At 45.9% G+C, this 57,671-nt stretch carries 49 protein-coding genes (2 of these 49 running past the window's edge); 9 read left to right on the forward strand and 40 right to left on the reverse strand.

The window, feature by feature from the left end; all coding sequences use genetic code 11:
* From BUB19_RS03405 to pdhA, 5 genes are all read right to left on the reverse strand, one after another.
* Nucleotides 1-931: the 5' portion of a peptidase associated/transthyretin-like domain-containing protein gene (locus BUB19_RS03405; protein ID WP_143155898.1), read on the reverse strand. 830 nt of this gene lie to the left of the window's left edge; the window shows 931 of its 1,761 coding nt (coding positions 1-931); it begins with the start codon at nucleotides 929-931; its stop codon lies off the left edge, out of view.
* Nucleotides 932-965: 34 nt separating this feature from the next.
* Entirely contained in the window at nucleotides 966-1,931 is a 966-nt protein-coding gene (locus BUB19_RS03410; protein ID WP_073092026.1) for a FecR family protein, read from the reverse strand.
* Nucleotides 1,932-1,934: 3 nt separating this feature from the next.
* Entirely contained in the window at nucleotides 1,935-2,513 is a 579-nt protein-coding gene (locus BUB19_RS03415; RefSeq protein ID WP_073092029.1) for an RNA polymerase sigma-70 factor, read from the reverse strand.
* 207 nt (nucleotides 2,514-2,720) lie between these two features.
* The gene (locus BUB19_RS03420) at nucleotides 2,721-3,812 is read right to left on the reverse strand and encodes a hypothetical protein (RefSeq protein WP_073092031.1); all 1,092 of its coding nucleotides are present in this window, start codon (nucleotides 3,810-3,812) and stop codon (nucleotides 2,721-2,723) included.
* 340 nt (nucleotides 3,813-4,152) lie between these two features.
* Nucleotides 4,153-5,175 carry a pyruvate dehydrogenase (acetyl-transferring) E1 component subunit alpha gene (gene pdhA / locus BUB19_RS03430; protein ID WP_073092037.1) on the reverse strand — a complete coding sequence of 341 codons (1,023 nt, stop codon included), beginning with the start codon at nucleotides 5,173-5,175 and terminating at the stop codon, nucleotides 4,153-4,155.
* Between the two features lie 104 nt (nucleotides 5,176-5,279).
* Between pdhA and recF the strand changes: the two genes are divergently transcribed.
* A complete protein-coding gene (gene recF / locus BUB19_RS03435) occupies nucleotides 5,280-6,392 on the forward strand; it encodes a DNA replication/repair protein RecF (RefSeq protein WP_073092040.1) in 1,113 nt (370 codons plus the stop codon).
* Here recF and BUB19_RS03440 read toward each other — a convergent pair.
* Complete coding sequence (locus BUB19_RS03440) at nucleotides 6,389-6,805, reverse strand: DoxX family protein (RefSeq protein ID WP_073092043.1); 417 nt, start codon at nucleotides 6,803-6,805, stop codon at nucleotides 6,389-6,391. The two genes, recF and BUB19_RS03440, sit on opposite strands and share 4 nt — an antisense overlap.
* A gap of 134 nt (nucleotides 6,806-6,939) precedes the next feature.
* Nucleotides 6,940-7,842, reverse strand: coding sequence for a nucleotidyltransferase family protein (locus BUB19_RS03445; protein WP_073093141.1), 903 nt, complete (start codon nucleotides 7,840-7,842; stop codon nucleotides 6,940-6,942).
* A 371-nt stretch (nucleotides 7,843-8,213) separates the two neighbouring features.
* Between BUB19_RS03445 and BUB19_RS03450 the strand changes: the two genes are divergently transcribed.
* Together BUB19_RS03450 and BUB19_RS03455 are read left to right on the forward strand one after the other, a co-directional pair.
* Entirely contained in the window at nucleotides 8,214-8,552 is a 339-nt protein-coding gene (locus tag BUB19_RS03450) for a P-II family nitrogen regulator (RefSeq protein WP_073092046.1), read from the forward strand.
* Between the two features lie 57 nt (nucleotides 8,553-8,609).
* Nucleotides 8,610-9,842, forward strand: a complete 1,233-nt coding sequence (locus BUB19_RS03455) for an ammonium transporter (protein WP_073092049.1) — start codon at nucleotides 8,610-8,612, stop codon at nucleotides 9,840-9,842.
* Between the two features lie 317 nt (nucleotides 9,843-10,159).
* On the opposite strand, the gene BUB19_RS03460 is transcribed toward BUB19_RS03455, so the two are convergent.
* Together BUB19_RS03460 and BUB19_RS03465 are read right to left on the reverse strand one after the other, a co-directional pair.
* Nucleotides 10,160-12,370 (reverse strand): M1 family metallopeptidase, encoded by a 2,211-nt coding sequence (locus BUB19_RS03460; RefSeq protein WP_178371429.1) that lies wholly within the window; start codon nucleotides 12,368-12,370, stop codon nucleotides 10,160-10,162.
* Between the two features lie 354 nt (nucleotides 12,371-12,724).
* Complete coding sequence (locus BUB19_RS03465; protein WP_073092055.1) at nucleotides 12,725-13,306, reverse strand: HupE/UreJ family protein; 582 nt, start codon at nucleotides 13,304-13,306, stop codon at nucleotides 12,725-12,727.
* 88 nt (nucleotides 13,307-13,394) lie between these two features.
* Here BUB19_RS03465 and BUB19_RS03470 point away from each other — a divergent pair, with 88 nt between their 5' ends.
* Nucleotides 13,395-13,886 carry a DUF6702 family protein gene (locus tag BUB19_RS03470; protein ID WP_073092058.1) on the forward strand — a complete coding sequence of 164 codons (492 nt, stop codon included), beginning with the start codon at nucleotides 13,395-13,397 and terminating at the stop codon, nucleotides 13,884-13,886.
* Nucleotides 13,887-13,981: 95 nt separating this feature from the next.
* Here BUB19_RS03470 and BUB19_RS03475 read toward each other — a convergent pair whose 3' ends face one another.
* The 3 genes from BUB19_RS03475 to BUB19_RS03485 form a co-directional block, all read right to left on the reverse strand.
* Complete coding sequence (locus BUB19_RS03475; protein ID WP_073092061.1) at nucleotides 13,982-15,397, reverse strand: RagB/SusD family nutrient uptake outer membrane protein; 1,416 nt, start codon at nucleotides 15,395-15,397, stop codon at nucleotides 13,982-13,984.
* A gap of 13 nt (nucleotides 15,398-15,410) precedes the next feature.
* The gene (locus BUB19_RS03480; RefSeq protein ID WP_073093143.1) at nucleotides 15,411-18,386 is read right to left on the reverse strand and encodes a SusC/RagA family TonB-linked outer membrane protein; all 2,976 of its coding nucleotides are present in this window, start codon (nucleotides 18,384-18,386) and stop codon (nucleotides 15,411-15,413) included.
* 529 nt (nucleotides 18,387-18,915) lie between these two features.
* Nucleotides 18,916-19,467: a 2'-5' RNA ligase family protein gene (locus BUB19_RS03485; RefSeq protein ID WP_073092069.1), complete on the reverse strand. Its 552-nt coding sequence runs from the start codon at nucleotides 19,465-19,467 to the stop codon at nucleotides 18,916-18,918.
* Between the two features lie 165 nt (nucleotides 19,468-19,632).
* On the opposite strand from BUB19_RS03485, the gene BUB19_RS03490 reads away from it, so the two are divergent.
* The gene (locus BUB19_RS03490) at nucleotides 19,633-20,544 is read left to right on the forward strand and encodes a universal stress protein (RefSeq protein WP_073092076.1); all 912 of its coding nucleotides are present in this window, start codon (nucleotides 19,633-19,635) and stop codon (nucleotides 20,542-20,544) included.
* Here the strand turns inward: BUB19_RS03490 and BUB19_RS03495 are convergent.
* Together BUB19_RS03495 and BUB19_RS03500 are read right to left on the reverse strand one after the other, a co-directional pair.
* Nucleotides 20,541-21,467 (reverse strand): class I SAM-dependent methyltransferase, encoded by a 927-nt coding sequence (locus tag BUB19_RS03495; protein WP_073092082.1) that lies wholly within the window; start codon nucleotides 21,465-21,467, stop codon nucleotides 20,541-20,543. The two genes, BUB19_RS03490 and BUB19_RS03495, sit on opposite strands and share 4 nt — an antisense overlap.
* Nucleotides 21,467-22,834, reverse strand: a complete 1,368-nt coding sequence (locus tag BUB19_RS03500) for an exopolysaccharide biosynthesis polyprenyl glycosylphosphotransferase (protein WP_073092087.1) — start codon at nucleotides 22,832-22,834, stop codon at nucleotides 21,467-21,469. The genes BUB19_RS03495 and BUB19_RS03500 overlap by 1 nt, the downstream gene beginning before the upstream one ends.
* A 252-nt stretch (nucleotides 22,835-23,086) precedes the next feature.
* On the opposite strand from BUB19_RS03500, the gene BUB19_RS03505 reads away from it, so the two are divergent.
* On the forward strand, nucleotides 23,087-23,803 hold the full coding sequence (locus BUB19_RS03505; protein WP_073092094.1) for a methyltransferase domain-containing protein: 717 nt from the start codon (nucleotides 23,087-23,089) through the stop codon (nucleotides 23,801-23,803).
* Here the strand turns inward: BUB19_RS03505 and BUB19_RS03510 are convergent.
* The 11 genes from BUB19_RS03510 to BUB19_RS03560 form a co-directional block, all read right to left on the reverse strand.
* Complete coding sequence (locus BUB19_RS03510) at nucleotides 23,793-24,950, reverse strand: DUF1972 domain-containing protein (protein WP_073092101.1); 1,158 nt, start codon at nucleotides 24,948-24,950, stop codon at nucleotides 23,793-23,795. The two genes, BUB19_RS03505 and BUB19_RS03510, sit on opposite strands and share 11 nt — an antisense overlap.
* Nucleotides 24,951-24,968: 18 nt before the next feature.
* A complete protein-coding gene (locus tag BUB19_RS03515; protein WP_073092106.1) occupies nucleotides 24,969-26,120 on the reverse strand; it encodes a glycosyltransferase family 4 protein in 1,152 nt (383 codons plus the stop codon).
* 10 nt (nucleotides 26,121-26,130) lie between these two features.
* Nucleotides 26,131-26,892, reverse strand: a complete 762-nt coding sequence (locus BUB19_RS03520) for a class I SAM-dependent methyltransferase (RefSeq protein WP_073092110.1) — start codon at nucleotides 26,890-26,892, stop codon at nucleotides 26,131-26,133.
* A complete protein-coding gene (locus tag BUB19_RS03525; protein ID WP_073092116.1) occupies nucleotides 26,892-27,593 on the reverse strand; it encodes an acyltransferase in 702 nt (233 codons plus the stop codon). Before BUB19_RS03525 ends, BUB19_RS03520 begins: the two co-directional genes overlap by 1 nt.
* The gene (locus tag BUB19_RS03530; RefSeq protein WP_073092121.1) at nucleotides 27,586-28,719 is read right to left on the reverse strand and encodes a glycosyltransferase family 4 protein; all 1,134 of its coding nucleotides are present in this window, start codon (nucleotides 28,717-28,719) and stop codon (nucleotides 27,586-27,588) included. Before BUB19_RS03530 ends, BUB19_RS03525 begins: the two co-directional genes overlap by 8 nt.
* Nucleotides 28,716-30,128, reverse strand: coding sequence for a hypothetical protein (locus BUB19_RS03535; RefSeq protein WP_073092125.1), 1,413 nt, complete (start codon nucleotides 30,126-30,128; stop codon nucleotides 28,716-28,718). The genes BUB19_RS03530 and BUB19_RS03535 overlap by 4 nt, the downstream gene beginning before the upstream one ends.
* Nucleotides 30,128-31,033: a glycosyltransferase family 2 protein gene (locus BUB19_RS03540; protein ID WP_073092129.1), complete on the reverse strand. Its 906-nt coding sequence runs from the start codon at nucleotides 31,031-31,033 to the stop codon at nucleotides 30,128-30,130. The genes BUB19_RS03535 and BUB19_RS03540 overlap by 1 nt, the downstream gene beginning before the upstream one ends.
* Complete coding sequence (locus tag BUB19_RS03545) at nucleotides 31,002-32,318, reverse strand: oligosaccharide flippase family protein (RefSeq protein WP_073092132.1); 1,317 nt, start codon at nucleotides 32,316-32,318, stop codon at nucleotides 31,002-31,004. Before BUB19_RS03545 ends, BUB19_RS03540 begins: the two co-directional genes overlap by 32 nt.
* Nucleotides 32,319-32,330: 12 nt before the next feature.
* Nucleotides 32,331-33,407, reverse strand: coding sequence for a GumC domain-containing protein (locus BUB19_RS03550; RefSeq protein WP_073092135.1), 1,077 nt, complete (start codon nucleotides 33,405-33,407; stop codon nucleotides 32,331-32,333).
* The gene (locus tag BUB19_RS03555) at nucleotides 33,404-36,022 is read right to left on the reverse strand and encodes an SLBB domain-containing protein (protein ID WP_073093145.1); all 2,619 of its coding nucleotides are present in this window, start codon (nucleotides 36,020-36,022) and stop codon (nucleotides 33,404-33,406) included. The genes BUB19_RS03550 and BUB19_RS03555 overlap by 4 nt, the downstream gene beginning before the upstream one ends.
* A 289-nt stretch (nucleotides 36,023-36,311) precedes the next feature.
* Nucleotides 36,312-37,670 (reverse strand): fasciclin domain-containing protein, encoded by a 1,359-nt coding sequence (locus BUB19_RS03560; RefSeq protein ID WP_084096937.1) that lies wholly within the window; start codon nucleotides 37,668-37,670, stop codon nucleotides 36,312-36,314.
* 235 nt (nucleotides 37,671-37,905) lie between these two features.
* Here BUB19_RS03560 and gldB point away from each other — a divergent pair, with 235 nt between their 5' ends.
* A complete protein-coding gene (gene gldB / locus BUB19_RS03565; protein ID WP_073092138.1) occupies nucleotides 37,906-38,907 on the forward strand; it encodes a gliding motility lipoprotein GldB in 1,002 nt (333 codons plus the stop codon).
* Here gldB and BUB19_RS03570 read toward each other — a convergent pair.
* The 11 genes from BUB19_RS03570 to rhaM all read right to left on the reverse strand — a co-directional run bounded on the left by BUB19_RS03570 (nucleotide 38,887) and on the right by rhaM (nucleotide 53,872).
* Nucleotides 38,887-40,098, reverse strand: coding sequence for a glycosyltransferase family 4 protein (locus BUB19_RS03570; protein WP_073092141.1), 1,212 nt, complete (start codon nucleotides 40,096-40,098; stop codon nucleotides 38,887-38,889). The genes gldB and BUB19_RS03570 overlap by 21 nt on opposite strands.
* Nucleotides 40,095-41,888, reverse strand: a complete 1,794-nt coding sequence (gene asnB / locus BUB19_RS03575) for an asparagine synthase (glutamine-hydrolyzing) (RefSeq protein WP_073092144.1) — start codon at nucleotides 41,886-41,888, stop codon at nucleotides 40,095-40,097. The genes BUB19_RS03570 and asnB overlap by 4 nt, the downstream gene beginning before the upstream one ends.
* 1 nt (nucleotide 41,889) lies before the next feature.
* Entirely contained in the window at nucleotides 41,890-42,573 is a 684-nt protein-coding gene (gene nth / locus BUB19_RS03580; protein WP_073092147.1) for an endonuclease III, read from the reverse strand.
* Between the two features lie 125 nt (nucleotides 42,574-42,698).
* Nucleotides 42,699-42,932, reverse strand: coding sequence for an anti-sigma factor (locus BUB19_RS03585; RefSeq protein ID WP_073092151.1), 234 nt, complete (start codon nucleotides 42,930-42,932; stop codon nucleotides 42,699-42,701).
* Nucleotides 42,907-43,509: an RNA polymerase sigma factor gene (locus BUB19_RS03590; RefSeq protein ID WP_073092154.1), complete on the reverse strand. Its 603-nt coding sequence runs from the start codon at nucleotides 43,507-43,509 to the stop codon at nucleotides 42,907-42,909. Before BUB19_RS03590 ends, BUB19_RS03585 begins: the two co-directional genes overlap by 26 nt.
* A gap of 262 nt (nucleotides 43,510-43,771) precedes the next feature.
* A complete protein-coding gene (locus BUB19_RS03595) occupies nucleotides 43,772-47,722 on the reverse strand; it encodes a hypothetical protein (RefSeq protein ID WP_073092157.1) in 3,951 nt (1,316 codons plus the stop codon).
* Nucleotides 47,723-47,863: 141 nt separating this feature from the next.
* Nucleotides 47,864-48,055, reverse strand: a complete 192-nt coding sequence (locus BUB19_RS03600; RefSeq protein ID WP_073092160.1) for a hypothetical protein — start codon at nucleotides 48,053-48,055, stop codon at nucleotides 47,864-47,866.
* A complete protein-coding gene (locus BUB19_RS03605) occupies nucleotides 48,052-49,440 on the reverse strand; it encodes a purine-cytosine permease family protein (protein ID WP_073092163.1) in 1,389 nt (462 codons plus the stop codon). Before BUB19_RS03605 ends, BUB19_RS03600 begins: the two co-directional genes overlap by 4 nt.
* Nucleotides 49,441-49,552: 112 nt before the next feature.
* Entirely contained in the window at nucleotides 49,553-50,602 is a 1,050-nt protein-coding gene (locus BUB19_RS03610) for a GntR family transcriptional regulator (RefSeq protein WP_073092166.1), read from the reverse strand.
* A 127-nt stretch (nucleotides 50,603-50,729) separates the two neighbouring features.
* A complete protein-coding gene (locus BUB19_RS03615) occupies nucleotides 50,730-53,549 on the reverse strand; it encodes a glycosyl hydrolase (protein ID WP_084096939.1) in 2,820 nt (939 codons plus the stop codon).
* Between the two features lie 11 nt (nucleotides 53,550-53,560).
* Nucleotides 53,561-53,872: an L-rhamnose mutarotase gene (rhaM, locus tag BUB19_RS03620; RefSeq protein ID WP_073092169.1), complete on the reverse strand. Its 312-nt coding sequence runs from the start codon at nucleotides 53,870-53,872 to the stop codon at nucleotides 53,561-53,563.
* 69 nt (nucleotides 53,873-53,941) lie between these two features.
* On the opposite strand from rhaM, the gene BUB19_RS23935 reads away from it, so the two are divergent.
* A complete protein-coding gene (locus tag BUB19_RS23935; protein ID WP_143155899.1) occupies nucleotides 53,942-54,232 on the forward strand; it encodes a hypothetical protein in 291 nt (96 codons plus the stop codon).
* Complete coding sequence (locus BUB19_RS03630; RefSeq protein WP_073092175.1) at nucleotides 54,229-54,726, forward strand: FKBP-type peptidyl-prolyl cis-trans isomerase; 498 nt, start codon at nucleotides 54,229-54,231, stop codon at nucleotides 54,724-54,726. Before BUB19_RS23935 ends, BUB19_RS03630 begins: the two co-directional genes overlap by 4 nt.
* Nucleotides 54,727-54,744: 18 nt before the next feature.
* On the opposite strand, the gene BUB19_RS03635 is transcribed toward BUB19_RS03630, so the two are convergent.
* The 4 genes in view from BUB19_RS03635 to ispG are tightly spaced (at most 31 nt apart) and all read right to left on the reverse strand, a layout consistent with a single transcriptional unit that may run on beyond the window.
* Nucleotides 54,745-55,707 carry an ABC transporter ATP-binding protein gene (locus BUB19_RS03635; protein ID WP_073092178.1) on the reverse strand — a complete coding sequence of 321 codons (963 nt, stop codon included), beginning with the start codon at nucleotides 55,705-55,707 and terminating at the stop codon, nucleotides 54,745-54,747.
* Entirely contained in the window at nucleotides 55,704-56,051 is a 348-nt protein-coding gene (locus BUB19_RS03640) for an MmcQ/YjbR family DNA-binding protein (protein ID WP_073092181.1), read from the reverse strand. Before BUB19_RS03640 ends, BUB19_RS03635 begins: the two co-directional genes overlap by 4 nt.
* Nucleotides 56,052-56,240: a DUF6728 family protein gene (locus BUB19_RS03645; protein ID WP_394333872.1), complete on the reverse strand. Its 189-nt coding sequence runs from the start codon at nucleotides 56,238-56,240 to the stop codon at nucleotides 56,052-56,054. It abuts the gene before it with no gap.
* A gap of 31 nt (nucleotides 56,241-56,271) precedes the next feature.
* On the reverse strand, nucleotides 56,272-57,671 hold the 3' portion of the coding sequence (gene ispG / locus BUB19_RS03650) for a (E)-4-hydroxy-3-methylbut-2-enyl-diphosphate synthase (RefSeq protein ID WP_073092186.1). The gene runs 592 nt beyond the window's last position; only the last 1,400 of its 1,992 coding nucleotides appear in the window; its start codon lies off the right edge, out of view; it ends in the stop codon at nucleotides 56,272-56,274.

Genomic DNA, 57,671 nt, shown 5'->3' on the forward strand with positions numbered 1-57,671 from the left:
CACCTCCACCCACCAGATTGAACAGGCCGGCCGTTTGCATACCGGACACCATCCGTTGGTTCAGGTTGAAAAGACCGGCAGCTTCGATGCCTTCCACTCCGGCAGTATATCCGCCGAGTAAGTTGAGGGAAAAGTTATTGATCATCTGGCTGCTGAATATTCCCTGGGTACTCAGCCCCGGGGTCAACGAGATTTGCACCGGGCTTTCGGCAAAAAAACCGGCCAGGTTTAGCCGTTGCATCCTTTGCCTGAACCCAATGAAAAGGCCTCCCCAGAAACTATTTTCAAGATTGTCTCCAGTCTCCCCGGATGGCAAAAAACGAAACTCAGCCCATCCGGGTTTGTCCGGGTCCACTTCTACCGAAGGGAGCAAGACAAAGGAGGTATCCCTGTAATTCTCCTTTCGCAATGTCAGCCAAGTGGAAGTGGCGGAAGCCGGTTTCAGCCGGAGTTCAAAAAAACCCCGGGAATCAGACATGGTGTAGGCCAGTCCGCTTTTTTCGATGATACTGGCATCAGGTATCGATTTTCCGGAATTGAGGTCTATGATCTGGCCGCGTAATACCGGCACCTTTCCGTTCAAATCCACTTCCAACGCTACGTCCAGTTGTCCGGGTGCATAGCGAATGATCAGATAGCCTTCGTGCTCCGAAAAAACATAAGCATTTCCCAAAACCTCATACAGAAAACCCTCCAGAGTCCCATTGTATTGTCGTAAAGGCAGCCTGGCATCCAAATCTATCAAATCGCTTTGATAAGAAAAGTAAAAGTCCCTTTGGGAGGAGATTTGTTCAAAAACCTCTCCCAGCAGAGGTTCTGAAGAATAAGAAATATCCAATTCACTTAGCAGGTAACCCTGTGCCTGCAAGTCCCTGTTACATACAAGTCCGCTGAGTATAAGGAATAGTGCAAAAAAAATAATAACACGCATGGACTTATCTTCATCTCCGCATGAATGTAAGGAATTATTCAATAATTATGCTATCATCCTGATGGATAATGCGCAAACCTAAGGTTTGCCGGATCAACTCCAGGTTGTTCTCCAGAGAGCCGTACTCCAGGGTGGTCGTGATGCTCATATTTCTGGCAGTTTCCGAACCTATCGCTATCGGTGTCTCGTAGGCCCTGCTCAAAGCCTCCACCAATACTGGTAAGGCTACTGAATCTGCCACAAACCTGCCGTCCACGAAGTAGCGAAACAGCTTGTTGCTGGTCCGGCTACGCTCTATTTTACCATTCCGGGTATGTATGAGTACCTTCTCATCCTTCCCTAAGGTGACAGCACTTTTCCTGAAGGCCACCTTCACCTCGCCGCTTTCTACGATCACCTCTATCATTTCTGCCGATTGTTGCACCTTAAATGATGTCCCCAAAACGGTTAGGGTCATCTCGTTAGCGACCACGACAAAGGGCCTGTTCTTATTTTTCACCACCTCAAAGAAAACCTCACCCACACCCATCGATACCAGACGGCGGTCTCCCAGTAACTTTTGAGAATAGGTCAATTGCGAATTTTTATTCAGGGTCAACACAGAACCATCGGGCAGCACCTCCGTTTTAGCTTCATCCAGGGTCTCCAAGGGAACTTCGGTATACCAGGCAGCAGCCGGACTTGCCAGGAAGGTCGCCCACAGCCAGCCTACCGTGATCAATAAGAGAACCACCCCTGCTATGCGAAACCAGACCGGGGAAATATCACTGCGGGGCACCGGGCTATTTTTAATGTCTCTGCGGTGCTTAAATTGACGCCAGGCTTCCTCTTCGTCGACGGCATTTTTGTCAAGCAAGGATGCAGAACTGTCCCAGACCCAACGCAACTGTTCAAAGTGACGGCGATTTTGCTCTTCAGCCTGAATCCAGGATTCAACCAGATTCGTCTCGTTATGATTCGCCTCGCCAAGCAGGTATTTTATGAGTAATTGATCTTCCATGACTTAAAACAAATAGCTCCACAACATCAGCAGAAGGGGAAGAAACTCGGCCAGCGCCACCCTGAGGGTTTTCAGCGCCTTGCCCATATGGGCCTCCACCGTTTTTACAGAGAGCCCCAGGCGCTCAGCAATCTCTTTGTATCTGAGTTCTTCCACCCTGCTCAGCAGAAAAACCGTCCGGCACTTGTCAGGCAAACCTCCAAGGGCATTCGCAAACCTATCCGCTATTTCTTTGTGTTCGAGAGAAAATGCCGCAACCGTACTGCTGCCCCGTGCTATCTCCTGACGGTTTAGTTCCAGATGCTTCTGTTTGACCTTTTCATGTTTCAGGTAATTCAGGCAGTCATGATACACGCATTTGTAAAGGTAAGCCTTCAGAGAGGTAGAAATCTGCAAATTCTCCCGTTTCTCCCAAAGCTTGAGAAAAACAGTTTGCACGATTTCGCTGGCAGCTTCCTGGTCTTTTAAGAGCGCCGCTGCATAGGCATGAAGCGGCCCGAATAAGTTTTTGAATTGCTTTTCAAAAACCGCTTCATCCATGAGCTCCGGCAAATCATCACGATGATGATCGGAAACTTTCATCAGAACTTATACAGGTTAATACTGAAATTCATATTGGACTTAATGGTTTTCTATTCCCTTTACTACTATTCAGGGTATTCGGTACAAACCCAGAGCTCCTGGAAATGAAGGTTTTTACCTCTGCTCAAGGCAGGCACATTTTACACTTATCTGACCAACTTAGCAACAAATCTGTTAATAATTGGTACAAATTTCTGCTCTTTTTCATCAGTGTACATTAACCTGAATCCCGGCATTGAATCCCCAGTGTACCGCTTTGAAAGTCTGTGACCGGTAACGGTCCCAGATTTTGTATTTCGCCAGGTCTGGTCCATCTGGATTTCGGGTATTGAGATAATTCAGGCTCGGACCGGCATACAACTGCAGCCTTTTGGATAGTTTCGCCACCGGCAACAATCGCAATCCGGACTTCGCGTAACCACCCCATTTTTCAAAATTGGTACCCCAAATGTGACTTCCTTCCAGATCCAATCTGAGGATCTTCCGATCCAGAAGCCTGATTCCGACTCCCGTTTCCAAAGCATAGGGAAGGTCTTCGTGGTAAAAATTGGAACCCAGGCCAAGGATTCCATACATGCGCTTGCCACCTGACCTGAAACTGACCAACTGTGTTAGGTTTTCATCTACCGATACCCCAATTCTTTTTTCACCGTCGGAGATAAGGTTAATGATGCCGACAGGATAATCACTCGTTTCCGCAATATTGATCAGGCCAGACAATTGCATGCCCTTGACCGTTCCGGCTTTGTTTACCAGGCCCGATACCTGTACCCCATCTACATCTTTTGCCTGATTCAGTATACCGGAAAGTTGAATTCCGCTGACCCTTCCGGTAAAATTGGCGATTCCCGCAAGCTGGGCACCTTCCACCGTTGCTGCAGTATTGACCAGCCCGGCCAGCTGTACCCCGGATCCCTGCTTTGCACTATTCACCAATCCCGCCACCTGTACTCCCATATCTGCCTGCCCTGCCCGGCTGACAAGGCCGGCTACCTGGGCACCCTGAAGCTGTCCGGATACAGAGAGCCACAATCCCGCCGATTGAAAGCCTGTGACATCTCCTTTTACGAGGCCTCCCAGACCGTATATGGCAAAGCCAGTTTCTCCTCCCGAAAGTCCCGCCAGCGCATGAATGCTCAAATTATTAGAGTAGTTTGCTGCCGCCGCTCCGTTAGTGCTTAAAGGATAAAAAAACCCCAGGTGAACGGGACGGAGTTCCTGAGCACTGAGTTCAGAAAAAATCGTAACTAAAAACAGCAACATGCTGCTGATAAGGCTGAAGTAATAATTGCGTTTCATAAGTTTCTTTTTTTGTGATGTATTCCTTTGACAACCCTATTCCGATTTACCCTTAGTAAAAAGGAAAAAAAATTCTACGTGTAGGGTAAACCAGCTTTCAGTTGTACTGAGAGAGAAAAAACTATCGACAAAGAAAACCCTCAACAATGCAGGCGAATCAGGTAATCCGACCTCGGCTACAATTTTCGAACGACCCGTATTGGAGAAGTGGACGAAACTGTACCCGGGTAATCGGGACCGGCTTGCGGAGTCAGCGCTGGGATTGGATTTTCCACACAAATCCAAAAAAAAGACCATCCGGGAGGCCGGATGGTCAGGAAACAAATGGTTGGGGGAATGCCTATTCCATTACAAATGGATAGTCATCTTCTGCGTATACGTCTTTAAAGGCATCTTCACCTTTTGGCCAGGGAGACTCTTCTGCAAATTTCACCGCATCGGCTACCTGCTTTTTGACTTTGGCTTCGATCTCTTTGATTTCCTCCTCGCTGAGGATCTTGTTGTCCAGGATGGTTTTTCTTACCTGCTCGATCGGATCCCGCTGCTTGTATTCTTCCACCTCTTCCTTGGTACGGTATTTTTGGGGATCAGACATCGAATGTCCCTTATACCGGTAGGTTCGGAATTCCAACAGCGTAGGCCCATCTCCTTTCCTGGCACGGTCGGCCGCTTCTTTGACGGCCTCATGCACCTCTTCCACATTCATGGCATCCACGGGGAAGGATGGCATATCATAGGCTTCTCCAAGTGTGTACAGTTCGTCTACATTGGAGGACCGCTTCACGGAGGTACCCATTGCGTAACCGTTGTTTTCAATCGCAAATATCACCGGAGCCTTGTACAGCATGGCCAGGTTCAGTGCTTCATGAAAGGCACCCTGTCGCACGGCGCCGTCGCCCAGGTAACATATACAAAGGTTTTTGGTGCCCTTGTATTTTTCGGCAAATCCAATACCCAGGCCCATGGGGATCTGTGCACCCACAATGGCATGACCACCGGCAAAATTCCTGGATTTATCAAAAATATGCATGGAGCCTCCTTTTCCTTTGGTGGTACCGGTTTCCTTGCCAAAAAGCTCGGCCATTACAGCACCCGGGTCCGTGCCAAGTCCCAGGGGAGTGGCATGGCACCTATAGGCAGTGATCCACTTATCGTCCTTTTCCAGAGCTGTGATGGCACCAGAGGCGCAAGCCTCCTGACCGATATAGAGGTGACAAAAACCCCTGATTTTCTGTTGTCCATACAACTGCCCGGCTTTTTCTTCAAATCGCCGCATCAGCAACATGCTTTCAAACCAGTAAGTATAGGTTTCCTTTGAATATTTTACTTTAGATTTACTCGTACTAGTACTCTTCTTTGCCATACCGTATTCTATAAAATATGCTAACTTTGGGCCCAAATATAATGAAATCAATGCAATTCCGACGTCTTTTTATAAAATTGTAGACATCAACCGTTGAAATATCCATGCACCTGAAAAACCTGGAACTGATTCAATTTAAAAATTACCCAAAAGTGCAAGTGGAATTCAGCGAGGAAGTAAACTGCTTTTTCGGAGAAAACGGTGCAGGAAAAACCAACCTGCTGGATGCCATCCATTACCTCTGCCTCACCAGAAGTGCCCTGCTCCCTCTGGATAGCTATCATGTCATGCATGGAAAGGAGTTCTTCACCATTAAAGGCGATTTCGAAAGCCACCAACAGCCCCTGTCCGTAAATTGTGTCTTTGAGAGCAGCAAAAAAAAAAGGATCAGTTTAAACGGAAAGCCTTATCAGCGCCTCAGCGAACACATTGGGCTTTTGCCCCTGGTATTGATTGCGCCGGATGATACCCTGATGATCAACGGCGGAAGCGAAGAACGAAGAAAATTTTTCGATGGCATGATCAGCCAGACCGACAGCCACTACCTGCAATTGCTCATCCGCTACCAGCACTATCTGAAGCAGAGAAATGCCCTGCTAAAAAGGTTTGCAGAGGAGAAGCGGACCGATAAGGCGCAGCTACTGCCCTATGACACCCAATTGGTCTCCCTTTCGCAGGCCATTTTCGAAAAAAGAGCTGCCTTCCTGACCGAATTCTTTCCCTATTTTGCAGACCACTACAGGGCTATTTCTGGTGAAAAGGAAAGCGTAAGTATCAGCCATGAAAGCCAGGTCCGAAAGGATAATTTTTCCCAATCCTTTGCACAGTCTCTGGAGAGAGATGTTTTGCTTAAACGAACCCATTTCGGCATTCATAAGGACGACTACCTTTTTCGACTGGACAAGCACCCCTTAAAAAAGTTTGGCTCTCAGGGGCAAAAGAAATCTTTTTTAATAAGCCTGAAACTGGCGCAATTTTTTATATTCAAGATGATCAAGGGGACCAAACCGTTATTGTTGCTGGACGATATATTTGACAAACTCGATGACAGACGGATTTTTCACCTAATGGATAGAGTGGCAAGGAAAGAGTTTGGACAGCTTTTTATTACAGATGCAAGACCGGAAAGATCGAAAGAGATCCTGAGAAATATCCAGGCGGATACCAGGTATTTTACAATCAAAAACAACAGAATACTGGCCGATGAATCGAATTAATACCTGCGGCGCTTCAGGATTTGACCATCCAGGGAAATTTTACCCGGTCCCATCAATAATAAGACGAAAAACACCAAAAGGTACAGCAGCGGCAACTCCTGCCTGTTGAAAGCATCGTCTCCATGCGAGATAAACGCAATTACCGCCATATTGATGATCAGGGGTATCAGAAAGAGCCTGCTCATGAAACCCAGAATCAAAAACACCGCGCAAAAGACCTCTGCAAAAATTACGAGTTGTAAGGATAAAGAAGGACCCAGTCCTATGGGGTCAGAAAAACTATTTACACGCTCCGCATAGTTGGTGATTTTTGACCAGCCGTGGGTCAACAGCATCACTGCAGATCCTACCCTCAAAAGCAATAAGGCCACATCGGGTGCAACAGGGAAATGAGAAAAAACTAATCTTTTCATGCGCTAGAAATAAATGGGGTATTATCTGAAACGATGCTAAAGTTAAATAAAAATAAATGCGAATGACAATATTTCACCTCTCTTACCAATACACCGGATCCAAATCCGGAGAGGTTAAACCCTCGGAAATGTGCTCACCATAATTTTTCCGGGTATACGCCTTCCTGGTGCAGTTTTTTCAGCGAGCTCATCACGTGGGCCCTGTCCTCCGGATAGGTTACCCCAAACCAGATCCGGCCACCCTCAAGAATTTTCACTTTAGCCATATCTTCCTGTATAAGTGAGTTGACTACTTTAGGTATGTAAAACTCTGACTTCAAATTCCCCCTGCTTTCTTCCAAAAAGGGAAACCACAACTTTTCGGTCTGCTCAAACACCGCGGGATGAAATCCCCAGCAGTTCATAGAAACCGGATTTTCGGGCAATATTTTGATCCGTTCATCTCCCTCCTGATGGAAAATACCTTCAGCAGTCCTGGCGATACTGGTACGCTCTACCATCCCCTTCAGGTATCCTTCAGCGGAGGACTCACAAACACCTCTGCTGACAGTTCCGTTTTCAGAAAGTACGTTTTTTATGGCATAGCCCACCATACAGTGCAGGTCTGCCCGCACCTCCTTTGTCAAAAACCTGGCTAGTATCCGAAAGGCATCTTCTCCATAAAAATCGTCGGCATTGATGACAGCGAAAGGCTCGCGGACCGCATCTTTTGCACACAATAGCGCATGGGCTGTACCATAAGGTTTCTTCCTTTCCGGGTCCCGGTATTCTGCAGGAACCCGGGTATCCAATGCCTGGACTACAAAATCCAGTTTGATATGGCTACCGAATTTGGGGACGAACAGGGCTTTGGCTTCTTCCAGGATCTCCTTCCTAACGATAAACACCACTTTTCCAAAGCCGGAGCGTATGGCATCAAAAACGGAATATTCCAAAATGGTTTCCTTATTGGGTCCAAACCCATCGATTTGTTTGTCTCCTCCATATCTGCTGCCCATTCCTGCAGCAAGTATCAAAAGTGTAGGCTTATTCATCATTTCTACAAAAGAATTGGTGGTAAGTATAAAATGCAAAATATGACAATTCCCGCAAAGTTAATTTTTTTACCCTTCCCCCAGAGATTTACCTCCACCTTTTTTGGCAGGTGTGTCTCAAGCTGGCAATGTTTAAAGGATTACTAAAACAATCTAAACTAGCGATTAAATCACCAATAATAAACTATTAAGGGTATTTTTCATATCCATTCATATACTTCAAACAGTTTTTTAATGTTATATGGGTTATTTTACACCCATTAATCAATATTAAGGCAAAAATCTATTGTTAAATCGAAATTGATTTTTTAATTTTGAAAAAAATAAATTTTTAATCGTAGAATCATTAATAAAACATTAACCCTGTTATAAAAATGAAAAAAATTGAAGCTTTAATTAGGACTTCGAAATTTGAAGAAATTCATAATTGCCTGTCAGGACTGGGGGTGAAATTTCTTACATTTTACGAGGTGAAAGGAATGGGACTGCAGCACGCCAAAATGCAAACTTACCGGGGAGTGGCTTACGAACCGACTTTCATTCCGAGGACAAAACTGGAGATCGTCGTGCCAGACGATATGGAAGAAGACGTGGTCAAGTGTATCCTGCGGGAGGGCAAAACAGGTGAAGTTGGTGATGGCAAAATATTCGTCTACGATGTGGGCAAAGCGTTCCGAATCAGAAATGATGATACCGGAGAGAGTGCCCTGTAACCGGTTTGAATACCAGACATCACCCAAATTTTATCCAACTTATAAAATCTTATTTCGATGAATCAGGAATTATTTACCATCAACAACCTTTGGATCATGGTAGCCACTATATTGGTTTTTATCATGCACCTGGGATTTGCCGCTTTGGAGGCCGGACTCACAAGAGCGAAAAACACCGTTAATATTTTGTTTAAAAACACCGTCATCCCGGCATTGGGATTGATCACTTATGCCTTTATTGGTTTCAACCTGATGTATCCCGGAGAGGCCTTTTCAGGGGGTGTATTTGGCCTGGCTGGCCTGGGTTTGAGTCTTCCCGATGGCTGGGATACCGCAACCTATAGTGAGGGCTATACCTTTTTTACGGATTTTATCTTTCAGGCCATGTTTGCCGCCACCGCAGCAACCATAGTTTCCGGAGCCGTAGCGGAAAGGATCAAGCTTGGTCCCTTTTTATTCTTCTCCCTGTTGTATGTAGGCATTTGCTACCCCATCGCCGGAATGTGGAAATGGGGAGGCGGATTCCTGGATACGCTGGCTACGCCGTTTTATGACTTTGCCGGATCTACCATCGTTCATTCAGTGGGCGGCTGGGGTGCCTTGATTGGCGCATACCTCCTGGGCCCGAGAATCGGAAAATACAAAGAGGGCAAAACCAATGCGATCCCCGGCCACAATCTACCCCTGGCAACTTTCGGCGTATTCTTGCTTTGGTTTGGATGGTTTGGCTTCAATGGCGGCTCTGTGCTTTCTGCTGATCCCGGTGCTGTATCTCTGGTTTTTGTGACCACCGCACTGGCAGCAGCAGCCGGCGCATTCGGTGCCTTACTTGCTTCTTACCTTAAGTTTAAGGCTTACGATATCACCATGGTACTGAACGGAATTCTGGCAGGCCTGGTGAGCATCACCGCCGGCGCAGACCTCATGTCTCCTACCGATGCAGTGATCATTGGCTTTGTAGGTGGCATTCTGGTGGTCTTCGGTGTGGTACTTTTTGACAAAATCAAAGTGGATGACCCTGTTGGTGCCATCTCGGTTCACCTGATTTGTGGTATTTGGGGTACTCTGGCCGTGGGTATCTTTGGCGATCTGGCCGGTGGATCACAGATCTTGTCCCAACTGACAGGTATTGTCGCTATCGGGGCCTTTTGTGTTGCGTTCAGCTTTGTAGTCTTCTTTGTACTCAAAAAGACCACCGGTATACGGGTGGACGAACGAGAGGAAATAGAAGGATTGGACATCAACGAGCACGGCATGCATGCTTATCCGGATTTTGCGACCAAGGAATAATTGGTACACCTGAAGCTGATCAATAAAACAATTGGCAGATAAAAAGGGGCGGTCTTCGGGATCGCCCCTTTATTTTTTAGCTGATGATAGCATAGCTGAGGCTGGAGCAACTGAAAATTAAACCATACCATTGTGGATCAACGATATCTTTCACCCCTCCGCTCTCTGTAGCAGCAGGATTCAGGCCTTTATACTATAAATGCTGTAGTTAAACCTGACCCTACACTACATTCACTAAATTCGCCTCAAAACATTTTACCCGCATTCCATATAGAATAACGAACTTTGAAAATCTACATCCATCAAAAAGAATGGGGCTAGTTCCTCCTCATGGGGTTAGGGCCAGCAGACGTACCTCTTGCCGGCATTTGCTGCTTAAACATTTCAAATTTGGAAGGCTTGAACTGACGTGGCCAGTAATTGTTGGTTTCGTTAATGTCCGCAGTTTCCCGGTACGGATCCAATACGATCTGTTTGACCATTTTTTCTTTGGCAAAGACCTTACTGACCTGGTATTCGTCCAGTCGCCAAATCTGGGCTGGTATACGTTCGAGCTCAGATGTCCCGTCTTCGTACTGAAATTCGAGGATTATCGGCATGACGAGTCCGCCCACATTTTCGAATTTAATTTCGTAGAAATTCAATCCGCTCTCCAGCATGGCCCTTTCATCCGGGCTAAGGCTATTGATGAAATTCTGGTAAGCACGTTCATCTTCGGGTGCGACGCGAAACTGGTCGTAGCTGTTGTAAAAATCTGCAGCCTCCGGATCTTTTTCGACATAGGTTTCGGGGATGGCATCGGCATTCCTGCTCCTTGAAATGTAAGACTCCTCTCTCTCGTATGCGGCCCGCTGTTCAGCTTTTACCTCAGCGGGCTTCTTGTTGTCAATTTTGTACCAGCTTACCTCCTGTATGGCAATATCTACAGGATCAGTACCATAAAACCAGCCCCTCCAGAACCAATCCAGGTCTACTGCTGAAGCATCTTCGAGGGTCCTGAACAAGTCATCCGGAGTAGGGTGCTTAAACATCCATCGCTGAGCATAGGTTTTGAACGCATGGTCAAATAGGTCTCTGCCCATCACCGTTTCTCTTAAAATGTTCAGTGCTGTGGCAGGTTTTGCATAGGCATTAGGGCCAAATTGGATAATATTTTCAGAGTTGGTCATGATCGGCTCCAGCAAATGCTTTTCACTCCGCATATAGGGTGCGATCTTGTGTGCCGGCCCCCTTCTGGACGGATAGCCACGCTCCCACTCTTGCTCTGCCAAAAACTGCATGAAGGTATTCAATCCTTCGTCCATCCATGTCCATTGGCGTTCGTCAGAATTGACGATCATCGGAAAAAAGTTGTGACCAACTTCGTGGATAATCACGGAAATCATACCATACTTTATGGCCGCGGTATAGGTGCCGTCCGTATCTGGCCGGCCATAATTGAAACAGATCATGGGATACTCCATTCCGTTGGTGGCCTCTACAGAAATGGCCACAGGATAGGGGTAATCAAAGGTTCTGGCAGAATAGGATTTCAGGGTGTGGGCCACCACACGGGTAGAATACTGCTCCCAAAGAGGATTGGCTTCTTTGGCATAATAGGACATGGCCATCACTTCCTTATCCCCCAGCTTTACGGCCATGGCGTCCCAAATAAATTTTCGGGAAGAGGTCCATGCAAAATCCCTGACATTTTCGGCATGGTACACCCAGGTCTTTTTGGTACTAGCCTTCCCTTTCTCAAGCTTCTCAGCTTCATCCTGTGTACGGATGATCACAGGCTTATCGAAAGTGGTTTTGGCTTGATTCCAGCGCTCCATTTCCTTGCTGCTAAGTACCTCCTGCGGATTTTGCAATACACCGGTAGCACCTACCATGTGGTCAGCAGGCACGGTAATAGACACCTGGTAATCTCCAAATACAAGTGCAAATTCACCCCGACCAACAAATTGCTTGTTTTGCCAGCCTTCAAAATCAGAATATACGGCCATTCGTGGAAACCATTCCGACATGGTATAGAGATAATTGCCATCTTCCTCAAAATATTCATACCCCGGCCTGCCTCCTATAAAACTCATCCGGTCATGAATGTTGAAACTCCATTCTATATGAAAGGTAAAACGCTCTCCCGGCTTTAAGGGCTGTGCCAGATCCAGACGCATCATGGTTTGATTTACGGTGGCCGGAATCTCGTTGCCATCTTCGTCCAGCACGGAATAGATTTTCAGCCCCAGGTCCATGTCGTGCCAGATGATGCCCTGCAATTGCCTCAAGCTCATTTTCGGCTGAATACTGCTGGCCGACATTTTGGGAGTTTCCGAATCTTTGTCCCGTTGATTCTGGTCTAGCTGCAGCCATAGGTAGGCCAGCGGATCGGGTGATTGGTTGTAATAGGTCACCTTCTCCTTGCCCCGTATCGATTGGTTTTCGTCGTTCAGCTCTACAGCTATCTCGTAGTCTGCTTTCTGTTGCCAATATTGATGACCCGGTGCGCCGGATGCAGTTCGATACACATTGGGGGACCTCAGCATGGGCCCTAATTGTTCAAAACGGTTAGCATGCCGTTGCTCATCCACCTGCGCCACAGCCGCTCCCTGGATCAATAAAGTAGCGAGGAAAAGAAAAGAAAAGAAAAGATTTTCATTTATTTAAAGTTTGTCAGTTTTGCTTACGTAAATGCCGGCACGTGTACCGATATCGCTTAAAACCCGCAGCGTATAGATTCATTATAAATTGCCCGTTCACCATTCTTTAATTGCTGGTCCCTTGTTGTAGGCAAAGCTTTCCTGTAGGGGCCAAAAAACCACCCTCCCAGTGTTTTAAAGCTGGAATTTAACAAATAAAGCTTTATCCTGTACCTATAACCTCTAAAAGTTAACCGTTTTCTACCAATATTTGTTGTCCAGGATCATCATAGTAGCCATGCCCAGTATGATGGACGATATGACCAGGACCCATTCTTTCCGGTTCACACCAAAAATTCCCACGACCAGTGAGGAGGCGATGAGAAACAGGATAACGATGACCAGTTGACCAACCTCCAGACCAATATTAAACGCAAGCAGCGGCTGGAATATGGATTGTTCTCTTCCCAGCAGGGATCTCAGATAATTGGAAAATCCAAGTCCGTGAATCAATCCAAAAAACAGGGCAAACAGGTAATTGAGTTGCAGGCCCCTACCCCCCGAAGGACGGGGTTTGAGTATATTGGTAAATGCAGTGATCGCAATGGTCACGGGTATCAAAAATTCAACCAGATCCGAATTAATCCTTACCAGCTCAAGGGTTGCCAGGGCCAGGGTAAGGGAATGGCCGATGGTAAAAGCCGTAACCAGAACAACAATCTTTCCCCAATCCCGCATCACATAAATAACAGCCAGAGAGATGACAAAAAGTATGTGGTCAAAACCTTTAAGGTCAAGGATATGTTGGATTCCCAAATTAAAATACAACTGAAACTGGCTCATAAGACTGGTAAATATTTTGCTTTTGGTTTAAAATTTTGTTGTAATATTAGTGCATATTTTACAGATTAAACAAAAATTATCTTTCTAAATGCTTGCTATCAAAGTATTGCTGTTGCAGCTTCCCTTCTGGCTGGGCCTGCATCCGTTTTATATCAGTCTTACCGACATGGTGTTTAATGAAAGCAGCCAGACGGTTGAAATAGCCCAAAAAATTTTCTGGGATGATCTGGAGGTAGCGCTGAGCAATAGATCCGGACAGAAGGTCAATTTTCTCGAACCGGCGCAGAAGGCAGTGCTGGAATCCCAAATAGAAGACTATATTTTGGCCCACAATTCCCTCCTTATCCATGGCGATACCATCGCTCTTAGCTACCTGGGCCATGAAATCGAAGCTGAAGCTGCCTGGTTTTACATGGAGTCGGAACAAATTTCCAATCCTGAAGAGATCACCATTTATAACAATATTTTAATCGATGATTTCCCCCTGCAGCAAAATATTGTAAACTTCTACAAAAACCGGAAACCAAAAAGCCTCATTACCCGGAAAGATAAAACTTCGGGCACCCTGATACTGGATTGAATGCAGTTAACGCAAGCATTCAACCCTGTTTACCCCTGGACACAAAAAAACCATCCCTTACAAATAAAGGATGGTTTTTTTGTACTATTCAGGTGTTAGTTATATCCATCATTCTGAACCAACTCGGGATTGATATCCAGTTCCCTTTGTGGAATGGGCAGGATGGTCTTGTCTTCACCGGCTTGTGAAGCTGCATAATGCTCATCCGATTCTGGGCGTAGAGCCCGTCCATACCGTAGCAAATCCATCCTTCTGTGGCCTTCAAATGCAAGTTCTTTTCTCCTTTCTTCCAGAATGAAATCCACAAAATCCGCTGTTCCGGAAAAATCTCCGGCCGCAACCTCTGCCAATCCAGCCCTCTCCCTCAACTGGTTGATGAGGTCCAGGGATTCCGCATTTACTCCCTCAAGTTGGGCCAGGGCTTCTGCCCTGTTCAACACCACTTCTGTAGTCCGGATAATAGGAGAATTGTCGGAATTATTGATCGCATCGGGAAATTTGGTGGTGTATATTCTTCCATTGTCACCTTCCTTTGAGATCTCTGTAATCCTGCGGTCATTCGCATCGTAGGCTGCCAGAAGGTTGGCAGAAAAAGGAGCATCACCCCTGGCACCGTCTTCAGCAGGATTGTAGTAGGAAGCCCAGCCACCAGAGCCGGTACGACCGTTATCTATTTCTGAATTCTGAATGGCGAAAACATATTCCTGATTATTTTCGCCCCAAAATCCATAATTGGCTGCCAATCCATAAAGGTCTTCGTTTTCCAGTACATTCTGTGCCCGTTCGGCTGCCTGTTGCCATTCGCCGCGATAAAGGTGTACCCTGGAAAGCAGGGCGTTTGCTGCGCCTTGAGTAGCTCTGCCTCTGGTAAAGGATGCCGAACCGTAAGATACCGGCAAATCCGGCACTGCTGAGGTAAGGTCATCCAGAATAAAAGCATGTACTTCTCCTACGGTGCTCCTGGGATAGCCAACGATTTCGCCGGTAAAGGCATCTGCAACAATGGGAATTCCGGGAGAGGATTCACCTTGCTGTATGGGTTGGCCAAACAGGTTCACCATCTGAAACATCAGCAGGGCACGCATGAATTTGGCCTCTGCAACAAACTGCGCCCTTTCTTCAGCGGTGAGGCTTTCATCCGGAGAATCGGGAGTGAATTCAATGACAGCATTGGCCGCCAATATCGCACGATAATGCCTTCTCCAGAGATCCCGGATGGTCAAATTGTCTGATTGGGTGGCGTATAACCGGATGTCCTGTAAGGTGGGGAAGGACCCGATAAAATCCACATTGTCCGACTGAAAGTCTGCAATCACATGGGGCAATGAACCAAACACCTCAAATTCCTGAGACAGGGAGTACACCCCCAATAAAGAGCCCTCTACGGCCTGCCTGTCAGCAAAAGCCAACTCGGTAGAAAGGGATTGCTGTGGATCAATCTGCAAATCTTCGCAGGAGACCAGGCTTCCGCCAAGCAATCCCATGAATAATATTTTTGTTAGATTTTTCATTTCAAAATTATTTTTAAAATCCTAGAGAAACACCCAGGGTGACTGATTTGGCCTGGGCCGGAGTAAAGAAAGATTCTCCCTGCCGCTGGTTGTTGTCCCCGCCGTCGTTGACTTCAGGCTCCAATCCATCTTCCAGATTTGAGAAAGTAAGGAAGTTCTGCAACATCCCGTACACCCTGGCACTACGGATAAATTTCGTACTTTCCAATACGTCAGCCGGGATAGTATAACTTAGCGAAAGGTTTCTCAAACGGATATGGTCACCCTTACGCAGGTGCATTGTAGAACGCTGACCGAAACTCGACTGGGTATCTCCATTTAACCTGGGAGCAAAGCTATTCCTGTTGTCTTCGGTCCAGTAATTCAGCAATTGAGGATCCAGGTTGAAACTGTTCAGGTTATTTGGATTGTACAAAAACCGCAGGTCATCATACATGATGTGGTTTCCCTGCACAAAAGTAAACAAGGCAGAAAGCTGCAAACCCTTATACGAAAAGGTGTTGGTAATACCGCCTGAAACCCTGGGAATAGCTGATCCTACGATCACCCGATCATTGGCACTATAGGTATTGGTAGGCTCTCCATCTTTGTTCAACCATTCTGCTTCGCCGGTCTCAGGGTTGATTCCATTGTACCGTACCAGGTAGAAGGTATTTACCGGATGGCCTTCAATGGCCCGCTGGCTTGCCGAGCCTTCTACGAATCTCCTGCCTTCACTGTCTTCTGAGGCTCCCGGCAACTCCAGTACTTCATTATCCAGAAAGCCCATATTCAGCGTTGTGGTCCACTCAAATGCCGGGGTTTTTACATTGGATGACCTGATCATCAAATCCACCCCTCTGTTCCGCATGGTGCCTGCGTTCTGGGTAAGGCTGGCATAACCGGTGGTGTAAGGAATGGGGACGTCCAACAGCAATCCTTTGGTATCCTTATTCCAGAAAGAGGTTTCTATTTCAAGTCGGCTATCAAACAGAGCAGCATTCAATGTCACGTCAAATTGCGCCGATTCTTCCCATCCTAGTAGCGGGTTGGCGGGTTGGCTGGGAAAGATCCCAGGGCTACCGGCATAATCTCCAAGGGCGCCTGCCTCATAAAGACCTAGGGAAGCAAAATTGCTGATCCTGTCGTTACCTGAGGTTCCATAGCTGGCATTCAATTTAAGGTAATCGAGAAAGCTGTTGTTTTGCAGAAACTGTTCTTCTGAAAGGATCCAGCCGGCAGAAAGTGCCCAAAAATTCCCATAGCGGTTTTCCGCTCCAAATCGGGAAGAGCCATCCCTTCTGGCACTACCCTCAAACAAAAACTTGTCGTCATACCGGTAATTGAATCGGGCAAAATAAGAGGCAAGTCTCCAGTTGGTGCCCGTAGAGCTGGTAATTGTCGGCGTAGCTGCTGACCCTACATTGGGCAGCCTGTCACTCACAAAGCCTGAGCCCTCCACGGTAATACTGGAAAAATCTGACTGCTCGTAAGAATACCCCAACAAACCTGCTACATAATGGGAACCAAAGTATTGCTCATAGTTCAGCGTGTTGGTCGATAACCATTTGTAATCCTGTATGATTCTCTTGTAGCCACTACCGGTGGGCTCTACGATATCAGGAAAACGAAAGGTCTCCTCTGTCTGGATCTGGTCTATACCCCAGTCTGTTTTGAAGGTCAAATTGGGCAAAATGTCCAATTCGAAAAAGGTGTTTGCAGTAGTCCTTCGTGTGATATACTCTGTGGTGGCCAGATCCTCTATTGCCAGCAGATTGGGGATAAAGCCCAGCCGGGTATAATTACCATTATCATCATAAGGCCTGGTATAAGGCAAATGAAGGAAAGCGGAGGTTAGTGGCGCATAGGTACTGTTGTCAGAATAGATCCGGTCATTAAAGGTTTTGGCCAAACCAATATTTGCACCGAATCTGGCTTTTTCAGAAAAGTTATGGGTCATATTCAAACGCCCGTTAAACCTTTCCAATTCGTTGCCAAGCGCATAGGTATCCTGGTTGAAATAGGTACCTGAAAGGAAATAGGTTGTGCTTTCGTTTCCGCCTGAGGCACTCAGATTTAAATTGGATATGGAACCCTGCTGAATCACAGCCTCCGGCCAGTCAAATCCCTGTTGTGGAAAATCGCTGGCCGGCGTGTCTGTGCGCAAAGACCGGTATTGGTTGTACTGCTGCAGCGACATATAGGGCCTCACGGTGGTGGGGTTTTGTACTCCCTGATAATAGTCTACATTGATTCGGGATTGACCGGATTTCCCTTTTTTGGTTTCAATGAGGATCACCCCGTTGGCTCCCCTGGATCCATAAATGGCAACTGCTGAAGCATCTTTCAGTACTGAGATGGAAGCAATTTCATTGGGGTTCAATTCCATCAGGGGATTCAGCGCGATGGCACCGGAAGTATTGGAATATTCCGAACTGCTGCCATCATTCAGCGGTACACCATCCACCACAAACAAGGGCGAGCCACCCGCTGTCAGAGAAGCCACACCACGAATACGGATATTCTGCTGCGCACCGCCCACACCGGAGGTACCGGTAAGCTGCACCCCGGCAGCCTGCCCCTGCAGGGCTTCCTGGGCGGTAAATATCGGCATGCCTTCAATTTGGGAATTGTCCAGAGAAGAGATACTCTGCACCGACAGCCTGGAAGACTGAGTACCATATCCGACCACCAGCACTTCGCCCAGAGTGGTGACATCCGGAGTCAGCACCACATCAATCTGACTTTGGTTGCCGACGTTGATTTGCTGGGTGTTGAAGCCTACAAAACTGTACACCAACACATCTGATCCTTCAGGAATTGTCACAGAATAAGAACCGTCAATATCGGTGATGGTTCCTACCATGGTTCCTTTTACGCTTACATTCACACCGGGTATCCCCGCCGGCTCCTCTTCAGAGGTAACCCTACCGGTTACCGTCCTGCTCTGAGCAAACACGGAGATTACCGCCAGCATGGTGCATGCCAAGCCAAGTAAAACTCGTTTCATTGTAGTAAATAGATTAAGGTTTTTAACAATTTTTATAATGCAAAATTCCATCAAATTATTTATAAAACAAAATGATCATAAATGGATAATCGTAAAAAAGGTGTAAAAAATTTTGTATTTAAGATAAAAAATAAAATCTGGATTTTTAGTAGTGGCAAATATAATAGAATAATTTTTGATAAATATTATTTTACATTTACTTTCCTATATTTATTTACTTATTCAAATAAAATATTTTATTATCAAAATGAACAATAAATTTGATAATGAAATACGACAATAGAAATAAAGTTTGTCTGCCAATTTTTCAACATTTAATTTCGTATACCTACCTTTTTTGATAAAAGAACGCTGGTGTTTCACATATCGTTAACTTTCGATTAATTGTAAAACAAAATTTTAATAAGGCTTGCGGTATGAAATCAGAATATAATAATTTTGAAAAAAATTAACTTTTTGTTAAAAAAAAGGAAACAAGCCTCCAGGACACTATAAATGAAAACTTTATAAAAAAATAAATTAATAAAGTTCACTTAAGTAAATTAAAATTATTTTGTAATCCCCAAATAGAATTCGTTTTTTTTAATAAGCTCACCTGTGTCACTTCCAGATCATAACGGCTGACTCTCGATTTCAAGAAATTCATGAGCGGAACAAAATCGGGTTTCCTGATATCTTTAAATGCCAGGGTAAGGTGGGGGGTATAGTTCAAGTCGCTGAGTTCAATTTTCTGACCCAGATTTCTTTTCCCAAAGCGAACCAGGCGCTGTTGCATAAGCAATAAGTCCGGCGGATACCGGACTCTCAGGTAGATTACCCGCTCACCAAACTTTCCGATCCCTGAAAGGGATAGGGAAAACGGCGTCTCTTGTGAGAAAAACGATCCCAGCTTTTTTTCCAAATTAGCTTCTTTCTTTTCTGGGAACACAAAAGGCATCTTCAGGGTAATGTGAGGCGGTGATCTGAGTGCATACTTGACACCAAACTCCGCTTTGACCTGCGCTTTAATCTCTGTAATTTTTTCTTTTACCGGTTCCGGCGGAACGATAGCAATAAAATATTTCCCTAATTTTTTCGGCATATTCAATACGGATTTTATACCTGTAGCCTGCCCCCTGCATGCAAAAAATCACCCGCTAAATAGTTTTTCACAAAAAACTTTAAAAGACGGTCTCAAAAGTTTAAATTCAATATTTTAATTCACATTTACAATTTAATCAGGAAACAGATAACTAGGTAAACGTACATGGACCAATTTAAAGTAGCAATGGTGGGACTGGACTTGTCTCATCTGGATGAAGTGTTGATTGCCCAAATAAAATCATTAGCGGAAATCCTGGATATCGAAAAAGTGTATTTCGTTCATGTCTCCAAAAATCTGATCCTCCCCGAACAGGTTTCACAAGCCTATCCAGATCTGATGGCTCCCATTGATGAGACCATTAAGCTGGAAATCAGCCATGAAATCGAGAAAGTGCATCCCCCGCTTCAGGTTCCATTTGAAATTCTAGTAAAGGAAGGGAATGCACAGGACACGCTTTTACGTTGGAGTAAAATAAAAGATATTGACCTGCTCGTAATGGGAAGGAAAAAAGTCAGGACCTTGTCCGATTCACTGGTAAACAACCTCACCCAAAAATATCCCCACCCGGTCCTTCTGCTCCCCGAAGCACAGAAACCACTCCATATAAAAAACATTTTTATTCCCATTGATTTTTCGGACCACTCCAGGGTCAGTATACGGCTGGCCTTGCAGATAGTCGCAAAAACCAATGGGAGAATCCAGTGCTGTCACCTATTTGAAGTACCGAAGGGATATAGCAAAACCGGAAAATCTTTTGAAGAATTCAGTACAATCATGCTGGAAAATGCACAATCGGACTATGCCGGTTTTCTGAAGAAAAACGATCTACCGGAATTGCCCTGCACCTTTATTTTAAAGCAAAACAAAGACGAAGCGGACAATATCATGAAGGAGGCAAAATCAAACCAGACAGATCTCCTGATCATCGGAAGCAGGGGAAGAACGAAATCCGCGGCAATTTTGCTGGGCAGTGTGGCAGAAAAACTGGTTAATAGCAATCATGAGATCCCCATGTTGGTCATGAAAGAAGAGGGGGAAAACATGAGTTTTTTCGAGGCCTTGTTTAAGCTCTAATCTTGCGATTTACGGAAATAAAAGGCCGCCTGGTCACCTTTAGAGACTGCATTGAGTTCTCTCGCCTTTCTCTCAAGTTGCCAGGTGTCTTTAGCAGCAGATTGCGGCCGATCTTTTGTTTCATATAGTGCTTGCCCCTGCTGATACTTCCTGCTTCCCCAAAATTGAAATGCGGTGCTGTCAAAGTCAACATGAAAAAGGTCAAGTCCGTGTCGCTGCGCCAGAATTTTCATGGCAGCGAGGCTGGGAATAAAATAATGCCTCGGCGCATCAAGCTGCACCCAATCTTCCCGAAAGACGGTCCAGGCCTCGCCATCCGAAACAGGCACCCGGATCAACAACCTTCCTGAAGGATTCAATAATGCCGCTACTTTTGCAAAGGCGGTATCGGGTGAGTTCATGTGTTCAAAGGCATGGTGCAACATTAGCACATCAAAGCTGCCCTGAATATCAAAAAGGCTTTTTTTAAAAATTTGCAACCCGGTACCTGGATAGAGGTCCGCATCAATAAACGGATCATAGCCCGTCAAATTCCGATATCCGGACGCATACAACTCGTACAAGAGTTGACCATTGCCACAGCCAATATCCCCAATGGCATCGCCTCTTTTGGCATCAAGTCTTTTCAGCCATTCGCCATAAATCGGTTTGAAAAGAGAAAATCCAGTATTTTGGTACAGCCAGAACCTGAATTGTTTCATCCAGCGAACCTGTAAGCCCGACAGGGATAAACCTGAAAGTGAGTAATAACCTTCGGGGTAATAAGGAGCCATATCTGCGGGTGGATTGAGCTGTTGGATGGTTCCACAACGTGCACATTGTACATAGGGAAAAGCCTCAGCCAGGCCAAACATCATTTCCTTTACCTGGTAAACTGGCCCATGTTGCTCGTGAAAACAAATCAAGCAGTTAAACTGGCCCATCAGTACACCTCTTCTCTGCGGGCAATGAGTTCGCCCATGGTTCTGAATACAATTGTCAGGTCGAGCAAGAAAGACCAATTCCGAATATAGAAATAATCCAGCCTCACGCGGGAACGGATCTGCCAATGGTGGGATATTTCTCCCCTGTAGCCAAGGACCTGAGCCAGGCCGGTAATCCCCGGTTTGATCCGGTGCCGGTTGTCATATTTCTGAATCTGGCGCTTAAAGACCTGGTTCATGGGCAGTGTATGTGGCCGGGGCCCGACCACCGACATTTCACCTTTCAACACATTAATGAATTGTGGCAACTCATCCAATGAAAACCGCCGTAAAAAGGCACCGGTTTTGGTAATCCTGGGATCATTTCTGATTGCCTGCCGGGTATCGGCCCAGGGATTATCCAGCATGGTCCTGAATTTGATACAACGAAACACCCTGTTATTGGCACCGGTTCTTTGTTGGAAAAAGAATACCGGGCCATCGGATTCGAGCTTGATAAGTAAGGCCAGCAGGGGCGTCAGCCAGCTCAATATGAAAACAAGAACGATACAGGAAAAACAAATATCAAAAAATCTCTTGAACAGCCGGTTATAGCCTTTATCCAATGGGATTTCATTGAGGTTTACCACCACGAAACGCCCATACCTGCTAAAACTCAGCGCTTTTTCCCATTGGAGATGGGCACCCGGAATAATCTTGACCTTGATATGGTTTTCATCGGCATGGTCAACAATTTTCCGCTGTAAATCACCGGAGATGTGTTGACCCAGGTATACCAGGTCGACACTTCCCTGTTTTGCCTGTTGAAAGAAAGCACTGACATCCCCCAATACATCCTTACCGGTAACAGAATCATCGAAAAAACCCAGAAATTGAATACCTAAGGCTTTTCTGGCGGCTAAGGTTGAGGCCAGCCTGGTGCTCCAGTCATCCTTGCCGACAATTACTGCCTTTCTGTAATTTCTGCCACTCATCCGGTAACGCCTCAGCGACATGTGGACGCCTATCCTGAAGAATGCCAGACTGGAAAGTGCGCCGACGAATACTAAAAAACCAACCTCCCGGTCGCCAGCAGCTACCAACTGAGTCCTGATGAGATAAAATATCAATACCGCCCAGACAAAAGACCTGGTGAAGTGGTAAAGCGTGTCGGTATACGTGCCTGTACGGGCCAGCTTGTAATCTTTCCTGAGCAGTACCAGCAGGATCCAGGTACCTGCCAAGAGCAAAAGCTCATCAAAAACCCGGTTAGCCTGTACTTGTTCAAACCCGAAAAGCACGAGAAGAAATGTAAAGCTCCCCGACAATGCCAGAAGCTCCATCAGGACAAAAAGCCAGGGGAAATACCTATAAAAACGCTTTGCCATGTATCAAAAAAAGGTTTGCAGCACAAGTGCGTCAATTTTGCAGTTGGTATATGCAGGGTAAATTCTCCCCATTTATATCTCTTATTTTGGAATTATATGCTACCAAATTTTTTGATATTCGGAGCAAAGTAATCAACTTTGGCCCAAAATTATGAATTTATGGCCATTCAGCCATACATGCCTTCAAAAATGCTTGGAAATGATGCCAGGACTGTCGCCCTTTGGACCATTTACAGCGCATAATACCTTGAAATGAAGAAAAAAATAAAAACACTTTTTGCTCCTTCAGATGAGCCCAGGTCTATAGGAGGGAGATTTCGGCTTCGGCGCTTTAGATTTTTTGAAGAAAAATTTTTGGAGACCTTTATGGGACAGGAAAAAATAAAGATTCTCGATGTAGGGGGTACCGAAAATTTCTGGACCAACCACAATTTCCTGCTTCCGGATCGGGTCAGCATCACACTATTGAATCTTGAGAAAGAGAAAACCCGGCAGGAGAACATCTGCAGCCTCTCCGGAACAGCAACAGATCTGTCTCAATTTGCAGACAAGTCCTTTGACCTGGTATTTTCAAATTCTGTGATAGAACATTTGCACAACTATGAAAATCAGAAAAAAATGGCTGAGGAAATCAGAAGGGTGGGTAAAAAATATTTTGTCCAGACTCCTAATAAATACTTCTTTCTGGAGCCTCATTATGCTCTCCCCCTTTTTCAGTTTTTCCCCAGCTCATTGGCATTCCTCATCCTGACCAAAACCAAATTGAGCCGCATGCAAAAATGGGACCCTGATTTTGCCAGGGCCTATCTGCAGGAAATTCGCCTCCTCTCGTACGGTGAAATGAAAACGTTCTTTCCGGATTCGGACATTTATTTTGAAAAATTCTTTGGACTGAACAAGTCATTTGTATTCCATACGCTGGGAGCAAACAAAAAACCCGGCTTAGCCGGGCCTTTTGTTAGTAATTGATTTCTACCAAATTCTCTTTTATCTTCCGTTTACAAAGTGTCTTGAATAGGGTTTCGTATTCATCCGTGACTGCATCCCAATTGTATTTTTCCGTCAGCCCATCTCTGGAGTGTGTCCTGAGATATTCCATTTCCCCCGGCGACTGTTCTGCTTTGCCAATAATATCTACCACAGCATCGGCTTCTTTCTCGAAGTACCAACCGTATTTTCCTTTCTGCAGCATTTCCTGATTGAATCTGGTATCCATAGCCAGAATGGCACATCCAAAGCCAAGGGCCTTTAACATGGCCGGGTTGGTACCACCGTATTCATGGCCGTGAAAGTAGGCATAGCAATTGTGATACAGGGCCGCCAATTGTTCTTGATCCCTCACGTATCCGGTAAACACCAAACGTTTATCCGGGATGCTTTTCATTTTCTGAGCGAATCGGTCATGGTAGGGTACATCGCCGACAATAACGAGCTTTCTCCTGGAATTAGATTTCACAAAACCATCGACGATTAAATCTGCATTATTGTCCGGAATCAAGCGGCCGACAATCAGGAAATAAGACTCCTTCTGCAATCCCCATTTTTCGATCAGACTGCTGTCGGAAGACATGTTCGGATTGGCACCGTAAGCAATCATCTTGGAAGGTGCATTGAATTTTTCAAGATAGATCTTTTCCATCTCATCAGAATCGGTGATCAATTGATCGTACAGTTTGGTTGCCAGCCTGGAAGCAAACAAATAATACCTGGCACCGAGGCCCTTCCATTTGGGGCGCAACCACTCCAGACCATCAACATTGATCGCAGAAGGCTTTCCAAAAATCTTCGTGAGCAGACCGAAGGGACCATTGGCACTGTTCACTACAAATACCACATCTGCCCGGGAAAAACATACATGGATCATTGAGAGCAGTGAATTGGTCAACTGACTCAGCGATTTCGTTTCCACACAGGGCACATACACCAGATTAATGCCATTTACCTGCCTGGGTCTATCTTCAAACAAAGGTGCATGACAATAGACGGTAACTTCGATGCCCCTTTGTACGAGTCGCTCACCCATTTCCTTCACAAAGGTTTCATAACCCCCATATACATAAGGATAACCCCTCGTACCTACAATCGCCACATGCAACGGCTTACTGTTTTTTGACATATTGTATTAATTTACTTATCAGGAAAAAATTTTTACTATTTTCTTACCATAAGCCGGTAATGAAAAGTTTTCTAAAACACTCCTTCTGGCATTTAACCCTATACTTTCAATTTGGTTTCGATCATTCAGCAATTTGCCCACCTTTGCAGCAGCAGCCGGCGCATTATCCCAGGGTATGTGGTACCCCGTTCTACCATCCTGAATCATTTCCAGCGCTCCTCCATGGGCAGTAGCAAATACGGGTTTGGCAGCAGCCATGGCCTCCAGAACTACGGTAGGAAAAGGATCCGGTAAAGTGGAGGGTAGTATAAAAATATCCATGGTAGCCAACACCTGGGAAATGTTTTCTCTAAAACCTAAATTGTGAATTTTATCTTTATATTTCTTTTCCAAAATCTTTTGTTCTAACCCGTCAAATAAGCATTCTTCACCTGGAAATGCATCTCCAACCAAAACAAAATGTAAATCTAAAAACTTTTTGTTTAATTCTTCTGAAATATCCAAAAAGTATTGCTGCCCTTTCCAGCTGTTTACCCTGCCGACCATCCCGATCACAGTTGCTTCCTGTGGAATACCCAGCTCTTCCCGTAAATCTTTTGCGGGGTAAAGATAAGCATTATAATCTATCCCATTATAAACCAAATGCAGTTTATTACCAGACAGGTATCGCTCCCAGTGGGTTTTTACGGCCTTTGACACTACAATTACCCGATCAGCTCCATACCCTACCATTTTACCCATCAGGGCTGCAAACCATACCGGTCTGCTAATGATCTCATGCAGGTGCCAGACATGCCTGTATTTTTTCCTTTTGGCCAGCACTGTGCCTACCCATACTGCCGCGGTATTGGAATATACATGGGTAGTCCCCTCCTGTTCTGCAAGGGCAGACAGCGCTTTGTAGGCCCTAAACATTACCCTGATCCGGTTTATCAAACCCCTGATGTTAAAATATTTTCTTCTGATCACACCGAGCCTGATAAATGCTACACGGATTCCCAGGTCCTGCAGTTGCCTGGATAAAGGACCTGGCTCAGAGAGGACCACCATTACCTGATTTCCATTTTGCTGCAAAACTGTTGCTGTAATCAGAAATATCTTACTGGCACCATATACATCAGAGGAACCATGCAACATCAATACCCTATTCCCATTTCCTTGCCTGCTCATATACGTAGAATCAAACTTTACCGGATTTTTTCAACGCATAAATAGCCCCCAGATGTCCTCCGTGATCCGTAAATTCGACATGAACCTGTTTTGAAAAGGATGCAAACAAGCGGAATAATTTTTCGGGGGGGTAGTGGTTCATCTGCATGACCGGCTCGGAACACAGCCTGCGGTGCTTTAAACTGGAGTAAATAAAGTTATAGGCTTGACATTTGGTACGCATATAAAAATTGGCATAGGTCAGCCGGGGCAGCCGGTGGCCATAGGTAACCTGCACCTGTACAATGCCTCCCTCCCGGGTCATATCCAGTAGCTGACGCATCAGGCGCATGCCCCGGGCAAACTCAATGTGTTGGAAAACGATAAAGGCATTGATAAAATCAAAAGCCGGCAGTCCATCCAGCTCCCTCCCATTATAGGTTTTGATATGAAGGTGGTGTAGTCCCATGCGGTCCCGGTGTTCACAGGCGCGCTGGACGATAGCCTCGGATATATCCAGCCCCCAGACCTCCCTGCTGGTCATTCTGGCGAATGGTATGGCCAGCCTTCCGACACCACAGCCAAAATCCAGGATGCTTCCCTGTGCGATGTCTGAACCAAACCATTGCTTGATCCGCTGCCGGCTTTCTGCCACAAAATCTTCTCCTGAATCAAAAAATTCTTTCAATCGCTCTTCCGAAAGCTGAGCCATCCGGTACTTCTCATCGGAAAGTACCCCATAATAAGGATCTTTTTCTCCCCATTTCTTCCAGTCGCTTATCGATTCGGACATTACCTTGTTTTTATCACTTTTGCAGGATTGCCAGCTACCAGACTAAAAGGCGGCACATCCCGTGTTACAATGCTACCCGCCGCCACCACAGATCCCTTGCCGATGGTAACTCCGGCGAGAATCACGGCATGCGATGCGATCCAGCAGTCGTCTTCTATTTTTACAAATGAACGGGTCACCCCTTGCTCGATCATGGGCCTGCCGGTATCTCCGAAATTGTGATTCTCAGAATAAATACTCACCCTGGGGGACATCATCACGTTGTTGCCAATTTCGATGTACCCCGAACAGCCTATATAGGCATATGGCCCTATGCTCGACTGATCGCCCACTTTCAGCCCTTCACCCGGCTCCCCCCCGTACAGGTTGGTGGGACGGATGATTGCGTAGGAACCTACTGTCACCTTATCTCCAAAGACTATACCTCTCCGTGCCAGACAATTGATCTCACAGTGATCCTGAGCAACAAAGTTTTTCCCCACACTGAAATATCCGGCCTGACGAATGCTCACGCCCTTTCCTATCAGAAGAAGTCCGCTGGCAGATTTCATTTGCCAGCTCAGCCACAGTCCCCGCAGCCACCAAACCCCCATTCTGGCCAATACGGACAACACCGACAGACTATCCCAACCCGGACCGAAACGGTCCGATAAATCCATACCGGTGATTCTGGAAATAACTTTTCCGGCAATATTACCCATAAAGTATGTTTTTGAAATATCGCTGCAAAGATAGGAAAAAGTTTTCCCCGGAAAATTGCTGTAACCTTTCCCTGCCCCGTGCAACGAGCTGCTGTCGCAGCTCTTCGTTTCCCGCCAGCAACTCCATGGCTGTTGCGAAATCTTCAGGAGTAAAGGATCTACTGCAGCAAACCGCATTGCCTCCTACCTCCTGCAACGCACCCTGAGGGCCTATAATCACTGGTAGGCCGTAGGCAAAGGACTCTAAAACAGGAAGACCGAAGCCCTCATTTTGAGAGGGAAATACATAGGCCAGCGCATGTGCATAATATGCCGAAAGCATGGCCTGAGAAAGGTATCCGGGAAAAATTACCTTTTCTTCCATTCCAAGCGCCTTCACTTGTCCCCATATTTCATCGTAATCATCTAAAGATGCCCGGGGGGCTCTTTGACCTACCAAAACCAGGGAAAAATCGGTAGCGGACCGTTGAGAAAAAATGGCAAAAGCCCTGATCAGCGTGACGAGGTTTTTCCTTTTTTCCATAACGCCTACATGCAAAAAATAAGGTTTGTCCAGGGGCGAGGGTCCAGCCTTGGTTTGGAGCTCATTTGAAAAGTCCAATCCTGTAGGAATGGCACAGACCGGACCAACTGGATTGAGATAGCGAGAAATTTTGTCTTTGGCGTAATGGCTTACCGTGAGGATATGCGTTCCCCGCCGTATACTTTTGCTGAGCAGATAGAGATATATTTTTCTCCACAATGGATGGTAGTGTTCAGGGCTCTCCCAGAAAAAGGCATCGTGAACTACGGAGACACGCTCTCCCCTGCTCCACACAGGAGAAAGGAAGTCGGGAGAAAAAACCAGATCTGCCCGGTGCCAATAGCTCAGTACCGGAAGAAATACCAGCTTGTGGGAAAAATACAGGAGCTGAAACAACCAGTTCTTCCACCTGGGCGTTTTCCCTTTAAAGAAGCGCTGCTGTTGTAATTTTTCGCGGGAAGGGTAAACCACAAACCGGAAAGTGCTGCTCCGATCCGCTTCGATTTGATCCAGCAGGCTGTCAATATACGTTTTGATACCCGTCTGCGCCAGATGTAAAAAAAATACGTCTATAAGGACTATTTTCTGTCTTCCCTTTATCATCTGCCTGCGGAAGTCACCTGGGAAAGATCTCTAGGAAAAAGGTCATTATAGGCGGTAAGCGAGTAGCCCATCATCCACCAGGTGCTCAGCGACACGTAGGCATACAATTCGGCATTTGCAGTAAATAAGGGCAATAGTAATCCAAATTTGGTAGTGGCCGCCACAAAAGCAACTCTGGCTACCGCCGTATCCCGGGAATAACGGAAAACCAGCAAACTCTTGTAGATCCCTACTCCAAGTATAAGTATGTACAACAACATTCCCAGTACCCCCAACTGTACCCCGTAAATCAGAAACTGATTTTCTCCGCCCACGCGCACCTCATCTTCCACACTGCCTGTGTTGCCACTCATGGCCAGACCAATCCCTTCAGGGTTGGCTATAATGGCATCGAGCGCCAGAAACCATTCTACCAGGTGCCCTACACTGGAGGCATTCTGGAAAGTGATCGTGTCATATACAAAATAATAAAAATCCTCCGAGGCAAAATACAGCACGTATATCCCAAAGAGGGCCAATAGGGACGCTCCCAATGCCAGAAGCCGGTAAAGCCTGAAAACCAGAGCCACAAAAAACAGCATGACAAAAAAAGCGCCGAATGCTGCTCTGGAGGCCGAAAAGAACAAACTCCCCACTGCTGCAGCCATCACCAGCAAATAAAACCAGCTTTCTTCCCTTTTGCTACTGAGGTACCAAATCAAACCTGTGGCAAAGGCCAGCAAACTAGAACTCGCCATCTCCAGGGGATCAGAAAAAAAAGATGCCAGGCGCATACCCGTGGTCTGGGTTTCAAAGGTCCAGGACAGTCCATAGTTACCGGAAGGTTCTATGCCATTGATCGCAAAATTGAACAGGGCGTAGCCGGTAAAGTTCTGAAAATGGATGCCAATCATCTTTTCCACCAGATTCAGGCAAAATGCCGCAATGGCAATCAACATAATACAGGAGAAGAGCCGGTCTATTTTCCCTTCTCCAAAGCGGGTATTTCTGCCAAGGAAATAAAAGGCTCCGATAAGTAAGGTGTTTTTCAGGTAGAGCAGTTTGTTTAAGAAAGTTGCTTCTCCTAATGGCAAAAACAAATAAACAGTAGCCAGTCCAAAAAAGGCGATAAATAATTTATCAATGGTATTTAACCGGAATGGATATGCCCAGAAATCCCTCTGGTAAAACAGAAATCCCAAAAGGGCCGTCAGAAGGAGCAGCTCCTTGATATATTGAAAAAAGCCTACCAATAGCTCCGATCCGGTAGCCTGGTATACAATGCTCAAGATAGAAATGTAAAAAGGGAGAAATAATACCATAAAAAAAATAATGAATTCCCATTCACCCTCAAAAACAATCTTTCTGGTCGTGACAAAAAGCAAAACTGCTACATAGCCCAATACCAACAGGAACAAAATATAAGCCATCAAGCTCCTTTGGTCAATGAAGTTCGCATGCCTGCTACGATACCATTCCAGATGGCTCTTCTCTTTTGCTTGCGGCCTTTCAGTGTAAAATAGATCATTTTAAGCCCGAAGATCAGGAAATGTAGCGGCCAGGCCAGGAAGCTTTTTGGGTGGGTACTATACTTTCGCAATTGAAAAATCTGGTTTCTTATGTTGAGAAAGTGAACCCTGGGACTCAAAAAGCCCTCCTTCCCGGGTTTTTTGCTCTTTGAGGCCGCACCGGCCTCATGAAAAATGACGGATCCCGGATGAACTTTCAGGAAATACCCCGCTCCCCTTATCCTAAGAGACCAGTCCACATCTTCAAAATAAGCAAAATACCTTTCATCCAACAGCCCCACTTCTCTTAAAACTTCGGATCTTAACAAAATCGCACAGCCTGTTATCCAATCTGTGCGATAGGGTCCGCTGTGCTGACGTACCAATAGGGTTTCCGCAAATCCAATCCAGGTATGATATACCCCTCCGGCATTCCATATTTTTTGTTTTGCATTTAAAAAATAAATCAGGGGCTGTATGGCTGCCGTCTGAGGAGAGGATTGCATTTCTTCGAGTAGAGGATTCCAAAATCCTGCTGTTACCTCGGTGTCGTTGTTTAGCAACATGATATAGTCGTACCCCATATCCATCGCTTTCCGCATGCCTGCATTATTCCCGCCCGTGAAACCCAGGTTTTCCGGATTTTCCAGCAACTGCACAACTGGAAATGACTCTGTTATGGCATTTGGAGACCCATCTTCCGAGCCATTGTCCACGACGATCACATCCTTTAAGGGAAAACCTCCATCACGCAGGGATTCCAGGCAGGCCCGGGTATATTCCCAGCCATTCCAGTTAAGAATGATGATAGCGGTAGAAAAGGCCATGGTAAAATTCAGATAAAATTGGGGCTTTCCTCCTGTGAAGGAGCAGGGTAGTGCTGATCCAGGCTACCAATTCAGTAGAAAGCAAAGCCAGTGCAAGACCGGAACTCCCGAAAGCCCAGGTAAGTAGAAACGCCGATGCCAGCATATACACGCAAAATAGCCAAGTTGCATGGAAGAGAATTTTCTTCTCGTCTAATACCAGTATTATCAGCATATTTCCAATATTCAGGGCAGCCAGAAAGGGCAAAAAAGCCAATATCCGCAGAAAATACACAGATTCCTCCAGCGATTCTCCAGCCATCAGCCGGATGATGATCGGGGCGAGTGCAAAAACGGTAAGGCTGATAAGCAGGGTAAAAAAAAGTGACGCCCATTGCACTTTTCCCAAAAAGGAATAAAATCTTTGACGCTCCTGATAAAAAAGAATGCTTGCCCTCGGATAGGCGGCCTGGGTAACCAGAGTAGGAACGATTCTGAGAACCATACCGATGCGTTCTGCCATTCCATATAGTCCTAAAATTTGGGCTGATGCAAAAAAGCTGAGGACAATTACCCCGCCATTGACAGCAATGTGCGCCGTCAGTCCGGACAGGAAAAGCAACACATTTTTTTTCCAGGAATGCCAGATCTGACCCAGCTTTGGCCAGTAAACCGGTACTTTCATGCCGAATCTTACATACGCCAGTAGGGCCAGATTGGTCATCAGGGCTGTCAGTCCCAGAAAAAAATTAGCGAGATAGCTGTCTGCGGGGACCCGGATAAGGGCTAGCAATAAAAGCAGATAAATCGCTTTGCTGAATACATTTGCCAGAGAGACCCAGTGGAGCTGCTCTTTGCCTTGAAAAAACCAAACGATGGCTGTGGCTTCTGCAAATAGCAAAATGGTCGACCAGGCCAGTATCCTGCGGTAGTCGGCGAAGAAGCCGAAAAAAAAGCCCATAGAAAGAATGGAAACAACAGCCAGAAACGCGAGCGCAATTTTACTTGATAAAATTTCCGAAAATTGCCGGCCCAGCAAAGTGTTGTTTCCCTCACTCAGAGCTATATCACGCGGCCCGCTGAGGTTATAGCCGAAGCTGACCAGTACGTTGACAAGCAATACCACAGAGAATGCGAGATTTACCAATCCAAACTCAGCTACACCTATGGCACGGATCAGAACTGGCATTGCCAAAAGCGATATAAGAATATTGGAAGCTTGTATCAGGAAGAGGAAAAAGAAATTCCTGATGGATTTGTGTCTGATAAAGGAAAAGAACGATAGCTGTCTGGTTTTTTCAAGCATGGAAAAAGTACATTAATGCTTCAAATGCCTGAAATACATCGTTTTTAGGTATATCCAAAGTAAGCCTAATATAAAAAAGAGCGTTGCGCCGACCAGCATACCCGTCAGCACCTTGATTTCGGATCGTTCGAGGGGATATCGGGGATGGTCGATGATCTGAATCAGCGGGGCATTGTTGCGGTGATTGATCTTGGCTATTTCCAGATTTTTTACTACCTCTTCGTACACGGCAGCAGCAGCCTGAATATCTATCTGCAACTGTTTGGAAGCAACCGTTCCTTCCTGTAGCAATGGATTTGGATTGGGTACCCGATCCTGAAATCGGGCCAGTTGCTTCACCTTGTCATCAAGGACGGTCCGGACACTGTCGGCCTGGTTTTGAAGCACTTGCAGGTTTTCCGCGGTTTTTTTGGTCTTTGTTTTCAGATAAAAGTCATTTACGGTAGACACCAGGTTTTCATTGAAAATCTTGGCGAAAGACTGGTCCCTGGAAGATATGGACACTTTGATAATATTCAGCTTGCGGTCAGGCTTGTCTACCAGCAGGTTTTCTTTCCGTATCAATTTCACGACTTCCTTCAAAACGCTATCCTGTTGTATGGAAAAATCCCCTCGCGATAGGCTAAAATCAAGGTTTTCAAAATCTACCTCATCTTCCCATTTGTCATCCAGCTCATGGAAATGGATGAAACGCTCTACCAGCAACTGTCCGTCTGGAGCGCTATCGAAGGGTGCCAGCAGGGTCTGCGACAACATGGCATCGGAGCGGTAAAGCTCCATGATGTTGTCTCCCTTGAAAAGGCCACTTTCCGAGCCTATTGAACCCAGGTTAAGCCCCAGCATGGAAGCCAGACCAGAAATATTTCCCAGACCAGACATGTCTGATTGTTCCAAAACAAATGTGGTGTCTGCATGGTAAACCGGCTTTTTTACCAGAGATACGATCAAACCCAGTACCATACCTATCAACACAAAAACAAGGAATGTCCTGACATGGCTGATGAACACCATCAACCACTGTCTCAACCTCCCGACAAGCTCTCTGAAAGTTATCTTATCATTCAATATATGGTGGCTTTCCTGTTTCATCTGTTGTTTAGTATCTGGGTGATGACCAAGGCGATGGTGGCCAGTCCGGTGGTTAATCCCACAAGGTCTCCCGGACGGATAGGAATCCGCGGACCTTTGGTCGGAACGATGATTTCAGATCCCGGTTCAACATGGGGATAAACATTGAAAAACAAAAAATTCTTTGTTCTGGCGACTTCTCCGTTGGCATATACCACATAGGTCCGTTTTCTCTTGGCCCTGCTATCAAAACCTCCTGCCCTATTGATATAATAGGGCAAAAGCCGATAGGGTTCGTGCCGGACTGTGGTGGGATAGATCACATCCCCCCGCAGACGAACAGTTTGCAGTTGTCTGGGCACACTCAGGATGTCCCCTTCTTCCAAAATAAGGTCAAATTTCGATCCGGGATTCCTGATGATCTCCTCCAGGTTTATCGCTATGGCTTCTGTTTCCTTGATCTTGATGGGAATCACCTCATCCTTTGAGGCCGATATTTCATTTAGCAGGGTTCTCCTTGCATTGATGACACTTTCTTCCCGGTCATATTGGCTGGAATCCCTTTCTCCAAACAGGTAAGCATTGATCCGATCGATCATTTGTTTCTGAGATTCCGTGGGTTCGGCATTCTCTCTGTTCAATCTTTCCAACAGATTCAGCAGGTTTCTTTCTTTCCTGATATTCTCAGATGCGGTCTGGTAAAATTCGGTCCGCCTGATCAAGGTAGCGCCCTCGGGATAGGCAAACGCGGTAAGCCCCCCTGCCCGTTCAATCAGGTCCGAAATGCGTTCTTCCGCATCGCGGATGGCAAAAGTACCAGGTGCCTTTACCTGGCCTTCGATACTGGCCATTCTTTCCAAACTAAAATTTGTTTTCCGCCGTACGGTAAGGTGATCAAAAGGCACTAAGCTGACAGGATTTTCTGACAGCCCCAGATCCTGGCCTATTGGCACGGGAATGATGCTGGAATATTCCTTTCCATCCGGATCGGTGCTTCTTCTTGCAATTTCCACATCGTCTACCGAGGCAGCTTCCTTCAATCCTCCCGCCATCAAGATGAGGTCTTCTGCCGTCATTTCCCGGGAAAATGGGTAAGTTCCGGGAAACAGGACCTCTCCGGATACCTTTACATAATATTCCTCACTCAACTGATAGACGGAGGGGACCTGTACCACATCTTCCTTTTGAAGCAGTACATCCGGAGAACGCCCATCTTCTATGGCTTCAAGGTCAATCTGCAGCATTTTCGTGCTCAGGTCTTCGTTGGTTCGAAGAATATTGATCCGTTTTTTGTAGGCTTCGCCACTCACTCCATCAGCTTTCCTTATCAGTCCCAGCAGGGTCAGGCCCTCCTGAAATGCGTAGTTGCCCGGTCGGTATACCGAACCTTTTATCTGTATCCGATTGGTATATCTGTCCAGCACCTCTCCCACCTGATACCTGTCCCCACCTTTGGCCAGAAAAATAGAGAATTGTTCATCGTAGATATCAGAAACAGCCTTTTCCGTATCTGTCATCCTCGTCACACCTACCCGTTCCCGGTAGGCATTGTCGGTAAACCCGCCGGCATAAGTCAAAATATCGGCAAAGGACTCCCCAGGCATGATTTCAAAAATCCTGGGCCGTTTCACTGCACCTGATACAGTCACCCGTTCCAGGTATGGCTGAACCATGATTACGTCCTGATCCTGCAAGGTTACATTTAAGCTGGGGTTACCATTGATGAGAAAGTCATAAATATCAATTTCGGCTATTTCCTTATTCCGGCGGATCAATTTAATTTTCCGCAGCGTACCATTCCGGTTTGGTCCCCCCGCGGCATACAGGGCATTGAAGACCGTACTGAAAGCACTCAGCGTGAAAGTACCAGGCAAGCGAACTTCACCTATCAAATTCACCTTGATGGTGCGGACATTGCCCAGGTTTACCTGAAGAAATGTATTGGGCTGACTCCCTCGCATACCGGTATAGAATGCCGAAAGACGGTTTTTGATGACCGCTGTTGCTTCATCTAGTGAGAGACCTGAGACATTGATGGGACCGATATTGTCTAAAATCACCTGTCCTTCCGGTGTCACAGATGCTTCATAGAACTGCTCTGACTGCCCGTACACATCTATATACAACTCATCGCCAGGACCCAGAATATAGTTACGGGGAGTTGCCATATTTAAATTTGGTTCGAAAGTGAGCCTTCTATCTTTATTGTAAAAAAGATCTAAACCAAAAATGGGTTCTTCCCCGGAGACGGCAGTAGCCGTCTCGGCTTCTTCAGGGATGATCCCCCGTGCTATTTCATTGAAACCAATTTGCCTCCTCGGACTTCGTTTGCTGGAGGCAGAGGAGGACTTTTGGCCTCCGTCTAACCCAATTACCATCCCTGCAAGGCGGTCCTTCAACTTATCTATTTCAGAATCAGGAACACCACGGAGTTGAGCCATTTGCAGCAGCTCTTCTTCTGAGAGCCCTGCCTCGGCTGCCCTGTTCATCAAAACCTGAATCTGCTGGTCTGATAAATCATCCACCTTTATTGCAGAAATATCGCCTAGTGACTGCGCTGACAGCCCTAGTGGCAGGATCGCTAACACGCCGATGATGAACAACCGATTCAGGATCAAAAATTTACTTAAAATCATACTGGTAATATTATCGATTTTACACAGCTTCGCCCCCTCACCCACAAGTGAAACCCTGTAAGGCCAGTTGGATAGATATAAAAACCCCAAAGCGACCGTAAAGATAATTATTCCTTTCTTTTTGAAACCGCGTTTCGGGGATTAAAGACAATTAATAAAAAAACTATGGTGACTGCCTGTAGGCCATCTATGGAAAACTTCTATGAAGAACCTGAAAAAAATCTAGACATAAAAAAAGCAGGCACCTAACCGGCACCTGCTTTTCTCTTAAAAAAACCCAATATAAAATTTATGGTACTAAAACCTGATCAATCACGTGGATAACTCCATTCGTCGCGTGCACATTCAAGAGAGCGGGTACAAGCCCGGACTCATTGATCTCAAGATCCGCAAGATTAACTGTCAGCTCTTCTCCCTCTAGTAGGGTGGGAAGGTTAGCTCCTTCTCTAAGATCCTGGGAAAAAGCCCTTGCGGGTACAACATGGTAGGTCAGGACATCAACTAAAGTTTCCAAAGGAATGTCCTCATATCCATCTACTTCAAGCGCCTCATACAGTGCTTCAAAAGCAGCATCAGTAGGAGCAAACACAGTGAGGTTGTCGTCAACTCCGCCACTCACGGCATCTACCAGATCAGCTCGGGTGAGGGCTCCGACCAATTGAGTAAATTCAGGCGTTTCGGCATTGGTATATCCTACCGCGATTTCAGCTATGGACTGTGTCGGAGGTGTAATCACATAATCAATGACGTGAATGATCCCGTTATCCGCTTCAATATCTGTAGTGACTACCTGTGCGTTTCCATTGATCCAAACGTTATCATCGGGATCAATACTTACGTAGAAAGGTGCTTCGCTCAAACTGGTAACACTTCCGGCTTCCACAGCCGAGGCAGGAACTTCACCTTCTACCACGTGGTAGCTCAGGATAGACGCGAGGTCGGGCGAAGCAAGCAATTCTTCGGCTGTCATGCCGGTGTCGGCAAGAAAGGCTTCAAAAGCTGCATTTGTCGGTGCGAAAACGGTAAACGGACCTTGCTCCAACAGCGCCGCATCCAGATCGGCCTCTAACACTGCAGCCAGCAAAGTTGAGAAATCTTCGTCACCCATTACAATATCAGCAATAGTGTTGCTCTCCTCTTCTGGCATCAACACCCCATCAATAACATGAATCACTCCGTTTGAAGCATTCAGATCGGCGGTTGCTACGCCTACCCCATCATTAATAGTAATCGTTCCATCCGCTACCGTAAAGTTTAAATTTTCTCCCTCCAGTAAGGTCGGAACTTCGCCAGTACTTACCTGGGAAGACAGAACTCTCCCGCTTACGACATGATACAGTAGGATATCCCTCAGATCTTCTACGGGCACTGCATTCACATCGGTGATACCCGCGTTTGTAAAGGCCTGATTGGTCGGAGCAAATACAGTAAAAGGGCCTGCGGCTCTCAAATCATCTACCAGGTCTGCTCTTTGAATGGCAGCGACCAAAGTGGAAAACTGGTCGTTGCCGGAGGCGACATCAATAATATCTTCTTCTTCAGGTGGTTCCGGTGTAGGATCATCATCAGAACAGCTTGCTGCGAACAAGAGACCCGCCACGAGCATCAGTGGCATCATCAAATTCCTTTTTAGCATTGTAAATTCCATAATAAATATTGGTTTAGTTATTTAATAAAAACACCAACACAACAAGGGCGGGGCAGGATGGTTATCGATTTTGGTATCAACTGCTTTTTTTAATAAATGAACAGTACAAATTTTTAGCTTTTTTAGATGTATATACATTTAACGAGATCTTGGGTGCACTTATACTTGTCGTTTAAATTTTCGTTAAGAATGATAAGCGCTAACATTTCGAATTCTAAAACTTACCTTTGTTTGCATGAATGATATCAAAACAGTCGTAATCGTCCTATTTATCACACTGATCATCGCCGGTTGCGGCCGATCAGGGGAGGAATGCAATCTTCCGGAGGAATACCTGGATATACCTGTCGATCTGGAAATAGTCAGAATGGAGGAGCTGTACTTTGAAGGGCTTACCCGGGAGAAACTACTAGAATATCAGGATCAATACCCGGAATTTTCTGCAGCAATGTTTGATAACATGGGGTTTGCCGATCAGGATCAAATGGCTGAAGAGTTGATCAAAATACATCAGGACAGTGGCATGCAGGAACTGTATCGCGAGGTGAAGGTTCATTTTGATGATTTGCGAAGTATTGAGTCCTCATTGGAAGATGCGTTCAGAGGGGTTAAATACCATTATCCGGAATTTACCATCCCCAAAGTATATACCTTTGTAAGCGGTTTCGGCAGCGATTTGATTGTCAATGAAGATATCATCGTGATAGGTTTGGATTATTTTCTACCGGAAGACCATCCCTTCCAACCGGTAGATCTTCCCTATTATATATTAAAACGCTACAATGAAGCCCATTTGGTCCCGACGATTATCACGGCACTGTCTTCCCGGTTTAATCATACAGATGTGCAAGACCGTACTCTTTTGGCCGAGATGATATTTTACGGCAAAGCCTACCATTTCACCAAAACCATCCTTCCCTGTACTCCAGATGAATACATTATCGGATATGAAACCGAAGAAATTACGGGTAGCTATGCCAATGAAGAACTGATCTGGGCGCATTTTATCGAAAATGAATTGTTGTATGAAACCAACCCTTTCGAAATCAGGCGATACACAGGAGAGGCTCCGTTTACAGATGTTATCAGTCCGGATGCTCCAGGCAGAATCGGCAGGTGGATGGGCTGGAATATCGTGGACGACTACCGGATCAACAATGATCTGAACCTTCAGGAATTGATGCAACAGAGCGATGCCCGCGAGATATTCAGAAAATCAGGATACAAACCCAGGTGATTCCACACTCTCAGTAAGCCGGTAGGCGGCCAGGATTTTCCAGATCCGGCGGATCATGAGCTGTTTGTCAAACTCATTTTCCGCCAATTCCCTGGCGCGGCCAGCCATAGTTAACAACGTCTTTTCGGAGGCTTCCAGTTTTGCAAGTGCTGCTATCAGCGATTCGTGGTCGGCACAATCATGGTAAAATCCAATGCTATTGGTCTGTACCAGGTCCCAAATCCAGCCCCCGAAATTTACGATTACAGGTAATCCTGCGGCAAGTGCATCGAAAAATTTGTTGGGACTACTTAGTTGAAGGACCTGAAGCGGCAGAAATGAAACATACGCCAGATCTGCCTGATTCATTCGCTTCCGGACTTCAAACTTATCCCCAAAAGGAAGAAACTTAACCTTATCCAGTTTTCTCGCTTTGGCTTCCCGCTTGAGCCTGCTCAGTTGATTTCCCTTACCCATCAATAAAAAATGCCAATTTTTACCCCGTTTCTCTGCGGCGGCAGCCAGGTCCAAAAACTGATAGAGTCCATTTACCTGTCCGATCGCACCTGCATACAGTATTGTCAGCGGCCGAAAGCCAAAGTCCCTTTTTGGTGAAACGGTCTTTGCACTTCGAAAAAACGTCGTATCCGAAAAATTCGGTACCATTTCAATGGGCTTGTTCGGCAGCATCCGTCGGATATGGGCTTGTATACCGGGAGAAAGAGAAACCAGGCTATCGGCTTCGCTGTAAATATCGTATTCCCGGCGGTAAAGCCATTTTTTCAGTAATTTATTCCTGATCTGCCTGACCTGAATCGGCGCCTCGGGCCACAGGTCCCGAATTTCAAACACAAATGGAATTCCCCATTTCTTTTTGGCCCAGCGGCCGATTTCTCCGGTGGAAAGTGGCGTGGAAGAAATGTAAAACAAATCAGGCAGTTTATTTTTGCCGATTAACCGCTTCGCACCTTTCACAAAAGAATAAAACGACCAGAGTCTTCGAATCGTGGAATATTCGTTGTCATAGGGTACCGGCAGCAGATGAACCTTGACCTTCCCATCCCATCGGACGGCATACTGCGCTTCCTGGTGGCTGGTGATGACTTCCACTTCTATACCCCGAGAAGTGATACCCTGCGCAATATGAAAGGATCTGATGGCACCCCCCTGATCTGGCCTCAGGTAATATTGATGAATGTAGGTGATTCTCATAGCCGGTTTGCGTTGATCCAGCCGGACAATAGAAAAATATTGAACAGCAGTAAAAAATGCTCCCCCAGGTATTTTTCTGGTTGCCTGACCATCTCTCTCCACTCCAAAGGTACCAGATCATTATGAATTTTTCCAAATTCTTTAACCGATGACAAAACAGCGCTCCTGAACCCGGGATGCCCGGTGAGCCATTCTTTCAGCGGAAGACCAAAGCCCAGCTTCTTTCTGTTGGCAAATTGATCCATACCGTGCTTTTTCAGTATTGATTTGACCCAGAACTTGGGGCTGGCATCCAAAAGCTCCTGCTCACTTAGCCTGTCGGCAAATTCCAGCACCTGCCAATCCAAAAAGGGAGCCCTGCCTTCGATTCCATAGGCCATGCAGGCATTGTCATGGATTTTTAACAGGTCCTGGACGAGATAAACCCTTCTATCCCAGTCCAACGCAGCTTTTAAATCACCGTTTCGTAAAGGGTACATGGGATCCAGTTGCGTCGCCAGACCTTCCGGGAGGGGGGAAAGTGCCGAAAAATTCATGAAGGTTCTTTGGACAGTCGGCTGCAGAGACGCGGTGAATTTTTGCAGCTTTCTGCCGGTAAATGGTATTCTTTGCAAAAGTGGTGCTGCTTTTTGCCAGAAATTGGGATGCCGGAGATAGGTTTTGAATGCCTGGTGCCTGTTGTAGCCAGCAAAAAGTTCATCTGCTCCTACTCCACTGATTAAGATTTTAACGGATTCCCGGGCTTGCTGAGCAATGGCCCAGGTTAGGAAGCCTGCACTGTCCCCTACCGGCTGATCCAGTGTATTGATGTACTCCGGCCAGTTCTCCAGAACCCATTCGGGCGTCAGCCTCAGCTCCTGATGCTCACCACGATATTTATTTGCTAGTCGCGAAGCAAATTCCGCATCCCTGTACTGCCCATTGTAAGAATGCTCAAAGCCTACCGTAAAGCTGGGAAGGGGTGTCCCCGTCTCCTGGTGCCAAAGCTGGTAAAGCAGGGAACTGTCTGCCCCCCCACTCAATATCATTCCTACTGGTACATCGGCATGCAAGTGCTTCAATACTGCATCTGTCAACACCTCTTCAAACGAATCCAGACTCAGCTTCTGTGCAGGGCGCGAAACATTAATGGACCGAATACTGGACTCAGGAGTCGCAGCACCCCATTCGATCTCCCGCAACTCCCCGGGGGCAATTTCTTCAATGCCCGAATAAAAGGTAGCATTAGGGAGGGCATGTCTCAGGTAAAAATAGGGTGAAATCTGCGCACTATCCAGTTTTCGGGGAAAGCAGCCTGATGCCAACAAACTGCGACATTCCGACGAACAGGCCAACGTATCGCCATCTGATGCAAAATAAAGGGATTTCATGCCGACAGGATCTCTTCCCAGCAAGATATTGGTACCCTGCACGAAGGCAAAAGCATACATGCCCTGAACGTATTTTACTCCATCTTTTCCTTTTTTGATCAGCCAATTCAATAAAACCTCGCCATCGGATGTGCTTTTGAAGGTCAGTCCCTCACTGATGAGTTGGTTTCTTAAATCCTGGTAATTGTATAAAAACCCATTCCAGGAAAGGAAGGCTCCGCTATCTTCATCAAAGAGCGGCTGATTGGCTTCTACCCGCAGGTCCAGTGTTTTCAGTCTATTTGCCGCAATCAGGATTTCATCGGAGGCCATTGTCCAGGAAGAATGATCGGGGCCTCTGTGCTGGCCGGCACGCATCATCCGGACAATGCTTTCCCTTCTGTTCTCCGACCTACTCAGTAACAGGTGAATCCCGCACATATCAGTTGCCTTTGGCTTTGATTACTTCTTCCAATCCGGCAGCCTTCCTGTTTTTCTCAAAATACCGGCAAATGGATGTAATGGCACAGTCCCCGCACTTAGGTTTTCTGGCCAGGCATACGTATCGTCCGTGCAATATCAGCCAGTGATGAGCCTTGTGTACGACCTCTTTCGGAAGATGTTTCAGGAGATTTTTTTCCACTTCAAGTGGGGTCCTGGCATTTTGAGGTACCAGGCCCAATCGTTTTGAAACCCTGAAAACATGGGTATCTACCGCCATATTTGGCTGGTTCCATACTACGCTGGTAATGACATTGGCGGTTTTTCTTCCTACTCCGGGTAATTTCATCAGTTCTGGCACCGTATCTGGTACCTCCCCGCCAAATTCTTCTACCAGCATTTTGCCCAAGCCCAACAGGTGCCTTGTTTTGTTATTGGGATAGGAAACAGAACGGATGTAGGGAAAAAGCTGATCAAAATCGCTAGCTGCCAGATGGGCCGGGCTGGGAAAATCCCTGAAAAGGGCCGGTGTGATCATGTTGATCCTTTTGTCAGTACACTGTGCACTCAACACCACCGCCACCAGCAATTGAAAGGGGTTTTCGTACTGCAGCTCTGTTTCTGCAACAGGCATGTTGGCAGAAAAATGCTTAACGAAGGCGCTGTATCTTTCTTTCTTTAACATTGTCGCTTTAAACAAATTTTATCCCCAATATACCTAAAGCTAACCGAACAGAAGCCGGAAAAACGTAGAAATAAAAAAACCTACCGCTAAAGCATAACGGTAGGTGCAATAAGTTTGTGTTGGTGTTAAACTTTTTCCAGTCCGCGGGACCGGGCCCTTTTTTTAATGGCGCAAACAATACTTTCAGAGGGTTCAAGAAATAGCTGATCCAAAGTTTCTACCGTACTGAGCAGATTGATATACTCCTGCATCAGTTTGGGATCTTCCTTCAGCGCTTTTGTAATGGTCTCATTCTCTTCCTCGGTCATTTCCTGATAAACATATCTTATCAGATCACTTTGGGTAAAAGATTTGGTCATAGGCGATATTTATTTGTTTAAGTTTCTTCCTCAGATTGATGAGCGCATAACGCATCCTACCCAAAGCCGTGTTGATACTTACGCCGGTCTGTTCAGCGATTTCCTGAAAACTCAAATCCATATAATGCCTCATGATCAGCACTTGCTTTTGGCTTTCAGGTAGTTCATCTATCAATTGCCTCACCAATTCGTAAGTTTCATCCCTGACCTGCACGTCCTCCACATTTTGTTCTGCAAAATGCAAGGTGTTGAAAACATTCGATCCATCTTCCATCACCACGGTGGGATAGCGCCTCATTTTTCTAAAATGGTCAATTGCCAGGTTGTGGGCAATTCGCATCAACCAGGGCTGGAACTTCCCCTCCTCATTGTACCGGTCAGAGTTGAGCGTCTGAACTACTTTCACAAAAACATCCTGTAAAAGATCCTCTGCTACGCCCTGCTCCTTCACAATCATCAATATGGTCGTGTATACTTTGGTTTTGTATTTATCGACTAATTTTTCAAAGGCTATTTCGCTTCCATTTCTATACTGTGAAATCAATTCACTGTCTTTAGGTCCTACCCTTTTGCTCATAAAACTTATGTTTAAGTAACGTAGAGTTTTATCTCATATTGTGGTATTTATGGTCGATTAATGTTTCCCGTATCTTCAAATGTATACAATAGGATAAAACAACGCAATCGTTTTTGTATTTTTTTATAATAAATGGTATCATAAAAAATGGAGGTCAGAAGATTATGCTTTTTGTTAAATTTTTAACCAAAGACAATACTGATAATTCATTCCTCATGATAAAATACAACAATTACAATACCAATATGGTTATTCTGCGTATTTATGAATTATCGGGATTGGGTATTTTTGTAAATCCCTTTGCCAACAAACTGTAGATGGTACCGACCAGGCCTAAAATGCCGCTGATATAGGCGGAGGTTTCGTTCAAAATATTTGGATCGTAAAAGCTGACCAAAGCAATGCAAATCAATACGAAACTGAAGATTGCTGCCTGAATCATTTTGGCATTGCCGGATTTTCTCTCATCCTGCTTGAATCTGGAAAGGTCTTCTTCACTTACAAAAAGGCACACAAAATTCCGGAAACTCCTGGAAAAAAGCACCAACCCATCTTTGCCGGCATTCATTTTAATAATACCCTTCTGGATCAAAGCTGTCATGGTCTCTCTGTTAAAGAAATTGATGAAACCTTCCCTGGCATAATTGTAAACCATCTTCCTTTCCTTTAAGCTCAATTCTGCCCAAATGTTCAGAAAATAGGATTTATTGTACCGCTGCACGGAGAGGATACATTTCTCGTACCTTTCCTGAGACAAGGGCTGATGGTACGGATCTCTTGCCAACTCTTCGGTAATTAAAGCTGCCATGGCATGGGCATTGGGGCCATAGGCGATTTCTGCGGCAAGTTCCAGCGTTTTTGGATCATTAAACAACACACTTTCCGCCCTGATTTTATATTGAGCTCTTTCGTTGGTATCCAGTTTCTCCCAGGATTGACCCAGGTAAGGCAGGGTAAAAGACTCATTTTGAAAATCCAGAGGTACATATTGAAAGAGGTATTCGGAGAAAATTTCTGTGATCATCAGCCTTTGCTGTTTCGGCGTATCAGCTTTTAATATTTCCTGAAGGGGCTTGCCGGAAGTTACAAATAGGTATTGGCTTTTCCCGGCGTATTTTTTCCGAAAAGCCAGAATGGTGCTCAAAACAGCTTCGGCATTACCCAGACAATGTAAATTCTCCAGCACTACTCCTTTGTGCGGCAGTTCTGGATCAGGCATCTCCGGCTTTTCTTCTCCAGCGTCAATCAACAACAAATCGGCTATTTTCAAGCCAAATTCGCGACAGATCCAGACTCTGGATCTCAGGGCATCCACGCCAATGACAAAGCTGTGTTTCTGTTTCCTGACCCCATACGGCAGCGAAGGCAACCCATAGGTGAAGTGGTAATCAATAAGATATATTTTATTTCCCAGTCTCATGATCGTATTAAAGAGCCAAATCAAAACGAGAAGCAATGGAATGATCAATAGCAAGTTGGACCTTATCAGTCGTATCAGAAAACCACTCTTAAAAAAATCACTGAGGACAAAATTTGGCGGGCGGTTAAAAGCATTAACCAATATTTGGTGTGGGGGAGCAATAAAATCCCTGATCAACTCATCGTCCTGGTTTGAAAACCTTCCAAAATTCGTCCGTCTGAATTCTTCATGGGTACCGATCAGCCTATGGAAAAACCTCTGCATACCATCTGGATCGGAAACACTTTGTTGGTTTTCAATACTGATTTGATCCCAAATATAAGTCTCCTGATTGAAGATTTGCCGGTGGATAAAGTAGCCTGGCAAAAAGCCAATGATCAGCAGCCATAATAGAAAATTCAATGCATAGACTCGTTTGTCCACATGTACACCGGTCAGCTTGTTCCAGAAATCATTGAGCCGTCGATGTATCTTGCCTAAGGCGCTGTCGACAGACCACATATCGGGCGCCAATCTGGGAAAATGTCCGCGCCTGCAGAGGTAATGGCAGACTACCTGAAGAGATCCCATCAGTACCACCACTAGCGTAGCAAGCAGAAAATACAAGGTATCGATACTTAGGTAGTTCAGGTAGATCAAAAGGGAGGCCAGGACCAGCCACAAGGTGGTAGCCATGATCAAAAAACCATTGATATTCTTCTTCTGTGCTCCGGTACCGGTGGTAGAAAGCATCAGGAAATTACAGGTTCCGGACTGAATGGCAAATAATGATGACCATAGATAAATGGTAAAGATGTTCAAGGGAAGAAAGAGGTAAACACCCACGAAAAGTAATAGGTCGAAAAACAAGATTACATTTAACCACACAAACCTGGTTCTTTTGGTTGGGGATGGACTGTACCAGGCAAAGGAAAAATCTTCGTATGCGAGATAAATACTGGATTTATTGGTTATCAAGGTCAACACTGCCAATAACACCAAAATCAACAAATAGGGCACAAATACCGTAATCGCTTCCAGTGCTGCCAGAGAATGAAGTGTGTGCTGCAGGTTTTTATCTTCCAGGTAAAGCACCCAGTTTTCAGCTACAAATTGCCCGGAAGGTATCCGGCTCAGCATTGCTTCATACTCATGACCATTTACATAAATCGGCGTTTTCCAGACTAGCTCATCAGATGGCCCCGGGTTGTTGGCGATCAATGTCTTTATTTCCTCCCATTTCTGCTCCCCCACTCCTTCCTGAAGGTAATTGATGGGAATATTTACCTTTTCGCTTTTCAACAATACTTTTCCATCGGGCTTGAAAATAAAAAATCTCTGGTTCTGACTGATTTTAGGGGTGAGAGAATCCAGGCTGAATGTCAGCGCATATCCGGCACCATCCATCCTTCTGCTGATCACTCCTTCCAGATTGCCGGTAGACTTGGAAAAATGGGCGCTGATAAAAAGCTTCTCCGGTGTGTCGGGCAAATCTTTTACATAGTCCCTGTTTGCAATAGATACAAAAGGAAAATCTCCAAAATCGATAGCAGCATCCATGGCTGAGGTGTCCGGTATCAGCATGGTTTGGATATTTCCGCTAAGGTCAAATTCCAGAAATTCGTTGACATTCTTTTGCTTGTTTAGTGCATTAATGGTACCACCCGTACCCGCACTACCGTTTTCCAGATGAACCCTGAACCGCTCCAGATTTGCCTGCAGACTGTCGACCTGTCTGGCAAAGGATACTTTCAGATCTCTTACATTCTGATCGGCCGGCGAATCGCTCCGGTAGTTTTGTACAAGGGAAAAGGAAAAAAAGCCCAAAATCACCATCACTATGATCAAAGACAATCCCAACCCTAAGACCCTTTGCTTTGTCAATACATCACCGTCTCCCAGGTTGAAAATACTAATAATGGGTATAGAGACAAAGATCAACAGCAAGATGGTAAGAAAGGTACTGAGTACTTTAAAATTGATCCGCAGGGCGACACTTTTAAATTGGGCAGCTTCCTTAGTCCCCAGCAGATAAAAGACCTGATTCCCAATCACTGCCGGAGATAAAAAACCCTGGTATTCATCTCCCGAAATGCTGATGGTAAGTTTTCGCTCTCCCACATTCAGGTCTCCGCGCAGGGAATCTCCTTGAATGACTGGCAGGCCCGCCACCTCTCCCGGGTATATGGCAGTGCCCATACTATCGAGTACAAACAATCTGTCAAAGAAAAAACTCTGTATGTTGTTTTCCATCAGTGAGTAGACCGAAACTGCATGATCAACCTCAAAACCTCTTCCTGCAAGTGTATCCCCGGGAAAAGTATGTCCCAAAACTTCCCGGATGTTTTGGATGAGGGCAGCTTCATCCAAATCGGCCAATTCTCCGGATTTCGTCTTTTCATCAAGGAAAAAGCGAAAGCCCTTTACCTTTATCAGGAAGGCAGAATCTTTTCGTGCCAGGGAAACCCCATCCGGATCAAAAATATTCTTTTCCAGTGCCGGCGCATCCGCAAGATTTTCGATCTTTTCTATTCCAAATTTAGGCGCCCGGTCTATCAGGCTGACCATCTGGGCGGCAGCTTCCTGTCCTTGGCCCCCTCCCCAATTGTAGAAGTTTCTTTTGAAATACCCCTCCAACTGAACGTGATAGTTGTAAAAAGCGTCGGTAAAATTTTGCCTGGCCAGAAAAATGGCTTTGATCCCCTGGGACTCCAGTTGGGATTGATTGGTTTTGGAATGCTGGTACAGGTAGGCACCAATGAGCAGCATACTGCCAAAGATCAAAATCCAGATGCGTAAATCCTTGAATTTCATACCGGTGAACCAATTGCCAGTTGGTACCAATTTAAGGAAAACACCTTACAACAAAAAATTTTTTATTTTGCTTATTCAGATAATCACAGACAGTATTTTTGGCAAACCCATTCTCCTTTATAAAAAAATCGGTAGGATAGTTTATTCTTCTTCGACTTGTGCAGCCTTGTCCTTGTTCATCCATGATGGCGCAGTTCCAAACCACAGTACCGTACCTATCAGCATGAGTAGTTTACAGGTATCAGGCGACATGTAGGCACCAAAAACCAAAATTGCGGGGACTATATTCAATCCCAGCCCTAAAAAGGAAATTGTCTTGAGCAGTAGCTTCATTTTCTTTGAATGAATTTAGAGGATACGATATAAATCAAAACGGCAACAAACCAGCCCGGCAGACCGAGAAAAAAAATCTCTATGCCCACAACAAGATTCAGAAGCAGACAGAAAATCAAAGTAACCGTCCAGGTCAACGCCACGGACCAGTTTAGGGATATCCCCATTTGCGCTGCATAATTGGGTTTGAGTCCCATTTTTTCCAGCAAATAGACATCTATAAAGATCACTGCACCTACTGGCATAAGAATCAGACCATACAGGGCCACAAACTCCAGCAACATCATGACCAATGCTGGGAAACAGGCGGCGATGGTGGTAAAAAGGCCAACCAACAGGGTTACTTTCCAGGTTTTCCACTTCGGGTTGATGGACTGGATCGCCAGGCCGGCCCTGTATAGTGTTGGATTGGCGGTGGTCCAGCCGGCGATGACCACACATGCCGCACCGGCTACCCCTACTGCACTGTAAGCGATGGGCCCCGGGGCGAAGGTGAGGCTTCCTTCTGATTCGATTAAAAACAGGGAATACAGAATACCGGAAGCGATCCAGGCGACAAAATGACCTAAGAACACACCCGTAGCTGAAGAAAAACCATACTGCCACTTTTTGGCATATCGCAGTAAGGACAAATCAGCCATACCAATATGCATGGCCATATTACAAAACCAGGCAAAAAACAGGATATGCCAGAAACCAAACTTGCTTTGGCCCTCAAGTGGCACTCCTGTCCAAATGGTACTTTCTGCTACCGACCAAAACGAACCCACTTCGGTGACGCCCAACCTGGGTAGTACGGCCAGCGCGGCGGCAATAAACACCATGATCATCCACGGGGCAGCCACCATGGCAAACTTAGACACCTGGTCAAAGCCAAACATGGCAATGACAGTCGTCACTGCACCTACCACGAAAACAGTGGTCACCCAACCTACATTATTGGGATATACGTCCGTAAGCTGAGGCATGGTCATGTCAAAAGGAATACCTACTGCCGTGGCAGCTACGGCGATCATGGCCCCCGCCAGAAAACAAAACAAACCGGCATTTACAAGATTGTAGATCAACGTAAATTGTTTTCCCGCAATTTTCTCCAATAAAAAATAAAGTGTAACCCGGGTCTTTACTGCGATTTTTGCCGTTAGAAATGCCCAACTTAATACAGCGAGGATATTGCCCAGAATCAAACCGGTCACCAGATCTATGGCACTGGCCCCATGGGCTACAAACAAGGGACCGATTACAAATTCCGTCCCGGCGGTATGCTCTCCGGCGTAAGTGCCTAAAAAACTGCGCCAGCCCTTTAGCTTGTTGCCCGGGATGGCTTCCTGCTCATATTCGTTGACTGCATTTAACCTGGCAACAAGACTTTTCTTATTCTGCATACATTAAGGTGGGGTATCAAGCTTATCAATTTATTTCACTTTTGGCACACACGATCGGGCCGGGACTGTGTATTTTTCGAACTAAAAAGCTGTAGCAATAAACTACATTCACCTACACCGAACCCCTGTTGATGAATTTGAATACATTTTTGACCGATTCCTTTTTGTTCTTTTTGATCATGTAGGCTGCAGTTTCGCCCATCAATTTGAAGTCGGTAGAGATGACCGTTATGCCCAGAAGCTCTTTTAGAGGGGTATCGTTGTAAGAAATGATGCCGATTTCTTTACCCAGAACATAATGTTGCTCACGGACCTGCTTCACCAGGTTTACCAGGTCATTTTCTTCGATGACCACGAAAGCGTCTTTTGGTCGGAGTTCCATTTCGGGGTATACCGTCTCCAGAACTTCAAAATCAAAATCAAAATCCTGACAAAATTTTTTAAAACCAAGGAGAATTTCTCTCGGATAAGGATATACGGTTTCCAATGGATAAACCAACATCAGCTTTTCGTAGTGCTGAAGCTGGAAAATTCCCTCGCAGAGGGCATTGTAAATGTCATTCTTAAAATCCTGATAAATGGCAGATATGCCTTCGCCCAGTTCAGGGATCTGATTGTCCATGATGATCAACTTGTCATCCGGAATCCTTTTCAGACATTTCATTACCTCGGGATCCAGGTTATAATGTCCGTGTTTCTCATGTTTGAAATGGGGCATGAGAACGTAATAATCATAAGCCCCCATATTTTCGTTCAAAATATTCTGCAGCATCCTGGGGTCACAATGGTAAATGTTCAAATCTACCTGGGCATCTGCCCCCATGCTGTCAATAAATGAATTGTATGTCTTCAGCTTGTAATTGCTGAGCTTATTCAGCAGAAATAGCACCCTCAATTTGGATGTGGAAATATTTTTCGCCACGTAGTACCCTTTTCCCTTAACCGAGAGAATGATCTTCTTTTCCTTTAGCTGATTGTAGGCCTTTTCCACGGTATCTCTGGAGAGATAATGCTCTTCACTGATTTCATTAATGGAAGGAATTTTATCTCCTACCAACAAATGTGAATTTTCTATATCCTCGATGATGGAATTTACAATCTGCTGATATTTGGGAATTCTGGAATTTTCATCCAGCCGGACAAGAGTCTTTACTGCATTCATGGGTTCTGGTTATTTTGAGCTGTCAATAGATGGCATTTACAATGTCATGATTAAAATTAACTATTTTTTTTAAATTGTAACATTTACAATTAATTGAAATTAGTAAAGCTTACCATAAAAAGTTTTATCAGTGGTGGATTTCGATGCTGACCGGACCGCGGATACCGGAAGGCATGGTATCCCAGCCCGATGCATCGAATGGACCGTAATCGATATTTACAAAATTTATCTCATGGTAATTTCTCCAGACAATGTCATTTTGATCCAGGTAGCGGACCCTGTTGGCCATCAGGTTGGCCACTTCTATTCGCAAATCGTTGTCACCCTCCCGGACAAAACCGGTAATATCCAGCCTGAATGGCAGGCCAAAAGCATAGCCGATCTCTTTGCCGTTGATCCATACCCTTGCACTCTCCAGCACCTGGCCTAGTTCCAGCAGGTATTTTGCACCTGCATCTATCTGCCCCAGTTCGAAAGAGTTTTCGTAAATCGCCTGCCCGGAAAAATTCAACGCTGCCGGATCATCCAGATCAGTCCATGGTTTGATTTCTTCCAAAGTCACAGGATCAGGAATTTCCGGACCTCCGTCAGCAAATTCCAGGTTCCAGGGCCCGGCTACCGGAACGATTTCCGGGCTGCTGTTTCGATACCGCCAAAAGGGAATATCTTCCGGATCCCCATCGGGTACATGGATAACCAGAGATTGGCCCGGATCCAACTGCACCCGAACTGTACTTTCACTGTCGCCAGCCATCATGCCTGCTTTTCCCACCTTACCTTGTTCAGGCTCCATCAAAACCACTGCCTTGCTTCCATGACGCAGGGGTATGGCCTTGTCAACCGGACTGCCAGAGTGATTGACAAGGTAGTAATACTTCTCTCCTTCCAAATCCCGTCTGACAAATTTTAGTCCTTCATCTACCATCGGCTCCCGCTGCAATCCCAGCCCTTCCAGGGCTTCAAAAACATTATTTGTCAGAATCACCTTTCCCGCACCCTTTTGGGCCTCTTCTCCGTAAGGTTTGCTGTCAAAGGCCAGGGATTGCCAAAGGGACAGCATGGCTTCCCTTCGTGACAAATGATCGTTAAAACCCGGCACATCTTTAGGTACCTGCTGGAAAATCACGGTTCCTCCCTTTTCTGCCAGGGAAATGATATTCTCCAGTGTGGACACGGGCATGTATCCAGCCTCTGGTATCACCAAAACCTTCGCGTGGTACTTGCCTTCGGCAGCCGAGTATTGCCCATTTTCAATTTGTAAACCTGCTATCATGAGATCTGAGACAAAGTCCAGCCCAAAGCCTTTATCCATCAACATTTTGGATTGCTGATAAAATGCCGTGGGATGCAGCCATTCATCTATCCCGTGAACGGTAAGCATTTTGGACAAGCCCTCAGGATCTGCCCAGACATCATATACTGGCCAGTACATCATGATCTCATGGTCGGGAGTACCAGCCTGCAATACGGACTGCACTCGCTGTATGTAAGCATTGAAACCTTTGAAATGCGGCCAGAGGCTGTTGTGTGTGTTCAGGTTTAACGAAGCATAAAACAGCCATCCAGGAAAATCTACTCCTTCCGGAGAGTAGGTGACGCCATGATAAAACATGTGATTGACACCCGCAAGAAAAGCTTGCTCCAGTTCTGGCTTGGCCTGCGAGAAGGCAGATTTGAAGTGTTCTCCCAGCCAGGTGAAAGTCTCTGTAGACACCAGGTTTTTTCCGGTGAGGTGTGCTGCAGAGGAGGCAAATTTTAACATGATGGGATCTGGATCTACATTCCGGATATCGGCACTGTCTCTGCGGATGCCCGGAATGGGAAAATAGCTGGATCCGAAAGTCTCTCCTTCAGGTATGTCTACGGCTGCATAAAGATCCAGCAGATTGCCCGGGGACCCGTGGGCCTGATTTTTGGTCTTTTTACCGTGGCTATTGGCCCATTCTGTCCAGGGCATGGTAAAATTCGCCAGCAGCATTTCATGAATGGTTTCTCTGTAGTCGGATTTCAGCCTGGCGCTGGTATCATCGGGCTCTTCGGCAAATAGCTCAGGCAGGTGATCCCTAAGATCATAACCACGTTTCTGTTCAAAGACCTCAAAAAAATCAGCAGTAAAATCTGATCCGTATACTTCAAAGCTGTCGTTATAAAAAGAGCGAATGCCAGGAAAATCCTGCTGAAAAGCCTTCTCAAAATGGTCCAGATAACGATTTACCGCCTCATCAGAATAATGATCGAGGGTAAAACCCTTACCTCCCGGTGCCGCTCTTTTCACCATCTGGCCGGTCTGGGCCTGAAAAATAGCGATCAGCTCCCATTGGCCGGAGGCATTCCAATCCAGATTCAGTGAATCGATTACCTTGTCTGAAAGGTTTTCCACGGTATCTCCCTGATAAGCCATCAGCGTATGCAGGCCGTGATGTAGTCCTGCCGCACGCTTGTCCTCCAGCACCAGCGGCCGGTCAAGTCCTTGCCCCGCGGTATAGCTGTATTTTTGAACGACCATTCTTTGAGCCGCCCGTTCCGGGCTGACCATGGGACCGCCAAATGGCCAGCCGGTTCCCTGGGTCAGGTCAATTCCCATGTTCAAACTATCTGCTTTGGCAACAGTATGCTGCAGCATGTCCATCCACTCCGGAGAAAGGTGTTCCAAAAATCGATCTTCAAAGCCCTTAGCCCCATATATGGGAGCAATTTCAAGACCGCCTAGACCGGCATCTTCGTATTCTTCGAGAAGCCAGGTCAGATTTTCTTTATCCACGGCATTGCCCATCCACCACCATCGGGTCCAGGGTTTTGATGTTTGGGTTACTTCAGGCCATTCACCGGCCCTTACCGAATTGGTTCTTTCCGGTATAGGTTCGCAGCCGTTCAGGCCCACTACAGCTGCAGAAACTAGCAGCATCAGGATGCCGATGGATGGCAAAGCTTTTCTATTTCTAAACATCTTGATTTTATTTACAGGCTATAAACCTTTTGCAGGCGTTGAACCTTTGGAGATTTGTCGGGATTGGTTTCCATCAGGTCTGCCATAAAGTCCCACCATTTTTTCATGATGGTCTCCCCCGCGAGGCTGCCGGCATGGTTGTCCTCACTCAGGCTTTGAAAAGCGAAGAGGGTACCGGTAGGCTTGTCCAGAAAAATGTGGTAAGACAGGATTCCGGCTTTCCTAAGCAGGTTTTCCAGTTCCGGCCAGATTTGTTGATGGCGTTTTTCATATTCCGCTTCATTTCCTGGCAGAAGCTTCATGGTAAAGGCTACAGGTATCATGGGAAAAGTTGATTTTGATGTTGAAATAAAAGAAGGTTTTCCAAAATCCAAAGGAAAGATCGGAAAGATTTGCCTGATAATAAGAAACAAAAGGTTTTACCGGAAAGCCAAAGAGAAGAGCGGAGCACTTCAGGCGCTCGAAAATTTTTTCATTCACAAATATTATCCGGCACTTTTAAAACGCCTGGCAAAAAGTACATCAAAACAGCAACCGATATAATTTTTATGCTGCGAAGCGGGCAGGTTACTTCCATTTTTATCTTTCAGCATTGCCAAAATCCAACTCACTGGTTATTAACGGCGCTGGTTTTAATTTCCGCCTATATGCCTTACCTTTGCCCAATTAAGAAAAAAGTATGAAAGTCAATGAAAATATGGTCGTAGGCCTTACCTACGAACTAAAAGTGACCAATGAAGAACCGGAATCAGCACCTTTTAGTGTGGAGGTCAGAAATGAGGAGGATCCCTTTTTCTTCCTGTTTGGGAATAGCGGCTTGCCGGAGGCCTTTGAGACCCGACTGAAAGACAAAACCAAAGGGGATGCGTTTGAATTTGTGCTGCAGGTAGACGAAGCCTATGGCAAGCCGGATGATGAACTAATCGTCTCCGTACCCAAATCCCAATTCAACCAGGAAACGGGATTTCAGGAAGACATGCTGCAGGAGGGTAATTTTCTCCCGCTGGTAGATGAGGATGGCTATCCCATGCAGGCCAAAATTGTGAAAGATCTGGGAGAAGAATTGCTGCTGGACTTCAACCACCCCCTTACAGGTATGAACCTGCATTTTGAAGGAGAGGTTTTTGAGATCAGGGAAGCCACAGACAAAGAAAAAAAGGAAGGTTTTATGGCCTGAACCGGCATGTTCCGCTAACTACTCATCCAGCCTCAAGATATGGCTTTCTTTCCAGTCCAGGTTTACCGAATCTCCTTTTCTTAATTTACGGATGGGAGCTGCTACCTGCCAGTAATTGGAATGTCCCTCCAGGGCCACTGTAAGCAGATCATGATCGGGGAAATACCTTTTTAGCAAGATTTTTCCGGCTGCCTTACCCTTTTCTTTGGTCACCTGGATGTGCGATGGACGAAGATATTTATTTTCGGAAAGTGCATTCAACGGGCCAAAAAATCCGGCCACATAGGCTGTCTTTGGGTCCTGATGGATGTCTTTTATTTCCCCCTTTCTCATCAGCTTGCCATGCGCCATGACACAAAGCTTGTCAGTAATCAGAAGCGCATCCTGAATGTCATGGGTCACCAGCACCAAGGTAATAGCCAAATCCTGAAAGATCAGGTTCAGCTCGTCCAGCAGGGTTCTTTTTTGATGACTGTCCAGGGAACTGAAGGGTTCGTCCAATAGTAATACTTCCGGTTCCAAACTCATGGCCCGGGCAATGGCTACTTTCTGTTGCTGTCCACCGGAAAGCTGCCTCGGCAAGCTGTCCCTTTTCTTCTCCAGCCCAAACAGGCTTAACAATTCATCCAACCTCTCCCTGGCATAAGCTTTGTCGTACTGCAACAATGGTCGGCTGATGTTTTCCGCAACCGTGGAATGGGGGTATAGTCCCTTGTCCTGTTTTACCAGTTGAATGGCATCATAGCCCGGCACCAATTTTTCACCGGAATGAAGGATCCTTTCTCCCCTATAAAACACAGCGCCCTGATCCTGGGCCTCAAGACCTGCCATCAACCTGAGCAAGGTGCTCTTTCCACTTCCACTTGCCCCCACCACTGACCAACGCTCCCCTTGCCCGATTTCCATCGAAAAATCCGCTAAAGCTGTGGTAGGGCCCTCATAGGTTTTACTCAGCTTTTCTATAGATAAAAAACCCGTCAAATGATTTGATCTTTTATTTTTTTCGAAAGACCGGAGTATACCAATTCATACGAATGGTCTACCAATTCCAGAATTATAGGATCGGGTATCGAACCATCAAAAGATACGGTATTCCAGTGTTTTTTGTTCATGTGATATCCCGGAACTATCCCATCATAGTGTTCTCTGAGTTCAATGGCCTTTTCGGGGTCACATTTCAGGTTGACGCTTTCAAACAAGGAAATATCAATAATGGCAAATATCTTGCCTCCCACTTTAAAACAAAGTGTGTCCACATCGAAGGGAGTGTCCTCTGTCACGCCCGGCTTTTCCAGGCAATAACTCCTAAAAAAGTCAATGGTCATTTAGGAAAGCCTTTTAAAAATCCAGAAGATAAGGGCTGCCAGAAATACCAATATGGATATCTTGTTGATTCCATGCATCATTCTCAGGTTGAAATTGCTTTTTTTATTGGGATCGGGCTTCCTGAACACCCGGATAAAGTAATTGCCTACTTCCCCAACCTGAAAAAACTCCTTGATTTTATTCGACATGATTTTTTAAATTATTAAATGAATTCAATGGCTAGTGGTGGTCATTTTCTTCCGGTTCTATCCACTGCCCATCCTGCTTGATAATCCCGATCAGCTCATCCACCGCTTTCTCCGATGGCACGGAGCGTTTTACCACTTCCTTACCTTTGTAGAGGGTGATCTTGCCTTTCCCGGATCCCACATAACCATAATCGGCATCTGCCATTTCTCCGGGACCATTTACGATACATCCCATGATACCAATTTTTACTCCTTTCAGGTGGTCTGTCCGCTTCCGGATCATGGCAGTGGTCTCCTGCAGATCAAACAACGTCCGTCCACAGGAAGGACAAGAGATGTATTCTGTTTTTGACATCCTGGTGCGTGCAGCCTGCAGTACGCCAAAACTTACAGAGTTGTGCAGTTTTACCTGTTCTAAAGTCTTCTCTCTGCTCCCCAGAGTCAGTCTGTCCAGGCCGATGAGAACACCGTCACCCAGCCCGTCGATCAGAAGCCCACCCACATCCGTGGCGGCAAAGAGCATGGTCTTTTCGGCATCGGCATCCGTATAGGTTACTTTTGGTACCACAGGCAGGTGGATACCTGCTTCTATTAGGGAAATGAAAGCTCTCCGCAGTGCCTGCATCTGATGGGCTTTTTCTGTACTCAACACAATTACCACAGGAAGATCGTTGGAAAGCACCGGCAGGGCTTCTACCACCTCCTCGCAAGAGCAGCTCAGGAAATTTAAGGAAGGATGAAGCTCCTCACCAGAGACCATTTGGCCAAGGCTTACCGCAGGAAACTTGTTTTTCCGCTCCGGATGTATTTTCCAGCTTGCATGATCCAATATCTCTTTGATACCATTGGGCAACATGAAGGGTACTGCTTCTTTGCCGGAATAAATATAATCGCACCCAAGGTCGTTCATTTTCCACTTGTCGAGCTCGGGCAGGTAAAAATGCCCTGTAGCTCTCAGCTCTTTGGGCTGCATTTCTGAAATTAACGACACATCGGTGATCACTCTGGGAACATTTCCGCCTCCAAAATTCACCACCTCAACAGACTTCCGCTTATTGTAACTGAAAGGATCTATGGGAGAATTTTCAATGGGATCAATACCGGAGATTTCAGGCCGGTTGTTATACCTGCTGATCAGGGTTTTGACCACTGGGGATTCAAATTCCGGATCTTCTGTAAGAGAAACCCTTACCGTGTCTCCCAGACCATCCTCGAGCAAAGCACCTATGCCAACAGCAGACTTGACCCGTCCATCTTCACCATCTCCGGCCTCCGTTACCCCTAGGTGAAGGGGATAGGGCTTAAATCCTCCCTCATCGAGTTTCTGGACCAGCAGCCGGTAGGCCTGTACCATTACCTGGGTATTGGAAGACTTCATTGAAATGACGATATCGTGGTAATTCTCATCCTCACAGATCCTTAAGAACTCCA

Origin of the sequence: Cyclobacterium lianum (assembly GCF_900143075.1) — a bacterium.
GTDB classification, from domain to species: Bacteria; Bacteroidota; Bacteroidia; order Cytophagales; family Cyclobacteriaceae; genus Cyclobacterium; species Cyclobacterium lianum.

What these genes read in the sequence shown, in the direction of transcription:
- BUB19_RS03445 (WP_073093141.1), bottom strand. Translation starts at nt 7,842, where the DNA reads ATGATGAATAAGCCTACACTTTTGATACTTGCTGCAGGAATGGGCAGC.
- BUB19_RS03530 (WP_073092121.1), bottom strand. Translation starts at nt 28,719, where the DNA reads ATGATAAAGGGAAGACAGAAAATAGTCCTTATAGACGTATTTTTTTTA.
- BUB19_RS03535 (WP_073092125.1), bottom strand. Translation starts at nt 30,128, where the DNA reads ATGGCTTATATTTTGTTCCTGTTGGTATTGGGCTATGTAGCAGTTTTG.
- BUB19_RS03420 (WP_073092031.1), bottom strand. Translation starts at nt 3,812, where the DNA reads ATGAAACGCAATTATTACTTCAGCCTTATCAGCAGCATGTTGCTGTTT.
- BUB19_RS03515 (WP_073092106.1), bottom strand. Translation starts at nt 26,120, where the DNA reads ATGAGCAGGCAAGGAAATGGGAATAGGGTATTGATGTTGCATGGTTCC.
- BUB19_RS03450 (WP_073092046.1), top strand. Translation starts at nt 8,214, where the DNA reads ATGAAAAAAATTGAAGCTTTAATTAGGACTTCGAAATTTGAAGAAATT.
- BUB19_RS03455 (WP_073092049.1), top strand. Translation starts at nt 8,610, where the DNA reads ATGAATCAGGAATTATTTACCATCAACAACCTTTGGATCATGGTAGCC.
- BUB19_RS03585 (WP_073092151.1), bottom strand. Translation starts at nt 42,932, where the DNA reads ATGACCAAATCTTTTACCCAAAGTGATCTGATAAGATATGTTTATCAG.
- BUB19_RS03600 (WP_073092160.1), bottom strand. Translation starts at nt 48,055, where the DNA reads ATGAAGCTACTGCTCAAGACAATTTCCTTTTTAGGGCTGGGATTGAAT.
- BUB19_RS03415 (WP_073092029.1), bottom strand. Translation starts at nt 2,513, where the DNA reads ATGAAAGTTTCCGATCATCATCGTGATGATTTGCCGGAGCTCATGGAT.
- BUB19_RS03485 (WP_073092069.1), bottom strand. Translation starts at nt 19,467, where the DNA reads ATGCCGAAAAAATTAGGGAAATATTTTATTGCTATCGTTCCGCCGGAA.
- BUB19_RS03490 (WP_073092076.1), top strand. Translation starts at nt 19,633, where the DNA reads ATGGACCAATTTAAAGTAGCAATGGTGGGACTGGACTTGTCTCATCTG.
- BUB19_RS03480 (WP_073093143.1), bottom strand. Translation starts at nt 18,386, where the DNA reads ATGAAACGAGTTTTACTTGGCTTGGCATGCACCATGCTGGCGGTAATC.
- BUB19_RS03505 (WP_073092094.1), top strand. Translation starts at nt 23,087, where the DNA reads ATGAAGAAAAAAATAAAAACACTTTTTGCTCCTTCAGATGAGCCCAGG.
- BUB19_RS03640 (WP_073092181.1), bottom strand. Translation starts at nt 56,051, where the DNA reads ATGACCATTGACTTTTTTAGGAGTTATTGCCTGGAAAAGCCGGGCGTG.
- pdhA (WP_073092037.1), bottom strand. Translation starts at nt 5,175, where the DNA reads ATGGCAAAGAAGAGTACTAGTACGAGTAAATCTAAAGTAAAATATTCA.
- BUB19_RS03630 (WP_073092175.1), top strand. Translation starts at nt 54,229, where the DNA reads ATGAAAGTCAATGAAAATATGGTCGTAGGCCTTACCTACGAACTAAAA.
- BUB19_RS03555 (WP_073093145.1), bottom strand. Translation starts at nt 36,022, where the DNA reads ATGATTTTAAGTAAATTTTTGATCCTGAATCGGTTGTTCATCATCGGC.
- BUB19_RS03520 (WP_073092110.1), bottom strand. Translation starts at nt 26,892, where the DNA reads ATGTCCGAATCGATAAGCGACTGGAAGAAATGGGGAGAAAAAGATCCT.
- asnB (WP_073092144.1), bottom strand. Translation starts at nt 41,888, where the DNA reads ATGTGCGGGATTCACCTGTTACTGAGTAGGTCGGAGAACAGAAGGGAA.
- BUB19_RS03545 (WP_073092132.1), bottom strand. Translation starts at nt 32,318, where the DNA reads ATGCTTGAAAAAACCAGACAGCTATCGTTCTTTTCCTTTATCAGACAC.
- BUB19_RS03525 (WP_073092116.1), bottom strand. Translation starts at nt 27,593, where the DNA reads ATGGGTAATATTGCCGGAAAAGTTATTTCCAGAATCACCGGTATGGAT.
- BUB19_RS03590 (WP_073092154.1), bottom strand. Translation starts at nt 43,509, where the DNA reads ATGAGCAAAAGGGTAGGACCTAAAGACAGTGAATTGATTTCACAGTAT.
- rhaM (WP_073092169.1), bottom strand. Translation starts at nt 53,872, where the DNA reads ATGATACCTGTAGCCTTTACCATGAAGCTTCTGCCAGGAAATGAAGCG.
- BUB19_RS03440 (WP_073092043.1), bottom strand. Translation starts at nt 6,805, where the DNA reads ATGAAAAGATTAGTTTTTTCTCATTTCCCTGTTGCACCCGATGTGGCC.
- gldB (WP_073092138.1), top strand. Translation starts at nt 37,906, where the DNA reads ATGAATGATATCAAAACAGTCGTAATCGTCCTATTTATCACACTGATC.
- BUB19_RS03410 (WP_073092026.1), bottom strand. Translation starts at nt 1,931, where the DNA reads ATGGAAGATCAATTACTCATAAAATACCTGCTTGGCGAGGCGAATCAT.
- BUB19_RS03465 (WP_073092055.1), bottom strand. Translation starts at nt 13,306, where the DNA reads ATGAGCCAGTTTCAGTTGTATTTTAATTTGGGAATCCAACATATCCTT.
- recF (WP_073092040.1), top strand. Translation starts at nt 5,280, where the DNA reads ATGCACCTGAAAAACCTGGAACTGATTCAATTTAAAAATTACCCAAAA.
- BUB19_RS03540 (WP_073092129.1), bottom strand. Translation starts at nt 31,033, where the DNA reads ATGGCCTTTTCTACCGCTATCATCATTCTTAACTGGAATGGCTGGGAA.
- BUB19_RS03495 (WP_073092082.1), bottom strand. Translation starts at nt 21,467, where the DNA reads ATGGGCCAGTTTAACTGCTTGATTTGTTTTCACGAGCAACATGGGCCA.
- BUB19_RS03460 (WP_178371429.1), bottom strand. Translation starts at nt 12,370, where the DNA reads ATGCTGAGGTCCCCCAATGTGTATCGAACTGCATCCGGCGCACCGGGT.
- BUB19_RS03570 (WP_073092141.1), bottom strand. Translation starts at nt 40,098, where the DNA reads ATGAGAATCACCTACATTCATCAATATTACCTGAGGCCAGATCAGGGG.
- BUB19_RS03470 (WP_073092058.1), top strand. Translation starts at nt 13,395, where the DNA reads ATGCTTGCTATCAAAGTATTGCTGTTGCAGCTTCCCTTCTGGCTGGGC.
- BUB19_RS03550 (WP_073092135.1), bottom strand. Translation starts at nt 33,407, where the DNA reads ATGAAACAGGAAAGCCACCATATATTGAATGATAAGATAACTTTCAGA.
- BUB19_RS03500 (WP_073092087.1), bottom strand. Translation starts at nt 22,834, where the DNA reads ATGGCAAAGCGTTTTTATAGGTATTTCCCCTGGCTTTTTGTCCTGATG.
- BUB19_RS03615 (WP_084096939.1), bottom strand. Translation starts at nt 53,549, where the DNA reads ATGTTTAGAAATAGAAAAGCTTTGCCATCCATCGGCATCCTGATGCTG.
- BUB19_RS03560 (WP_084096937.1), bottom strand. Translation starts at nt 37,670, where the DNA reads ATGGAATTTACAATGCTAAAAAGGAATTTGATGATGCCACTGATGCTC.
- BUB19_RS03610 (WP_073092166.1), bottom strand. Translation starts at nt 50,602, where the DNA reads ATGAATGCAGTAAAGACTCTTGTCCGGCTGGATGAAAATTCCAGAATT.
- BUB19_RS03605 (WP_073092163.1), bottom strand. Translation starts at nt 49,440, where the DNA reads ATGCAGAATAAGAAAAGTCTTGTTGCCAGGTTAAATGCAGTCAACGAA.
- nth (WP_073092147.1), bottom strand. Translation starts at nt 42,573, where the DNA reads ATGTTAAAGAAAGAAAGATACAGCGCCTTCGTTAAGCATTTTTCTGCC.
- BUB19_RS03475 (WP_073092061.1), bottom strand. Translation starts at nt 15,397, where the DNA reads ATGAAAAATCTAACAAAAATATTATTCATGGGATTGCTTGGCGGAAGC.
- BUB19_RS03645 (WP_394333872.1), bottom strand. Translation starts at nt 56,240, where the DNA reads ATGTCGAATAAAATCAAGGAGTTTTTTCAGGTTGGGGAAGTAGGCAAT.
- BUB19_RS03595 (WP_073092157.1), bottom strand. Translation starts at nt 47,722, where the DNA reads ATGAAATTCAAGGATTTACGCATCTGGATTTTGATCTTTGGCAGTATG.
- BUB19_RS03510 (WP_073092101.1), bottom strand. Translation starts at nt 24,950, where the DNA reads ATGTCAAAAAACAGTAAGCCGTTGCATGTGGCGATTGTAGGTACGAGG.